At 61.6% G+C, this 57,671-nt stretch carries 47 protein-coding genes (1 of these 47 running past the window's edge); 23 read left to right on the forward strand and 24 right to left on the reverse strand.

Going from position 1 to position 57,671, the window contains the following annotated elements; translation table 11 throughout:
* Positions 1 to 51: 51 nt before the first annotated feature.
* Both ICI42_RS17170 and ICI42_RS17175 read right to left on the reverse strand, forming a co-directional pair.
* A complete protein-coding gene (locus ICI42_RS17170) occupies positions 52 to 1,359 on the reverse strand; it encodes a DUF445 domain-containing protein (protein WP_407945177.1) in 1,308 nt (435 codons plus the stop codon).
* A 114-nt stretch (positions 1,360 to 1,473) separates the two neighbouring features.
* Positions 1,474 to 2,049 (reverse strand): GNAT family N-acetyltransferase, encoded by a 576-nt coding sequence (locus ICI42_RS17175; protein WP_188165929.1) that lies wholly within the window; start codon positions 2,047 to 2,049, stop codon positions 1,474 to 1,476.
* A gap of 246 nt (positions 2,050 to 2,295) precedes the next feature.
* Here ICI42_RS17175 and rirA point away from each other — a divergent pair, with 246 nt between their 5' ends.
* Positions 2,296 to 2,760 carry an iron-responsive transcriptional regulator RirA gene (rirA, locus tag ICI42_RS17180; protein ID WP_188165814.1) on the forward strand — a complete coding sequence of 155 codons (465 nt, stop codon included), beginning with the start codon at positions 2,296 to 2,298 and terminating at the stop codon, positions 2,758 to 2,760.
* Between the two features lie 30 nt (positions 2,761 to 2,790).
* Here rirA and ICI42_RS17185 read toward each other — a convergent pair whose 3' ends face one another.
* The 5 genes from ICI42_RS17185 to hemP all read right to left on the reverse strand — a co-directional run bounded on the left by ICI42_RS17185 (position 2,791) and on the right by hemP (position 7,004).
* Entirely contained in the window at positions 2,791 to 3,579 is a 789-nt protein-coding gene (locus ICI42_RS17185) for a heme ABC transporter ATP-binding protein (protein ID WP_188165815.1), read from the reverse strand.
* A gap of 11 nt (positions 3,580 to 3,590) precedes the next feature.
* Positions 3,591 to 4,667: a FecCD family ABC transporter permease gene (locus ICI42_RS17190; protein WP_188165816.1), complete on the reverse strand. Its 1,077-nt coding sequence runs from the start codon at positions 4,665 to 4,667 to the stop codon at positions 3,591 to 3,593.
* Between the two features lie 32 nt (positions 4,668 to 4,699).
* Positions 4,700 to 5,599, reverse strand: a complete 900-nt coding sequence (locus tag ICI42_RS17195) for a heme/hemin ABC transporter substrate-binding protein (protein WP_188165817.1) — start codon at positions 5,597 to 5,599, stop codon at positions 4,700 to 4,702.
* Between the two features lie 107 nt (positions 5,600 to 5,706).
* Positions 5,707 to 6,765 carry a hemin-degrading factor gene (locus ICI42_RS17200; RefSeq protein ID WP_188165818.1) on the reverse strand — a complete coding sequence of 353 codons (1,059 nt, stop codon included), beginning with the start codon at positions 6,763 to 6,765 and terminating at the stop codon, positions 5,707 to 5,709.
* A 17-nt stretch (positions 6,766 to 6,782) separates the two neighbouring features.
* Complete coding sequence (hemP, locus tag ICI42_RS17205) at positions 6,783 to 7,004, reverse strand: hemin uptake protein HemP (protein ID WP_188165819.1); 222 nt, start codon at positions 7,002 to 7,004, stop codon at positions 6,783 to 6,785.
* A gap of 199 nt (positions 7,005 to 7,203) precedes the next feature.
* On the opposite strand from hemP, the gene ICI42_RS17210 reads away from it, so the two are divergent.
* From ICI42_RS17210 to ICI42_RS17220, 3 genes are all read left to right on the forward strand, one after another.
* Positions 7,204 to 9,375, forward strand: a complete 2,172-nt coding sequence (locus ICI42_RS17210; protein WP_188165820.1) for a TonB-dependent receptor domain-containing protein — start codon at positions 7,204 to 7,206, stop codon at positions 9,373 to 9,375.
* Between the two features lie 4 nt (positions 9,376 to 9,379).
* Positions 9,380 to 9,859: a hypothetical protein gene (locus tag ICI42_RS17215; protein WP_188165821.1), complete on the forward strand. Its 480-nt coding sequence runs from the start codon at positions 9,380 to 9,382 to the stop codon at positions 9,857 to 9,859.
* A 281-nt stretch (positions 9,860 to 10,140) separates the two neighbouring features.
* A complete protein-coding gene (locus tag ICI42_RS17220; protein WP_188165822.1) occupies positions 10,141 to 10,455 on the forward strand; it encodes an antibiotic biosynthesis monooxygenase family protein in 315 nt (104 codons plus the stop codon).
* A 55-nt stretch (positions 10,456 to 10,510) separates the two neighbouring features.
* Here ICI42_RS17220 and putA read toward each other — a convergent pair whose 3' ends face one another.
* Entirely contained in the window at positions 10,511 to 14,131 is a 3,621-nt protein-coding gene (gene putA, locus ICI42_RS17225) for a bifunctional proline dehydrogenase/L-glutamate gamma-semialdehyde dehydrogenase PutA (protein ID WP_188165823.1), read from the reverse strand.
* Positions 14,132 to 14,286: 155 nt separating this feature from the next.
* Between putA and ICI42_RS17230 the strand changes: the two genes are divergently transcribed.
* Together ICI42_RS17230 and ICI42_RS17235 are read left to right on the forward strand one after the other, a co-directional pair.
* Positions 14,287 to 14,742: an Lrp/AsnC family transcriptional regulator gene (locus ICI42_RS17230; protein ID WP_188165824.1), complete on the forward strand. Its 456-nt coding sequence runs from the start codon at positions 14,287 to 14,289 to the stop codon at positions 14,740 to 14,742.
* A 79-nt stretch (positions 14,743 to 14,821) separates the two neighbouring features.
* Positions 14,822 to 15,745: a sugar kinase gene (locus tag ICI42_RS17235; RefSeq protein WP_188165825.1), complete on the forward strand. Its 924-nt coding sequence runs from the start codon at positions 14,822 to 14,824 to the stop codon at positions 15,743 to 15,745.
* 43 nt (positions 15,746 to 15,788) lie between these two features.
* Here the strand turns inward: ICI42_RS17235 and ICI42_RS17240 are convergent, their stop codons facing one another.
* Together ICI42_RS17240 and ICI42_RS17245 are read right to left on the reverse strand one after the other, a co-directional pair.
* A complete protein-coding gene (locus ICI42_RS17240) occupies positions 15,789 to 17,246 on the reverse strand; it encodes an NAD-dependent succinate-semialdehyde dehydrogenase (protein ID WP_188165826.1) in 1,458 nt (485 codons plus the stop codon).
* A 251-nt stretch (positions 17,247 to 17,497) separates the two neighbouring features.
* On the reverse strand, positions 17,498 to 18,448 hold the full coding sequence (locus ICI42_RS17245) for an AEC family transporter (RefSeq protein WP_188165930.1): 951 nt from the start codon (positions 18,446 to 18,448) through the stop codon (positions 17,498 to 17,500).
* A 107-nt stretch (positions 18,449 to 18,555) separates the two neighbouring features.
* Here ICI42_RS17245 and ICI42_RS17250 point away from each other — a divergent pair, with 107 nt between their 5' ends.
* The 8 genes from ICI42_RS17250 (at position 18,556) to ICI42_RS17285 (ending at position 27,619) form a co-directional block, all read left to right on the forward strand.
* The gene (locus ICI42_RS17250) at positions 18,556 to 21,585 is read left to right on the forward strand and encodes a caspase family protein (protein ID WP_230980414.1); all 3,030 of its coding nucleotides are present in this window, start codon (positions 18,556 to 18,558) and stop codon (positions 21,583 to 21,585) included.
* Positions 21,586 to 21,666: 81 nt separating this feature from the next.
* Positions 21,667 to 22,215 (forward strand): histidine phosphatase family protein, encoded by a 549-nt coding sequence (locus ICI42_RS17255; protein WP_188165827.1) that lies wholly within the window; start codon positions 21,667 to 21,669, stop codon positions 22,213 to 22,215.
* 120 nt (positions 22,216 to 22,335) lie between these two features.
* On the forward strand, positions 22,336 to 22,617 hold the full coding sequence (locus ICI42_RS17260) for an acyl carrier protein (protein WP_055970580.1): 282 nt from the start codon (positions 22,336 to 22,338) through the stop codon (positions 22,615 to 22,617).
* Positions 22,618 to 22,677: 60 nt separating this feature from the next.
* Positions 22,678 to 23,868, forward strand: a complete 1,191-nt coding sequence (locus ICI42_RS17265) for a beta-ketoacyl-ACP synthase (protein ID WP_188165828.1) — start codon at positions 22,678 to 22,680, stop codon at positions 23,866 to 23,868.
* A gap of 12 nt (positions 23,869 to 23,880) precedes the next feature.
* Positions 23,881 to 25,152, forward strand: coding sequence for a beta-ketoacyl-ACP synthase (locus tag ICI42_RS17270; protein WP_188165829.1), 1,272 nt, complete (start codon positions 23,881 to 23,883; stop codon positions 25,150 to 25,152).
* Between the two features lie 125 nt (positions 25,153 to 25,277).
* The gene (locus tag ICI42_RS17275; protein ID WP_188165830.1) at positions 25,278 to 26,306 is read left to right on the forward strand and encodes a zinc-binding dehydrogenase; all 1,029 of its coding nucleotides are present in this window, start codon (positions 25,278 to 25,280) and stop codon (positions 26,304 to 26,306) included.
* 12 nt (positions 26,307 to 26,318) lie between these two features.
* Positions 26,319 to 27,302, forward strand: coding sequence for a lipid A biosynthesis lauroyl acyltransferase (locus tag ICI42_RS17280; protein ID WP_188165831.1), 984 nt, complete (start codon positions 26,319 to 26,321; stop codon positions 27,300 to 27,302).
* Between the two features lie 101 nt (positions 27,303 to 27,403).
* Positions 27,404 to 27,619: a hypothetical protein gene (locus tag ICI42_RS17285; RefSeq protein ID WP_188165832.1), complete on the forward strand. Its 216-nt coding sequence runs from the start codon at positions 27,404 to 27,406 to the stop codon at positions 27,617 to 27,619.
* Here the strand turns inward: ICI42_RS17285 and ICI42_RS17290 are convergent.
* The 4 genes from ICI42_RS17290 to ICI42_RS17305 form a co-directional block, all read right to left on the reverse strand.
* The gene (locus tag ICI42_RS17290) at positions 27,597 to 28,514 is read right to left on the reverse strand and encodes a dimethyl sulfoxide reductase anchor subunit family protein (RefSeq protein WP_188165833.1); all 918 of its coding nucleotides are present in this window, start codon (positions 28,512 to 28,514) and stop codon (positions 27,597 to 27,599) included. The genes ICI42_RS17285 and ICI42_RS17290 overlap by 23 nt on opposite strands.
* Positions 28,515 to 28,545: 31 nt before the next feature.
* On the reverse strand, positions 28,546 to 29,307 hold the full coding sequence (locus tag ICI42_RS17295; RefSeq protein WP_188165834.1) for a 4Fe-4S dicluster domain-containing protein: 762 nt from the start codon (positions 29,305 to 29,307) through the stop codon (positions 28,546 to 28,548).
* Complete coding sequence (locus ICI42_RS17300) at positions 29,304 to 32,153, reverse strand: molybdopterin oxidoreductase family protein (protein ID WP_188165835.1); 2,850 nt, start codon at positions 32,151 to 32,153, stop codon at positions 29,304 to 29,306. The genes ICI42_RS17295 and ICI42_RS17300 overlap by 4 nt, the downstream gene beginning before the upstream one ends.
* A gap of 209 nt (positions 32,154 to 32,362) precedes the next feature.
* Positions 32,363 to 32,791 carry a L,D-transpeptidase gene (locus ICI42_RS17305; RefSeq protein ID WP_188165836.1) on the reverse strand — a complete coding sequence of 143 codons (429 nt, stop codon included), beginning with the start codon at positions 32,789 to 32,791 and terminating at the stop codon, positions 32,363 to 32,365.
* A 286-nt stretch (positions 32,792 to 33,077) separates the two neighbouring features.
* Here ICI42_RS17305 and ICI42_RS17310 point away from each other — a divergent pair, with 286 nt between their 5' ends.
* The 4 genes from ICI42_RS17310 (at position 33,078) to ICI42_RS17325 (ending at position 38,284) form a co-directional block, all read left to right on the forward strand.
* Positions 33,078 to 34,559 carry an ABC transporter substrate-binding protein gene (locus ICI42_RS17310; protein WP_188165837.1) on the forward strand — a complete coding sequence of 494 codons (1,482 nt, stop codon included), beginning with the start codon at positions 33,078 to 33,080 and terminating at the stop codon, positions 34,557 to 34,559.
* 295 nt (positions 34,560 to 34,854) lie between these two features.
* A complete protein-coding gene (locus ICI42_RS17315; RefSeq protein WP_188165838.1) occupies positions 34,855 to 35,802 on the forward strand; it encodes an ABC transporter permease in 948 nt (315 codons plus the stop codon).
* Positions 35,799 to 36,665: an ABC transporter permease gene (locus tag ICI42_RS17320; RefSeq protein ID WP_188165839.1), complete on the forward strand. Its 867-nt coding sequence runs from the start codon at positions 35,799 to 35,801 to the stop codon at positions 36,663 to 36,665. The genes ICI42_RS17315 and ICI42_RS17320 overlap by 4 nt, the downstream gene beginning before the upstream one ends.
* The gene (locus ICI42_RS17325) at positions 36,662 to 38,284 is read left to right on the forward strand and encodes an ABC transporter ATP-binding protein (protein WP_188165840.1); all 1,623 of its coding nucleotides are present in this window, start codon (positions 36,662 to 36,664) and stop codon (positions 38,282 to 38,284) included. Before ICI42_RS17320 ends, ICI42_RS17325 begins: the two co-directional genes overlap by 4 nt.
* A 59-nt stretch (positions 38,285 to 38,343) precedes the next feature.
* On the opposite strand, the gene ICI42_RS17330 is transcribed toward ICI42_RS17325, so the two are convergent.
* From ICI42_RS17330 to pcsA, 6 genes are all read right to left on the reverse strand, one after another.
* Positions 38,344 to 39,411, reverse strand: a complete 1,068-nt coding sequence (locus ICI42_RS17330; protein ID WP_188165841.1) for a BMP family ABC transporter substrate-binding protein — start codon at positions 39,409 to 39,411, stop codon at positions 38,344 to 38,346.
* A 72-nt stretch (positions 39,412 to 39,483) separates the two neighbouring features.
* On the reverse strand, positions 39,484 to 40,398 hold the full coding sequence (locus ICI42_RS17335; protein WP_407945178.1) for an ABC transporter permease: 915 nt from the start codon (positions 40,396 to 40,398) through the stop codon (positions 39,484 to 39,486).
* Between the two features lie 9 nt (positions 40,399 to 40,407).
* Entirely contained in the window at positions 40,408 to 41,532 is a 1,125-nt protein-coding gene (locus ICI42_RS17340; RefSeq protein ID WP_188165843.1) for an ABC transporter permease, read from the reverse strand.
* Positions 41,532 to 43,097, reverse strand: a complete 1,566-nt coding sequence (locus tag ICI42_RS17345; protein ID WP_188165844.1) for an ABC transporter ATP-binding protein — start codon at positions 43,095 to 43,097, stop codon at positions 41,532 to 41,534. The genes ICI42_RS17340 and ICI42_RS17345 overlap by 1 nt, the downstream gene beginning before the upstream one ends.
* A 131-nt stretch (positions 43,098 to 43,228) precedes the next feature.
* The gene (locus ICI42_RS17350) at positions 43,229 to 44,206 is read right to left on the reverse strand and encodes a quinone oxidoreductase family protein (protein WP_188165845.1); all 978 of its coding nucleotides are present in this window, start codon (positions 44,204 to 44,206) and stop codon (positions 43,229 to 43,231) included.
* Between the two features lie 2 nt (positions 44,207 to 44,208).
* Positions 44,209 to 44,931, reverse strand: a complete 723-nt coding sequence (pcsA, locus tag ICI42_RS17355; protein ID WP_188165846.1) for a phosphatidylcholine synthase — start codon at positions 44,929 to 44,931, stop codon at positions 44,209 to 44,211.
* A gap of 269 nt (positions 44,932 to 45,200) precedes the next feature.
* On the opposite strand from pcsA, the gene ICI42_RS17360 reads away from it, so the two are divergent.
* Positions 45,201 to 46,493, forward strand: a complete 1,293-nt coding sequence (locus tag ICI42_RS17360; RefSeq protein WP_188165847.1) for a UbiH/UbiF family hydroxylase — start codon at positions 45,201 to 45,203, stop codon at positions 46,491 to 46,493.
* On the opposite strand, the gene ICI42_RS17365 is transcribed toward ICI42_RS17360, so the two are convergent.
* Complete coding sequence (locus ICI42_RS17365) at positions 46,434 to 47,396, reverse strand: AEC family transporter (protein ID WP_188165848.1); 963 nt, start codon at positions 47,394 to 47,396, stop codon at positions 46,434 to 46,436. The two genes, ICI42_RS17360 and ICI42_RS17365, sit on opposite strands and share 60 nt — an antisense overlap.
* Before the next feature lie 122 nt (positions 47,397 to 47,518).
* On the opposite strand from ICI42_RS17365, the gene hspQ reads away from it, so the two are divergent.
* Complete coding sequence (gene hspQ, locus ICI42_RS17370) at positions 47,519 to 47,842, forward strand: heat shock protein HspQ (protein ID WP_188165849.1); 324 nt, start codon at positions 47,519 to 47,521, stop codon at positions 47,840 to 47,842.
* A gap of 446 nt (positions 47,843 to 48,288) precedes the next feature.
* Here hspQ and ICI42_RS17375 read toward each other — a convergent pair whose 3' ends face one another.
* Positions 48,289 to 48,915 carry an invasion associated locus B family protein gene (locus tag ICI42_RS17375; RefSeq protein WP_188165850.1) on the reverse strand — a complete coding sequence of 209 codons (627 nt, stop codon included), beginning with the start codon at positions 48,913 to 48,915 and terminating at the stop codon, positions 48,289 to 48,291.
* Positions 48,916 to 49,332: 417 nt separating this feature from the next.
* Between ICI42_RS17375 and ICI42_RS17380 the strand changes: the two genes are divergently transcribed.
* Together ICI42_RS17380 and ICI42_RS17385 are read left to right on the forward strand one after the other, a co-directional pair.
* Entirely contained in the window at positions 49,333 to 51,075 is a 1,743-nt protein-coding gene (locus ICI42_RS17380) for an extracellular solute-binding protein (protein ID WP_230980430.1), read from the forward strand.
* A gap of 32 nt (positions 51,076 to 51,107) precedes the next feature.
* On the forward strand, positions 51,108 to 51,776 hold the full coding sequence (locus ICI42_RS17385; RefSeq protein WP_188165852.1) for a DsbA family oxidoreductase: 669 nt from the start codon (positions 51,108 to 51,110) through the stop codon (positions 51,774 to 51,776).
* A gap of 3 nt (positions 51,777 to 51,779) precedes the next feature.
* Here ICI42_RS17385 and mfd read toward each other — a convergent pair whose 3' ends face one another.
* Positions 51,780 to 55,274, reverse strand: a complete 3,495-nt coding sequence (mfd, locus tag ICI42_RS17390; protein ID WP_188165853.1) for a transcription-repair coupling factor — start codon at positions 55,272 to 55,274, stop codon at positions 51,780 to 51,782.
* Between the two features lie 7 nt (positions 55,275 to 55,281).
* The gene (locus ICI42_RS17395; RefSeq protein ID WP_188165854.1) at positions 55,282 to 55,572 is read right to left on the reverse strand and encodes a succinate dehydrogenase assembly factor 2; all 291 of its coding nucleotides are present in this window, start codon (positions 55,570 to 55,572) and stop codon (positions 55,282 to 55,284) included.
* Positions 55,573 to 55,757: 185 nt separating this feature from the next.
* On the opposite strand from ICI42_RS17395, the gene recG reads away from it, so the two are divergent.
* On the forward strand, positions 55,758 to 57,671 hold the 5' portion of the coding sequence (recG, locus tag ICI42_RS17400; RefSeq protein WP_188165855.1) for an ATP-dependent DNA helicase RecG. Its footprint extends 195 nt past the window's final position; the window shows 1,914 of its 2,109 coding nt (coding positions 1–1,914); it begins with the start codon at positions 55,758 to 55,760; its stop codon lies off the right edge, out of view.

The raw sequence follows: 57,671 nt of genomic DNA on the forward strand, positions 1-57,671 counted from the left end.
AATGATGACTTTCATTGCAACACGAAAACTGCGTAGGCGAGATGACAGGCGCTAAGGCGCGATAATCACATATTCTGCGATGTAGAGCAGCACTCCGGCAAGGCCACCGATGATCATCCCGTTGAAACGGATATATTGCAGGTCGCGGCCGATGTTGAGTTCGATGAGGCGCGTCATCTGACCGAGGTCCCAGCGTTTCACCTGCTCGGCGATGAACAGCGAAACACCGCTCTTCTGGCTCTCGATAAAGGCCGACAAGGCAACGACGAAGCCCTGGTTCATATCGGCCCTGATCTGCGGGTCGGACGACAATTGCCGTCCCACCTCAACGAACATCCCGGCCAGATGCCTGCGGATGCGCGAGTCGTCGGCGCGCACGTCCTGCTCTATGAAATCCCGCAGGCTTTTCCACATCTCGCCGGCCAGGGCCTGAAGCTCCGGACGCGCCAGAAAATCTCGCTTCATTCGCTCCGCGCGCCTGGCATAGCTCTCCGAATGTTTGAGCTTATCGATAAAACCGGCGACGAAACGGTCGAATTCCTGTCGCATCGGGTGCTCGGGGTCGGCGCGAACCTCTTCGAGCAGCGACCCCGCCGATGCGACGATCCGCTTCAGGAGATAGGCATCGGCGCGGAACAGATTGAAAACCGAGGGCAATTCCTGCCGAATTTTCTCGCGCATGGTCGCAAGCGCATCCTCGTCGTTGAGGAACCGTCCGACGACCTTGATGAACTCGTCGAGCAGCCTCTGGTGGCGCCGGTCCTCGGTGAAGGCCGATAAAAGGTCTGCGGTCAACGGCGCCACATTGACCTTTTCGACCTGCTCCAGAACGCGCTGCCCTACGAATTCCTTGAGCCCCGAGCCTTCGACCGCAGTCAGCGCCTGCGGAACGAGCCGCCCGACAAAGCGCGACAGGCCCTCGGCACGATCCTTGTCCGCCAGCCAGTCGGCAACGAGGGAGGCAAAATCGACTTGTTCCAGTTTTTCACGCACCGGCGCGGGCGCAAGAAAGTTGGCTTCGATAAAGTTGCCGAGATTGTCGGCGATTCGCGCCTGGTTTGATGGAATGATCGCCGTGTGCGGGATCGGCAGGCCGAGCGGACGGCGGAACAACGCAACCACCGCATACCAGTCGGCGATACCGCCTATCGTCGCCGCCTCGGCGAATGCCGCCACGACGGCCAGCCACGGCCATTGCGCCTGCAGGCTGCGGGCAATCAGAAACGTTGCAAAACAAATCAGCAGCGCCCCCGTGGCAACCGCCTTGGTTCTGCGCAATGCCTTGAGCTTGGCCGTATCGGAAACGGCCTGCGCGGCAGCTGATGTGTCTGGGGAAGCGGTGCTTTCGGAGGCCATCATGGTCCTTTAAAGGTCATGGCGTTATATCGGCCCCACAGTGTGGCGCTTCAATCGGCTTCGGCCAAAACAAAAAGGCGCCGCGGGGGCGCCTTCGCAAACCGTGGGATACAGGGGTCAATTGCCGATGGCACTGCGAACGTTCGACTGCACCTTGGCGGATAACCCAGCCTTAAGATAGTGCATCACGTCGCGCTGGCCGGCCTGGCTGAGTTCGATCACGCCCGTCGCCTCGCCGGCCTCGAAGCTCAAAACCGCATTGAACCGACGCGCCAAGGCTTTCATGGCCCCATTGCCGGAGTGCGTGGTCACGCGCAGTCTCTGATAGCCAAACCCTTCGGCCTGAACGATCAGCCGTTCGAACAGCCGCCCACCGAGCCCCTTATGCTGCAACGACCGTTCGACACTGAACGCGATCTCGGCCGTGGGCTCGCCATCTTCGTCGGGGATTTCATGAAGCTCGGCTGCACCAAGCACCTTGCCGTCCTCGACATAGCCGATAACGGTCACACCTTCGTGGAAACATCGATAGGCATAGGCGGTAAGGTAGTCGTCGTCCGTCATGCCGTTGAAGCGGTCGCGGCGGCTTGCGGCATCAAGTCGTTTCAGATGATCGGTAAAAAGGGACAGATCGGAGGGTCTGAGCTGCCGTATCAATCCGGCGGGCCTGTCGATCCTGGTATGCGCAAGCATATACACGTTCAAATCCCCGTGGGCTCCTCCCGCGAGTGATGTCAGTTGCTGACGACGCGCATATTGTGCGCCACGGTCCAGATTGCAATCGACGCCTGGCCATATCTGCCATGCGTGTGATGCAATGCGGATGGCTGCGCAATAAACTTGACAATGAGTCTCATATAATCGAAGCTTGTCTGGAATAATTCTAAGGTGTAGGCCATTGCCAACGAGCCGCGCCCGAATGTCTAGGAGCGAGACGAAATGCGCCTGACCCGACAGACCAACTACGCGATGCGTATCCTGATGTACTGCGCGGCCAATGAAGGCCGGCTCAGTCGCATCCCGGAAATTGCGGCGTCCTACACCGTTTCCGAGCTGTTCCTGTTCAAGATACTGCAGCCGCTGGTCGAGCATGGCCTCGTCGAGACCGTGCGCGGCCGCAATGGCGGCGTGCGTCTTAAGAAGCCGGCCGACCAGATCAGCCTCTTCGACGTGGTGCGCGTCACGGAGGAAAGCTTCGCTATGGCCGAATGCTTCGAGAATGACGCCACCGAGTGCCCGCTGGTCGACAGCTGCGCGCTGAACTCGGCGCTGCGCGAAGCGCTCAATGCCTTCTTTGCGGTACTCGCCAAATACAGCATTGAAGATCTCGTGGCTGCGCGTCCGAATGTGCGCAACCTGCTTGGCATCGACATGCTCAGCCCCCGCGCCGCCATCGCGAGCTGAACCATCAGGTTGAAACGCAGCGGAACGGCTTCAATATGCCGTTTGTGGCAGCACGAACGGCATATTGCCTTGCGGCGGAACACCGACCCGCAGCCGGCAATCGAACACCTGCTCGATCAGATCGTCGGTGAGAACTTCGCTTGGCGTGCCAGAGGCGGCAAGCCGGCCCTTGTGCATGACGAAGATTCGGTCCGCATACATTGATGTCAGGTTGAGGTCATGCAGGACGGCCACCACGCCGCCGCCATTCCTGCCGAAATCGCGCGCGATGTCCATGATGATCAGCTGGTGCTTGATATCGAGGCTCGACACCGGCTCGTCGAGAAACAGATAACGCGGCTTCCCGTCCAGCACCGGCGCCCAGACCTGGCACAGCACACGGGCAAGCTGCACGCGCTGCTGCTCACCGCCCGACAGTTCCTGGTAGAATCGTCCCGCGAAGCCGGCCAGGTCGACCCGCGCCAGCGCCAGTTCCGGCAGCCTTTTCTCATCACTGCGCGAGGCGCCGGAGCGTCCGGCCAGCAGCCCGAGCTTGACCACTTCACGGACCGTGAACGGAAAGGTCAGCGTGGTGGATTGCGGCAGCACGCCGCGCACGGATGCCGCCTCCCAAGGCTTCATCGCCAGCATGTCATGGCCGTCGAGCCGCATCGCACCGGTGAACGGCAGGTCGCCGCAGAGCGCCCGCAGAAAGGTCGTCTTGCCCGAGCCATTCGGTCCGACGATGGCGACGAATTCGCCCGCTTTGACGGAAAAATCGACGTTCGACACGATCCGCGTTCGGCCGATCGAAATCGAAATGTCCTGAGCTTCGATCATGGCGCTCTCCCTCAAAGGTCGACGATGCCGCGCTTGCGCAGCAGGATCCAGAGGAAGAACGGACCGCCGACAGCTGCCGTGATGATGCCGATCGGCAGTTCGGCAGGCGCAACGATGGTACGGCTGACGGCGTCCGCCAGGATCAGCAGCGACGCACCCAGCAGGGCGGAAGCCGGCAGCAGATAACGGTTATCAGGCCCTATCGACAGGCGCAGCACATGCGGCACGACGATGCCGACGAAACCGATTCCGCCGCTGACCGCAACCGATGCGCCGACGGCGGCGGCTACGGTGACGATGGCAACGTTCTTCATGCGCTGGACGGGAATGCCGAGATGCCCGGCAGTCGCCTCGCCCAGCGCCAGCGCGTTGAGCGAGCGCGCCAAAAAGGGAGCCGCGACCAGCGCCAGGGCGATGATCGGCCCGGCCGAGGCTATCTTCATCCAGGTAGCGCCGGCAAGCGAGCCCAATCCCCAAAAGGTCAGGTCGCGCAACTGCCGGTCGTCGGCGATGTAGGTGAGCAAGCCCGAGAACGCGCCGGCGATTGCGCCCAGCGCGATGCCGGCCAGAAGCATGGTGGCAATCGATGTCTGGCCGCGTCGTGTCGCGACCCTGTAGAGCAGAAGCGTGGTCGCAAGGCCGCCACCGAAGGCTGCGAGCGGCAAAAGGTAGATGCCCAGCAGCGCCGTCAACGGTTGCAGCATCGTGCCGCCCAGAACGATGACGACAATCGCGCCGAGCCCGGCCCCTGCGGAAACGCCGACCAGCCCCGGGTCGGCGAGCGGATTACGGAACAGCCCTTGCATGACGGCGCCAGACACAGCCAGCGCGGCACCGATCAGCGCGCCCAGAATGACGCGCGGCAGGCGGATGTCATAGATGATGATGCGGTCACGCGCCGAAAGCGCGTCGTCGCCCGCTCCCGCCCATAATTCGCGCAACACCGACAGCGCCGACGCGTTCGACGCGCCGGAGGTGAGGCTGAACAGCATCACGCCCGCAAGCATGATAGCGAGGAAGACGATGACCGCCTTGGCGCGAACGGAGCGGTCGCCTGCGAATACTGCGCGCTCATCGATTCCGGTCATGCCGGCCACTGCTCGATCGGACACGCTGCACCCTATTTCTTCAGCTCATCGCCATAGAGCTTGGTGGCGAGATCCTTGACGGCGGCTGCGGTGCGCGGGCCGAAGCCCAGGAGGTAAGCGCCGTCCATCCGCACGATGGTCTTCGATTCCGCCGCCGGCGTCGACGCCAGTGCGGGGTTAGCGAGAATGTCGGCGTTGGCCGCCGCATGGTCCCCGCCCCGGTCCATCATCAGGATCAAGTCCGGGCGCGCTCCGATGATCGCTTCTTCGGTCAGTTGCTTGTAGCCTTGGTAGCCTTCGACGGCATTCACGCCGCCGGCAAGCTGGATGATGCCGTTGGCAGCCGTATCCGAGCCCGAAGCCAGGATCTTGCCGCCCTGCATGCTGAGGATGAACAGCACGCGCTTGCGTTTGTCTGCCGGAATTTCCGCTGTCAGCGCCTCGGCCGACTTCAAATCGGCATCGACCTGCTTCTCCAACTCAGCCGCTTTGTCTTCGACCGACAGCGCCTTGCCGACGATGCGGATCTTGTCGAGTATCCCCGCATGGTCGAACTTTTCAGGCACCTCGATGAAGGTGACGCTCGCCTTCTTCAGGACGTCGACCGCTTCCTTCGGGCCGCTGCCCTCCAGCGCAAGGATGCCCGTCGGGTTGATGCCCAGAACGCCTTCCGGCGACAGCGCGCGCATATAGCCGACATCCGGTAGCTTCAGCGCCGCCTCGGGATAAACGCTGGTGGAATCGCGCGCAACCAGCTTGCCCTCCTCGCCCAGCGCGTAGACGATCTCGGTCATCGAGCCGCCGACTGCTGCGATGCGCGACGTGTCGGAAAAGGCCGTGGCGCCGACCTCGGCCCGCCCAGCCGTCGAGCCGGCGAGGATCAGCGACAGACTGAACAGGGCAGTGCGCGCAAGGCGCGGGAAGGAATGCATCGACGTAACTCCAAAAAAGCCGCAGCCGGGCTATCGGCCTGGCGCAGCGAAATCCCCATTGGACGATGCCGGCCCAGGACTGAGCCCAGGCCGGGCATCGAAATGTGTCAGGCCGCGGAAGATTGCGGCAGCCGTGGCAGGTTTTCCGCCAGGAAGCGCCAATCCTCGCGCTCGCCTTGGCCTTCATGGCGCTTGCCGAAGAACTGGATGATCATTTTCCCAGAGGCGTCATAGGCCTCCAGCGACGTGACGTGGCCGTCCTTGGTCGGCTTGCGCACCGCCCAAAACTCGCTGACGTGATCCATACGAAGGTGCAGATGGAAGGTCTCGTCCAGCACGTTGATCCATGGGCCCATCGTTTTGATGGTGGCTATTGGCCCCGAATGAATCTGGATGCAGCCGCGATTGCCGACGAAACACATGATCGGCAGGCCCTCCTGCGCGGCGAGATTGAACATCGCCGGGAGTGCCTCGCCGTCGAGCTGCCATGCATAATCCTGTCCGATCATCCGGACCGCGGCCTGCCGGCTGAGTTTCAGCGCACGCAACATGCCGAAGAACTGGTGCGTGTCGGTGAGGTTGCTCCAACGCTCGCGCAGATCGTGGATGTTGGCCTGGCTGTCCTTGATCTCCTCGACCGCCGGTCCTGCCGCCACGACGGAGACACCCGGCGTCTGGTCCTCGACCTTCAGCGTCTCGACAAGCGCCTGAAAGGCATCGAGGTTGGATGACGGCCTAAGATGCACTTTGTGCACGGCGTCACCCGCCTCGTCGAAGAACTGCAGGCTGCGGCGAACGGCGTCGCCATCCTGCTTTTCCACCGCGAAGCCATGCGCCCAGACTTTCGGGAAGATGCGCAGGTCGATGTTCTCGCTCAGCACCATCGCGTTGTGATTGCCGGTGACGACCTTGTCATAAACACCGATCTTCTCGTGCACGGCGCTTTCGTTGCGGGTCAGCGCCATGACCTCGCCGACGGCCTCGAGACCGTTCAGCACGTCGTTGACGCGAGGCTCGATCCGGACCACACCCTGCCCGCAATAGGCCGCGACGAGTTCGGCTTCCGAAATGCCGAGCTGGCTGGAGAGGTCGCGTTCGCGCATTTTTGGGTTTTCAGCCCGCGCGCGACGAATTTCCTCCGGACCGGGCCTGTCTGTCTGCTGCATGTCGTTCGATTCCGCGATTACTTGTTGAGGATGAGTTTGCCCTGCCGGGTGATCTTCAACCGGTAAAGCGAGCCGCCATGGTTGATGCCGATCTCGTAGGCGCCATCGAACAGCGATTCGCTCGTCAGCGTGCGCACCGCCAGAGGCCCGTTGGCCACGCGTCCTGCATCCACTTCGGGACGCCGATAGCCGCTCCGGAAACCGCCCGCGCGAAACTGGTCAGGATTGTGCTGGTTCATCTCATCCACTCCTTTTGCCGACCTGTGTTGTTCCTGCAACAGATGCCTTACAAGCCGCATCTGATTTCTTGACACCAGTTATCAGGTTTTATAGTGAGTGCAATACCGGAGCGGGTTAGTCAAGTTTGTCAAAACCGAATACGGAAAAAAGCGAGCCAGCGCAAGCGAGCCAGCACAACAGTCATTTCAGGAGTGGGGCATGGGGCCTGTGGCTCGTAATCTAGCTGTTCTGATGAGCAGCGCGGCAGTTCTGGTGTTGTCGTCCGCGCATGGGGCAAATGCGCAGGAAACTCGAACGACGGAAGAGCAAAAAGGCGAACGCGTGACGGTGCTTCAACGCATTGTCATCACGGCGGGTCGAGAGAAAGTTGCGATCGACACCCCAAGCGCGGTGACCGTCGTCAATCAGGAAGACATTGAAGAGAAGCAGCCTCAGACGATCAACGAGATCATCAAGGGCACGCCCGGCGTCAACGCCACGGGTTCGGACCGGCTCCTTGGCCAGAGCTTTAATATTCGAGGTATAGGCGCGCCAGAAAATACCGGTGACGGTGGACGGATCATCGTCAATGTCGATGGTGCCCAGAAGTTCTATGAACAGTACCGCCTCGGTTCATTTTTCTCAGATCCCGAACTGTATAAGCGCGTGGAGATACTGCGCGGCCCAGCCTTTTCCACACTTTATGGTTCGGGCGCTCTCGGTGGCGTAATCAATTTCGAGACCAAGGATGCCTCCGACTACATCGCCGAGGGAAAGACCGGCGCGCTCCGCATGAAAACGACCTACGACAGCAATGGCAATGGATGGCTTGCGTCGCCGCTTCTCGCCCAAAAAGTGGGCGAGAACGCCGAGTTCCTGCTGACCGGCAACTATAGGCGCGCAAACAATTTCAAGGATGGTGATGGCAACGAGGTCATCGGTACGGAATTCCGCGCTTGGTCCGGTCTTGCCAAAGGCACATTCAAGGTCGGCGATGAGGGCACATTGCGAGTGTCCTATCAGCGCTGGGACTCCGACCTGGACAGGCAAGAACTATCGCAGACCAGCACCGCGACAATGTTCGGTCTCATTGACCGCCATATCGTCGACGATACAGCCGTGATCGCCTACGAGAATCCGTTTAGCGATTACGATCTTCTCGATGTAAAATTTTCGGCCTCATACTCCAGAACTAAAAACAACCAAGATAACCACGTGTCGTCGCCGGCGTTTCCAATTCCCTGCATTCCAGGTTCATTTGCCGTGGTCTGCGACTCGACCTACGCCTACGAGACCTGGCAGTTTAACGCTCAGAACACGTTCGAATGGCGTGGTGACAACTGGGAAAACTTCCTGACTGTCGGTTCCCAGACCGCATTCCAGAATCGCATAGCCGATGCTTATCTCGACAATGGAATGCCGTTCCCAGTGAACTTTCATCCGGAAGGCAAGGATGTCAGAACTGGGATATTCGCGCAGAATGAGTTTATCTGGAATGAAAAGCTTACACTTATTCCAGGGATTCGGCTCGATTGGCGTCGCCTGACACCGGGTGACAACGTCTATTATCCGGAAACCACCAACAGGGTCGATAGTAGCGACGACACGGCATTTTCACCGAAGATTGCTGCGCACTACAAGATCAATGATACCATCGCAGTGTTCGGGTCACTGGCTCATACCGAACGTTTCCCAACTCTCGACGAGGTGTTCTCGACCACCAGCAGTTCGTCGAGTTTCGCGCCCAGCCTCGACTTGAAAAAAGAGCGCTCGAACAATATTGAAGGCGGCTTTGCGCTCTCGGGCTACGATCTTGTGCAAGGCGGAGATGCCGGCGAGCTGAAGCTTACTGCGTTTCACAACAGCGTGAAGGGTTTGATCGCCCTGAATTCTCCATTTGCACCAGGCTACAATGACAAATCCGGCTTTAAAAACATTAACAATGCTACGATCTACGGTTTCGAGGTAGAAGCGGCTTACGATACGGACTATTTCTTCGCCAATGCAGGCTACTCTTATGTGGTCGGCAAGAACGACGATGACAACACCTATCTTCAGACGGTGGCTCCACACGAATTGTCACTGACGGTTGGCGCGAAAATTCCTGACCACGGCATGAAAATCGGCTGGCGCGCGCGCTTCGTTGCAGGGCCTCAAGATTCGGCGCGCGACACCGATGTCGCCCCGATGAACTCCACGCGTTATGCGACATCGTTCGACGTGCACGACATGTTCGTTACGTGGAAGCCCGAGGAAGGGCAGTTCCTCGGATGGGAAGGACGCTTCGGCATCGATAATATCTTCGACCGCCAGTACAAGGAGTTCCTCCAGAACGACGTTGCTAAGGGCCGCACGTTCAAGCTCACCCTCGCAAAACAACTGGACTGGTAACTCTATGAATCTTCAAGCAACGACCTTTCGCCTCCTGACCTCGGCGGCAGTCCTGTCGTTTGCCTTGACGGGCGCGGTGCTGGCGCAGGAAACCCCTGCGCCAGCACCCGCTGCGGCGCCGGCTCAAGCATCGTCCGCTTCGCTGTCGCTTGAGCTGAATGCCGCGCAACCCTCAGAAAAGGGATGCCGGTTCACCTTCGTGGTGCTCAACGACCTCGGCACCGAACTCACCAAGGCGGCCTTCGAAATCGCCTTGTTCGACGAGATCGGCGTGGTCGACCGCCTGACGGTGCTCGACTTCAAGGAATTGCCCGCCGGCAAGACCAAGGTCACCCGCTTCGACCTGTCGGGCACGGACTGCTCCAAGATCAGCCGCGTGCTCGTCAATGGCTCCACCGGCTGCGAAGGCCAGCGCATCGACCCACTCGCCTGCATGCGCAGCCTCAAAACCGGCAGCAAGGCCGGCATCCCCTTCGGCGTCTGACGCAGAAACGCCAGGAAACCCGATGTTCGGATTGACGCAACTGCATAACATCGCCGCCGCGCGCGGCGATGGGTTAAGGCCGGAACTGCTAGACCTTTTCCGAGAGCGCGACCGGTTGAACGACGGCAAGGTCACGATCCTGCCGACACCCAGCGGAAGTCAGTCCGGTCCCAACCCTATCGGCACGGCGGATAGCGCCGCTGCCGCCAACGTGCTGCCTTTCCCGGCAGCGCAGAATACCCTAAGCATCGGCGCGACCACAGGTAACGAAAGGAAACCCCATGTACATCGCCATGAACCGCTTCAAAGTCCAGAACGGATCCGAGGAAGCCTTTGAGGATGTTTGGAAAAGCCGCGATTCGAAACTCGACGAGATGAAGGGTTTCCGCGAGTTTCATTTGTTGCGCGGCCCGGTCAACGAAGCCGAAGGCTACACGCTGTTCGCATCGCACACCGTGTGGGAAAGCCATGACGACTTCGTCGCCTGGACCAAGTCGGAAAACTTCCGCGCCGCGCATAAGAACGCCGGCTCCAGCAAGGCGTCCTATGTCGGTCATCCGCAGTTCGAAGGCTTTTCGGTCGTCGAAGGCGCTTGAACCGAGCCCCAATCTGTAGACGTTCAAGGCCCGGCACATGCCGGGCCTTTGCTTGTCAAGCAGCGCCCGCCAAGAGGCTGGCGTTGCCGCCGGCAGCGGTGGTGTCGACGCAGATCGCACGCTCATGGGCATAGGCTGCGGGATACAGCACCTCGCTGACCAGCGGCACGATCGGCCCCTGGCGCTGCGCCAGCGCCTTACGGACTGGCCGCAGGGTCTCGGCCAAGCCAGAGACCGCTACCACATCGACGCCAAGCCCCGTCAGGTCGGCCGGGACGACCGTCCCATCCAACGCGGCAACAGGAAGGCCCTTCGCCGTCAAAGTGTTGAGCGCGGCCGGAGCGCCCGGAGCGACGGCCAGAACGGCGTTGCCCGCCGCGAGCGCCTGCACCGCTTGCGCCAGTAGCGTCTCGGCATCCGGCCCAAGGCAGAGCACCCTTCCGCGCGGCATCAGCATGAGCGTGTTGCCCTCGCCCGTTGGCCCCGGCAGGTCGATCGGGCCGAAATCGACCGACGCTGCGGCCGTGATCGCCGCCGACGCCTTGCCGCGCAGATGCTTGCGCAGCACAGCGACACGGTCGGGCCGCGTCGCCCATCCGTCGAGGGTGGGATCAGGCATCGCCTTGGCCAAGGCGGCAGCGGCTATCGCATTTCCTCCCGCCACCCCGTCCACAGTCCCCGCCGCCTTGCGGAAGCGGCGCAGATAATGCGGCCCGCCAGCCTTCGGTCCGGTGCCGGAAAGGCCCTCGCCACCGAAGGGCTGCGAGCCGACCACCGCGCCGATCTGGTTGCGGTTGACGTAGATATTGCCGACATGGGCATTATCGATGACACGCTGCACCCGTTCCTCGATGCGGGTATGCAGGCCAAGCGTCAGGCCAAAACCCTTCGCGTTGATGGTTTTCAGTTTTTCGTCGATCTCGTCGGCCTCGAAGGTCGCGACATGCAGAACCGGTCCGAAGATCTCGCGGTCCATCTCGGAAATATCCGAAACGCGGAACACATGCGGCGCAACGAAGCGTCCGCCCCGCGGCGCATCGAGCTTGGCAATCAGCCGACCCTTGGCCTCCATCTCAGCGCAATAAGCCAGGATAGATGTCTGCGCCTCCTCATCGATTACCGGCCCGACATCGGTCGACAGCAGCCAGGGGTCACCGACCGTCAGCGCCTGCATGGCGCCTTCCAGCATATCAAGCATCTTCTTTTCCACGTCCTTCTGGACGTAAAGAATGCGCAGGGCCGAACAGCGTTGTCCCGCGCTCTGGAAGGCGGAGGCCAGCATGTCGCGCACCGCCTGTTCGGGCAGAGCGGTCGAATCGACGATCATCGCATTCAGACCGCCGGTTTCGGCGATCAGCATGGCGTCCGGCGCAGCCGACTCGGCAAGCTGCTTTTCGATCAGCCGCGCCACATTGGTCGAGCCGGTGAAGCAGACGCCGGCAATGCGCGGATCGGCGGTTAGCGGGCCACCGACGCTCGGCCCGTCTCCAGGCAGAAGCTGGACAACGTCTTCGGGAATGCCGGCCTCATGCATGAGTTGCACGGCGCGGAAGGCGATCAGCGGCGTCTGCTCGGCGGGCTTGGCCACAACAGCATTGCCGGTGACGAGGGCCGCGGCGACTTGCCCGGTAAAGATCGCCAGCGGAAAGTTCCAGGGCGAAATGCAGGCGATGACGCCGCGCGCTTCCGTGCCGGTCTCGGCTTTAGCAGCTTCGAAGGCGTAGTAGCGCAGGAAGTCGATGGCTTCGCGCACTTCGGCCACACCATCGGCCAGCGATTTTCCTGCCTCGCGCGTGGCGAGCGCGAAAAACTCGATGGCATGCTCCTCGTAAAGATCGGCCGTGCGCTCCAGCAGCGCTGCGCGCTCAGACACAGCTCGCCCGGCCCAGGCCGGCTGCGCGGCCACCGCCATGCCGACGGCCTCGGAAACCTGCTCGACGGTCGCCTCGATCACCTCGCCGACAACATCGTCTGTGTTGGCCGGGTTCAGCACCGGGCGCTCGGCCGTGCCGCCTTTCGCCGGAGTCAGCGGCCTGGCAAGCCAGGTTCTTGCACCGGTGAAGGCGGCCTTTTCGGCGTCGATTCTGGCCAATACCAGCGGATCGGTGATGTCCCACCCCCTGGAATTGCCGCGCACGCCGGCAAAAATGTCAGCCGGCGTCGGAATGCCCGGATTGGCCGCGTCCCCTTGTGTTTCCAGCGCCTCGAACGGATCGCGCGCGATGAGCTCGGGCGACACCTTGTCGTCGGTGAGTTGATGTACGAAGGATGAATTCGCGCCATTCTCCAGCAGGCGGCGCACCAGATAGGCCAGCAGGTCGGAATGCGCGCCGACAGGCGCATAGATGCGGCAGCGCGTGCCCTCGGTCTTGCGCACGGTCTCGTGCAACGCCTCTCCCATGCCGTGCAGGCGCTGAAACTCGAACGTATCGCGGCTCGCGGTCATAGACAGGATCGCTGCCACCGTATGCGCGTTGTGGGTGGCGAATTGCGGGTAGATTCGGTCCGTCATGCGGAGCAGCTTGCGGGCGTTGGCGATATAGGAAACGTCCGTGTTGGCTTTGCGTGTGAACACCGGATAGCCCGGCAGGCCCATGGTCTGCGCGCGCTTGATCTCGGTGTCCCAATAAGCGCCCTTGACCAGGCGCACCATGATCTTGCGGTCGAGCTTTTGAGCCAGCGCATAAAGCCAGTCGATGGCAAAGGCGGTGCGCGGCCCATAGGCCTGCACCACCACTCCCAAGCCGTGCCAGCCCTGCAGTTCGGGTGCGGCCAGCACCGCCTCAATGACGTCGAGCGAAAGGTCGAGCCGGTCGGCCTCCTCGGCATCGATGTTGAGGCCCATCCTGGCCTTCTTCGCCGCAACGCACAGCGACAATAGCCGCTCGGTCATCACAGGCAGCATCGCATCCTTCTGCGCCACCTCGTAGCGCGGATGCAGCGCCGAGAGCTTGACCGAAATGCCGTGATTGGTGCGGATGTCGTCGCCGTTCCTCGGGCTGCCGAGCGAGGCGATGGCATCGGCATAGGCGCGGTGGTAGCGCAGCGCGTCCTCCTCGGTGCGGGCAGCCTCCCCCAGCATGTCGAAGGAGTAGAGATAGCCCTTGGCAATCATCGAGCGGCCGCGCTTCATCGCCTCGGCGATGGTGCGGCCCAGCACGAACTGCTCGCCCATCTCGCGCATGGCGGCCGCTACCGCCTTGCGGATGACAGGTTCGCCAAGCCGACGCACCATGCCGCGCAAGGTGCGTTCGATGGAGCCCTCGCCCTCGTCGAGCACACGCCCGGTCAGCATCAGCGCCCATGTCGAGGCATTGACGAAGATGGAGCTGGATTCGCCGGAATGCGCCGACCAGTCCTGCGGCGCGATCTTGTCGCGAATCAAGTCGTCCATCGTCTCGGAATCCGGCACCCGCAACAGGGCCTCGGCCAGGCACATCAGCGCCACGCCCTCCTTGGTCGACAGGCCGTAGGCCGATAGAAAGACCTCCATCAGCCGCGGATCGGTCGACCCTCGCACCGCCTTGACCAGTTCCACCGCGCGCTTGCTGATCGCCGTCCGCTGTTCGCCCGATAGATCGGCAAGGGCGACGAGTCGCCTCAGCGCCGCCCTCTCGTCCGGCAGATAATTGACCCGCATGTCCTGTCGAATGGCATCCAGCGAAGCTGCGTTCATCGGTCCTGTCCAGATTGGTCATCGTGCCGGGATGATCCCGGTCGTGGCCTTCACATCTATCACAAAGTACAAATTCAACGCGGTCTGAAGAAATCGACAAGGCGGATCGAAACGACTATGTTGAACGAGATTCCCGATCGTTTCGGACTGCACTCATGACCATCCAAGTCCATCTGGACCGCATCGACCGTGCCATACTTGCAGCCCTGTCGGCCGACGGCCGCCTGTCCATGGCCGAACTTGCTGGAAAGGTCGGCCTATCCAAGACCCCGGTGCAGGCGCGCGTCAAGCGGCTGGAGAAGGACGGCTATATTCGCGGCTACATGGCCGTCATCGACCACGAGCGCATGGGCGAAGGCCATGTCGCCTTCGTACAGGTCAAGCTGTCCGACACCCGTTCGGCCGCGCTCGACGCCTTCAACCGCGCCGTCCAGTCCATCCGCGAGATAGAGCAGTGCCACATGATGGCATCGACCTTCGACTATCTGCTCAAGGTCCGCACCGGCGACATCGCTGCCTACCGCCGCGTTCTGGGCGAGCGCATCTCCGCTCTGCCTCATGTCGCCCAGACCTCGACTTTCGTGGCGATGGAGACGGTCAAGGACCGCTAGATCGGGCCTTCGCTTAAAATAGCGGTTGAACGCAGGCGTTCGACTTGCGAGAACCATGCCGCAAATCCGGAGGGGCATAATGAGCAATGGCGGCATGGTTTCGGTCGGCGAATGCATGATCGAGCTTTCGGGGGACGGCAGCGGCGGCTGGCGCATGGGTTTTGCCGGCGACACGCTCAATACGCTCTGGGCCTTGCACGCGCTGACCGGCGACCTGCCAGCCACTTACGTCTCGGCCTTCGGCGACGACCCTTTCTCGCGCGACCAGATCGCGTTCTTCGCCGACAATGGCATCGGCATAGGCTCCAGCCCGAAAATCGCGGGAGCCCGGCCCGGCCTCTACGCCATCACGCTGGACGGCCACGAACGCTCCTTCACCTATTGGCGAAACGATGCAGCGGCGAGGCGGCTCGCGTCGGATCCGGCAGCCCTGGCAAACAGTCTGGAAAACCAGAAGCTGGTGTATTTCTCCGGAATCACGTTGGCAATTCTGGAACCTGCGGCGCGCACGGCGTTGATCGAGGCCATAGCCACCGCCCGCAGAGCCGGTGCACTGGTGGCATTCGACCCCAACTACCGCCCGCGCCTCTGGGCAAGCGCCGCCGATGCCAAGGAAGCGTTCGACGCGGCCTTGCAGGTCGCCGACATCGCCCTTCCCACCTTCCCCGACGAACAGATGCTGCATGGCGACGCCGATCCGGCGGCGACCATGGCGCGTTTGAAAGCCGCCGGCGTCGGTGAAATCGTGGTTAAGGACGGTGAAAAGCCTGCGCTGGTGATGTCCAACGGGCAGACCAGGGAAGTTCCCGCCGTCTTCGTCGCAAAGCCGGTCGACACCACGGGCGCCGGCGATTCCTTCAATGGCGGCTATCTCGCCGCCCGCGTGCTGGGCTTCGCGCCTGACGAAGCGGCCAAGCGGGGCCACAAGGTCGCCGCCGGCGTCGTCCAGGTGCGCGGCGCGCTGGCGCCGTTCGAGACGCTGCGCAAAGCGTTTGAGAATTAGAATTCTTCTCCCCGTTCACGGGGAGAAGGAAACGATCATCGCCTTAAAGCCCCAATCCGCCGATGCAGACATATTTGGTATCGAGATAGTCCTCGATGCCCTGATGTCCGCCTTCCTTGCCGAGACCTGACTCTTTCACGCCGCCGAACGGTGCTTCCACGGTAGTGATCAGGCCTTCGTTGACGCCGACCATGCCATATTTCAGACCTTCCATGACGCGGAAGGCGCGGCCGAGATTGCCGGTGTAGAAGTAGCAGGCGAGACCGAACTCGGTGTCGTTGGCGAGCGCCACGGCTTCGTCCTCGGTGTCGAAGGAGAACACCGGCGCGACAGGCCCGAAAATCTCTTCCTTCATGAAGCGCATCGACGGCTTGGCGCCGGAAATGACCGTCGGCTGGAAGAACGAGCCGCCCAGCGCGTGGCGCTTGCCGCCGGCAACCACTTTGCCGCCCCTTTCGGTGGCGTCGGCGATCAGTTCCTCGACCTTTTCGACCGCGTTTTCGTCGATCAACGGCCCTTGCTGCACACCGTCCTCGGTGCCGGGACCGACCTTGAGCTTGTCGGATGCGGCGGCCAATTTCTCGACGAACGCATCATAGACTCCCGCCTGCACGAAGAAGCGGTTGGTGCAGACGCAGGTCTGGCCGGAATTTCGATATTTTGCGAGCATCGCGCCTTCGACGGCGCGGTCGATGTCGGCATCGTCGAAGACGATGAACGGCGCGTTGCCGCCAAGCTCCATCGACACCTTCTTGACGGTGCTGGCAGCCTTCTGGATCAGCACCTTGCCGACCTCGGTCGAGCCGGTGAAGGTGATCTTCCTGACAAGCGGGTTGGCGCAAATCTCGTCGCCAATCTGGCTTGCGGCACCGGTGACGATGTTGACGACGCCCTTCGGGATGCCAACTTCTTCGCAAAGCACGCCCCAGGCAAGCCCCGAATAGGGTGTCTGCGAGGCCGGCTTGACCACAGCGGTGCAGCCGGCAGCGAGCGCCGGGCCGATCTTGCGGGCCAGCATGGAAGACGGGAAGTTCCAGGGAGTGATGGCGGCGATGACGCCGACGGGCTCCTTGGTCACCAAAATGCGCCGGTCAGCCCAGGGCGACGGAACCGTGTCGCCGTAGGTGCGACGGCCTTCCTCCGCGAACCAGAGGATGTAGGCCGCCGACATGCCAACCTCGCCCTTGGATTCGAACAAAGACTTGCCCTGTTCCAGCGTCAGCAGTTCGGCCAGCGCATCCTGATTGTCCATGATGGCATCATGCAGCTTGCGCAGCAGCTTGGAGCGCTCCAATGCAGACGTCTTCTTCCAGGTCTTGAAGGCGGCATCGGCCGCTGCGATGGCACGTGCGGTCTCGGCAGCGCCGGACTTCGGCACCGTGCCGATCTTCAAACCGGTGGCCGGATTGGTGACATCGATCGTGGCGCCGGAATCGGCCTGAACCCACGCGCCATCGATCAGATTGGCTTCACGCAGGAAATGGCTGGTCTTCTGAAGCATCGCTTCCTCCTCTTCGGCACATCCGGCCGGGACAAACTCGCCGCTTCTAGTAGCGTACGCAAGGTAAGCTGTTCAACCGGGACAACGCACAAAAGCTTCGAGCCCGGGCAAGCAAGAGCCTTTGGGAGACGCGTCAGGCGTGGCAAAAATGGTGGCTTCGAGACCCGGAGCAGAGCGTACATTCAGCTACGTAAGCACCGGAAGCGCAGAAAACGCTATTTGCAGCCCCTCACGCAGTTTCCGAAAAGCTCTTAGGCAAACAGCATCTGCGCGACGGTAACCCAGAACGACAGCGTCACTGCGGAAAGTGCTGTGGCAAGAGTCATCTGGCTGGAGGCCAGCGCCTGGCCCGTGCCGAACTGCGTCGCTATCAGATAGGAATTCACGCCCGCGGGCAGTGCCGCGACGGCAACCGCGATCTGTGCGGTCAGCGGCGGCAAACCGAACGCCCAGGCGGCGAGGACGGCTACGGCCGGCATCAGGCCGAGTTTCAGCATCGACAGTGTAAACGCCGCTCTCAGATTGCCGGAAATGCCGAATTTCTGCAGCCCCAACCCCATGGCGAACAGGGCCAGCGGCGCTGCGATATCGGCCAAGGCATCGATCATGCGCGTCGCCACCGACGGCATGGCGAGCCCGGTGAAGCGCCACAGCAATCCAGCCAGTATGCCGATGATCAGCGGGTTCCTCAAAAGCTTGCGCAGGAAATCGAGGGCGATCCGCGCCGGATGCAGCTTTTCCATTTGCGGTGGGCCGAAAACCTCGAACAAAACCGCCGACGCCATCAGCATCGTCGGCAGATGGACCGCGATGAGCAGCGACAGAATCTCGAAGCCGGCTTCGCCATAGACGCCGAGCGTGAACGGAATGCCGAGCAGCACGAGGTTGGAAAACGCCGACGACACGCCGCCGACAACACCGGCGCGAGGCTCTCGCCCGAACACACGGGTGACGATGAAATGCCCTGTGGTCCAAGTGACGATGACGGCGCAAAAATAGGCCGCCCAGAACGCCCAAGGTGCCGTGCCGTGGAACTCCGCGCCGGCCATCGTGCGGAACAACAGCAAGGGCAACGCAACCGAGGTGGCGAAGGTCGTCATCCCGTCGCCGACGCTTGTGTTGAGAAACCTGGTCACACCGGAAAGATAGCCCAGCGCCACGAGCCCGAAGATGAAAAGGATGGTTTCGACGATCGGCGACATGGCGGGCGGATTTTCAGCGGCGTGGAACCCGAGAGCGGGCTGGTCAAACCGCCTGAATTTCTTCATCTTTGATTGGCAGCACAAAGAGGCATAGGAGGACGCCGGTCTTGACGCAAGGCAGGACGATGCTTTTTGGCTTGATCACCGCGAGAAAGGCCCTGCGGCTGGGTTCAGCCATGCTTGTCATGGCCTGCCTCATCGTTGCCATGCCGGCATCCGCGCAAGACAAACCCAGCCTCAAAGGCGTTGCGCTGATCGTCGGCCAGTCCAAATACGAGCACATCGCCGGCCTGCCGAACCCGGCCAATGACGCCCGCGAGATGCTGAAGCTCTTGACCGATCTCGGCTTCGACGCCCGCGCCGTCTCCGACCGGGACGCCTCCAAGCTGAGCCGCGACCTCGAGCGTTTCGTCGAGGATGCCGAAGGCGCGGATGTCGCGCTGTTCTACTATTCCGGCCATGGCATCGAAGCCGCCGGCGAAAACTGGCTGGTGCCGGTCGACGCCGATGTCGGCTCGCTGTCCAACGCCAACGAAGCGCTGGTGCCGATCTCCGCCGTGCTGGACCAGCTCAAGTCCACCGTGCCGGTCACCATCGTTCTGCTCGACGCCTGCCGCACCAACCCGTTTCCCGCAGACACCGTGCTGAGAAAGACGCCGACCGGCTCAGGAGCCGCCGTCGGCCAGGAAGGGCTTACGCTGGTGCGTGGCGCAAAATCGCTGAACGCGCCGACCGAGGCGACCGAAAACCTCGGCACAGTCATCGGCTTCGCCGCCGAGCCCGGCCGCCCGGCCCTTGACGGACCCGCAGGCGAGAACAGCCCCTACGCATCCGCCCTGCTCCGGCATCTCGGCGCGATGAACGGGGCGGAGTTCGGCGCGGTGATGCGCATGGTCACGGAAGAGGTCTATCTCGATACCAAGGCGCAGCAGCGACCCTGGGTCAATGAGAGCCTGCGCCGTCTGCTTTACTTCGGCAGCGCTCCCGAAGAGCCTGGTGGCGACGAGGGCCAGATCACCGGCGAACGTCGGCAATTGCTGCTGACGATTTCGGAACTGCCCGATATCAGCCGGGCCAGCATCGAGACGGTCGCCGCCCGCGATGCCGTGCCGCTCGACGCGCTCTACGGCGTGCTCAAGGCGCTCGGCACCACCAACATGCCGGAGGAGCCGGCTGAACTGGAATCGCTGCTCGACGCTCAGGCGGAGCGGCTGAAGAAGATGATTTCGGAACGCGAGGCGCTGCGCACCGACGATCCCGAGATTCTCCGCCTCACCGCTTCCGCCGACCGCGCCATCCGCGAGGGCGCCATCCAGACTGCGCGCAGCTTCCTCGATCAGGCAGTCGGACGAGTTGAAGAGACGCGCGGCGCGGTCGACGATGCGGAGGAACTGGTCAGGCAGAAGCGAATCGCCGACGCGGCTGTCTATGCCCGCCGCGCCGAGACCTCCGCGCTCGCCTTCGACTACAAGGCGGCAGCCGAAGACTATCTGAAGGCCTTCGACCTCATCGAACGGTGGGACGATCGGCTGCGCTGGAACTACAAGAACCTGCAGGCAGAATATCTGCACATCCACGGCGACGAAACCGGCGACCAGGAGGCGCTGGATGCGTCGCTCAAGGCCTATGAAGAAGTGCTGGCCTTCATAGAGGGCGACAGCGCCGAACTCGATCGCGCTATCACGCGCAACAACATGGCCGTGGTCATGCAGACCATCGGCGAGCGCAGCGTCGATCCGGGGCAACTGGAACAAGCCGCGGCCATCTTCCACGAATCGCTTGCCGTGTTCGCAGCGCGCAAAGACGACCTGAACTGGGCCGCGGCACAGAACAACATCGGCAACATCCTGCTCAAGCTGGGCGAACGCTCCAACGACAAGCGCTTTTTCGAGGACGCGGTGACCGCCCTGCGCGCCACGCTGGAGAAACGGCCGCGTGACAAGGTCCCGCTCGACTGGGCCGGCTCGCAGAACAATCTCGGCCTCGCACTGTACCAGTTGTCCGAACGCGAGGGCGGCGCGGAGCGGCTTTTCGAGGCGGAAACCGCCTATCGCGCCGCACTCGAAGTCTACGACCGCGCCAAGAACCCGCTGGAATGGGCGATGGTGCAGAACAATCTCGGCAACACGCTGAATGCCATCGGCACGGCGCGCAACGACAGTGGGAAATTCCAGGCAGCGGCCACGGCCTTCCGCTCAGCTCTCGAGATCAACAAGCGCGAGCAGTTCCCGATCTCGTGGGCCCGCAACCGACTCAATCTGGGCAATGTTCTGAACAATCTCGCCCGCTTCGAAGTCGGCACCACTGAGTTGGAAGAAGCCGCCCAAGCCTATAACGACGCGCTCGAAGTGTTCACGCGCAACCGCTTTCCAAGCGATTGGGCTTCGGTCCAGAACAATCTCGGCTCGGTCCTGCAGACGCTCGGCCAACGCAACCGCGACCTGAAGCAACTCGAGGAATCAGCCTCCGCCTTCCGCACCGCGCGCCGCGTTTATACCCGGCAGCGCTTTCCGCTCGATTGGGCGATGCTGCATTTCAACCTCGGCAACACTCTGCAGATCATGGGGGCCGTCAGCGGCGAGCCGCTGCGCTACAAGGAAGCAGTCGATGCCTACCGCGATTCGCTGCGCGAATATCGCCGCGAGAACACGCCGCGCCAATGGGCACTGTCGCAGGCGGCTATCGGCTCGTCCCTGCATTGGATCTCCAACAGCGAGACTGACACCAAAAGCCTCGAAGACGCCATTGCCGCCCGTCGAGCCGCGCTTGAAGTTCTTACCAAGGCCAACGATCCGGTCGACTGGGCCAACGCCCAAAGCGGCCTCGGCATGAGCCTGCTCAATCTCGGCTCACGCCAGCAAGTCGCGACGTACCTGCCGGAGGCCGAGAAAGCCTTTGCAGCGTCGCTTGAGGTTTTCACCCGCGAGCAGCAACCGCTGCAATGGGCATTCGGCCAGAATAATATCGGCGATCTCTATTGGAACAAAGCGGCACTCGGCGGCGAAAAATCCGATTACGCCAAGGCAATCGAAATGTTCGAACTGGCAAAAGCCGGCTTCACCGAGGGCGGCTACACCGCGCCGATTCCGTTGACCGACCAGAAAATCAGCCTGGCGCGCGACGCCATGACCAAATAGCGAAACGCGCAGGTTCCGTTAAACACTTGTCTTTCAATCGAGTTTCCCATCCCTATATCAGCCAGACGAACTGGAATGCTGATGCTGAGATTATTGATTGCCGCACTTTTCGTAACGATTCTCGCACCCGCGCAGGCTACCGAAGCCGGCTGGGCGCTCTTGCGCAATGGCGGACATGTCGTTCTTCTCCGCCATGCCATGACCACAGGCACGGTCGAGCCGCCGCGTTTCGATCTCGAAAAATGCAATACCCAGCTTAATCTTTCCGACCGGGGCCGCCAGCAGGCCCGCAAGATCGGCGCCCTGTTTGCCGCCCGGGCCGCGCCCACCGAGGACGTGCTGTCGAGCCGTTACTGCCGTGCGCTGGAAACGGCGCGGCTTGCCTTTGGTGACCGAAACGTCGAGCCATGGGATGCGCTGGACGAGAAGCCCGCCCAAGGCTTCGAAGCCGCCGACGCGGCGGTGATGGAGCGCATCCGCGCCTTTTCCGGCTCGGACAATCTCGTCTTCGTCACCCATCTCGAAAACATCCAGAGGTTGACCGGATCGAATGCCCGCGAAGGCGAGGCTCTCATCGTTTCGCCGCAGGATCAGGGTCTGCATGTTCTTGGCCGCATTGTCTTCAACTGACCGCATCGCGAGGCCGCAACCGACACCGGCTATGGATTTGGCCTTTTCCTGCCTGTAAAAACCGATTAGACAGCCGACAACGGGCGGCGCAAAGACTGCCAGAACCTTGAAGGAAGAACCGTGTCCACGACATTCGAGAAAGTCGCCAAGATCATCGCTGAAACCAGCGAAATCGACATCGACACCATCACCCCCGAAAGCCACACGATCGACGATTTGGGCATCGACAGCCTGGATTTTCTCGACATCGTCTTTGCCATCGACAAGGAATTCGGCATCAAGGTGCCGCTCGAGAAGTGGACGCAGGAGGTCAATGACGGCAAGGCTTCGACCGACGAATACTTCGTCATGAAGAACCTTTGCGCCAAGATCGATGCCCTGGTGGCTGCCAAAAACGCCTGAAGTGAGATGCGGCGCGTAGGCGCCGCTCGTTTCAGGCCTGGACCAAGTAGAAGAGTGCCCATGGCTCCCCGCGACGTCGTCATCACCGGCATTGGCCTCGTTTCCTCGCTTGGCGAAGGCAATGACGCCCATTGGGAAAAGCTGACGGCCGAGACGCCCGAATCCACCGTCGATTCGGAGCGCTTTCCGCCCTATTCGGTTCATCCCCTTCCGGAAATCGACTGGAGCCTGCAGATCCCAAAGCGTGGCGACCAGCGCCAGATGGAGACCTGGCAGCGACTCGGCACCTACGCGGCCGGCCTCGCGCTCGACGATGCTGGGCTGAAGGGTGACGAGGCGCTGTGCTCGACAATGGACCTGGTCGTGGCCGCCGGCGGCGGCGAACGCGACGGCAATGTCGACATGGCGATCCTGGAAGCTTCGACGCAGCGCAAGGATTTCGACGTCCTGCTCAACGAGAAGCTGACCACGGAACTGCGCCCGACCCTGTTTCTGGCGCAACTGTCCAACCTGCTCGCCGGCAATATTTCCATCGTCCACAAGGTCACCGGCTCTTCGCGCACCTTCATGGGCGAGGAAGGCGCGGGCGTCTCGGCCGTGGAAACGGCGGCAGCGCGGATCCGTTCGGGTCAGTCTACCCATATGTTGGTCGGCGGCGCGTTTCAGACCGATCACCCCGACATGCTCCTCACTTACGAGCTGAATGGCTATCTGCTGCGCGGCCCATGGCAGCCTGTCTGGCAGCGGCAGAAATCCGAAGGCGGCGGCGTCGTTACCGGATCGGGCGGCGCGTTCCTCGTGCTCGAATCACGTGAGCATGCCGAGCAACGCGGTCGCAAAATCTATGCGTCCATCGGCCCAGTCGCCTCGGGCCGCGCGCGCCGCAGCCGCGGAGAGCTGCCATCGGCGCTTTCCGGGCTGTTGGAAAAGGTGGCGCCGCCCGCCGGTCCGGTGCTAGCCATTTCCGGCGCATCAGGCGCCCATGCAGCGACCGAGGCTGAGAAAAAACTTCTTGACGCCAATGCTGCATTGGCGACACGAGCGTTTTCGAGCCGCACCGGGCATTTGAAAGAAGCACAGTTCCCCTTCGCCATCGCTCTGGCGGCACTCGCCATCGACCGAGGCGCAGCCTATCCGGCTTTTGATGCGGGCAACGAAAAGCCTTTTACTGGCAAGCCTCAAGCCGCTCTTGCAACCGCTGTCGGCTATCACCAATTCGAGGGCATGGCGCTCGTCACCGCGCCGGCCTGAACGGGGTTCTCCATGGCCAATCTCAAAGATCATCTCGGCAGGCCTGTCGTCGCCGTCACCGGCATCGGCGTCGTCACCTCGCTTGGCATCGGCAAGGCAGACAACTGGGCTGCGCTGACTTCCGGAAAGTCGGGCATCCACCCCATCACGCGCTTCCCCATCGACCACCTCAACACCCAGATGGCGGGCACAGTCGATTTTCTGGAATCGAGTTCGAAAGGCGCTGCCGCCCTCACCTATGAACTCGCCGAGTCTGCTGCGCGCGAAGCAATAGAAGAGGCCGGTTTCAGCGAAGACGATTTTGGCGGCCCGCTTTTCCTCGCCTCCCCGCCGGTCGAACTCGACTGGCACGACCGCCTGGCGCTGTTCGAGGCTGCCGATGAAGAAACGAGCTACAACCGCGTGCTATCGGCAGCGCGCCGTCTGAATTCGCCCGAGGTCTTCGAAAGCACGCAGTTCGGCTCGATTGCCGACCGCCTGGCCGAGAAGCTGGGCACAACCGGCCTGCCAATCACCTTGTCGACGGCCTGCGCGTCGGGTGCTACCGCCATCCAGCTTGGCGTCGAAGCCATCCGCCGCGGCGAATGCGACCGGGCACTGTCGATCGGCGCGGACGGCTCAGCCACTGCCGAAGCGCTGATCCGCTTCTCGCTGCTGTCTGCTCTGTCGACAAACAGCGGCCCGCCCAGCAAGGCATCAAAACCTTTTTCCAAGGACCGCGACGGCTTCGTTCTGGCAGAAGGTTCGGCCGCATTGGTATTGGAATCGCTGGAAAGCGCACTGGCGCGCGGTGCCGAGGTGCTTGGGATTTTGCGCGGCTGCGGCGAAAAATCCGACGATTTCCACCGCACCCGGTCGAAGCCGGACGGCTCGCCGGCCATAGGCGCCGTCAAGGCCGCCCTCGCCGATGCAGGGCTGAGTGAAGACGAGATCGGTTATGTCAACGCGCATGGCACCTCCACGCCCGAAAACGACAAGATGGAGTATCTGTCGTTGTCGACCGTCTTCGGCGAGCGCATCAAGTCTATCCCTGTCTCCTCCAACAAGTCGATGATCGGCCATACGCTGTCGGCGGCGGGCGCTATTGAGGCTGCCTTTTCGCTGATGACCATGCGCGAGGGCGTCATCCCGCCCACCATCAACTACGACAATCCGGACCCGGCTATCGATCTGGACGTGGTGCCGAACGTGAAGCGCGTGGCCCAGGTCAACACCGTTCTGTCCAACTCCTTCGGCTTTGGCGGTCAGAACACGTGCCTTGTCATGGCACGCGAGCCGGTCTAAACGGCACGACCAAACACCGCACATCGATTGTTTGCGCGGCAAGGCGATTGACATCGCAACATCGCTGCCATGGAACCGTTGGCAGAGGTCCGCAAACAGGCCGGTAACCAGGGATACCATCGCTCATGCGCGCATTGCAGCTGATCGACGACCGCAAGCTCGAGCAGGTCGACATCGCCCCGCCCCCGGAGCCGGGCATCGGCGAAGTCACCTTGCGGATCAAAGCTGTGGCGCTCAACCACATCGACGTCTGGGGCTGGCGCGGCATGGCTTTCGCCAAGCGCAAGCTGCCGCTGACCATAGGGGCTGAAGCCTCCGGCGAGGTCGATGCCATAGGGCCCGGCGTGAGCGGCCTAGTACCCGGTCAACTCGTCTCGATCTATGGCGCCCGCACCTGCGGCCTCTGCAAAGCCTGCCGCGACGGCCGCGACAATCTCTGCGAACATGTCGGCGGTGTGCACGGCTTCCATCTCGACGGCTTTGCGCAGGAAAAGATCAACCTGCCCGCTCGCCTTCTGGTCCCCGCGCCTCCCGGCGTCGATGCCATCGGCGCAGCTGTCGCGCCGGTCACCTTCGGCACGGTCGAGCACATGCTGTTCGACAACGCAAAACTTCAGCCGGGCGAGACGATCCTCATCCATGCCGGTGGCTCCGGTATCGGCAGCGCGGCGATCCAGTTGGCCAAAAAAATGGGCTGCACCGTCATCACCACGGTCGGTTCGGATGAGAAGATCGAGCCGGCCAAGGCGCTGGGCGCCGATCACGTCATCAACTATCGCACCGACCGTTTCGAAGGCGTCGTCCGCAAGATCACCAAGAAGAAGGGGGTCGACGTGGTCTTCGAGCATGTCGGCAAGGACACCTGGGCCGGATCGATGTTTTCGCTCAAGCGCGGCGGACGTCTCGTAACCTGCGGTTCGACGTCGGGCGTTTCGACAGAAATCAACCTGATGATGCTGTTCCAGCAGCAGTTGAAGCTGCTCGGCTCCTTTGGCTGCCGGATGGAGAACATGGCCAACGCCATGCAGAAGATGGCCGCAGGCCTTGTGCGTCCCGTGATCGACACCGAGGTCGATTTCCAGTCCATCGACGCCGCGTTGAAGCGCATGGAAGGCCGTGACGTGTTCGGCAAGATCATCCTGCATGTCGGCTGATCCCACGCTGCGATGAAAACCAGCGGTTTCACCTTCAAGGCAGCGAAGGCGCTGCGCCAGTTCAACTATTGGCTCATCGCGCAGGTAGCCTTCGTCTTCCTGAAACTGCTCCGGCTGTTCCCAGCCGACGCGGCTTTGAACTTCGCGGATAAAGCGGCGCGCAAGGTCGGTCCCTGGTTCGGCCGCCATCGCGTCGCCGTCGACAATCTGCGCAAGGCGTTTCCCGAGAAAGCGGAAGACGAAATACAGGCCATTGCCTCCGACATGTGGGGCAACATGGCGCGCCTTGGTGCGGAATACATTTTCCTGGATCAATTGTTCGACTTCGATGTCGACGCGCCGGGAAAAGGCCGCATCGAGGTGGTCGGCGCAGAGTATTTCGACCGCATCGCCGGCGAGGCGGAGCCGCATATCATCTTCACAGGCCACCTCGGCAATTTCGAACTGCTGCCTATCGCGGCAGCGAGCTACGACATGCAGGTGACCGCGCTGTTCCGTCCGCCAAACAACCCCTATCTGGCCGACTATATCCTGTCCAAGCGCACGAAAACGATGGGGTCGTTGCTGCCGTCGGTGCGTGGTGCCTCGTTTGCGCTCGCCAATATTCTCGACAAAGGCGGGAATGTCGGCATCCTGGTTGACCAGAAATTCAGCAAAGGCCTGCGCACGACCTTTTTTGGCCGCGAATGCGAGACCAATCCGGTGCTCGGCATGCTGGCACGGCACTACAAATGCGACGTCTATCCGGCGCGCTGTATCCGGCTGCCGAACAATCGCTATCGACTGCAACTCGAGGAAAAGCTCGACCTGCCCCGCCGCACGGACGGTTCCGTTGACGTACATGCCACAACGCAGATGCTCAACGACACCGTGGAGCGCTGGGTGCGCGAGGATCCCGGCCAGTGGATGTGGTTTCATAAGCGTTGGCAGTTAAGCAACAATCCGCGCAAACGCGGGCGGTTCGCGCCTGAAACCGCAAAAGATCGGAACACCTGATTCTCGCGAAGAGTTTATTAGGCTTTCCGCAACGAAAGCCGCATTTGCGTCGTTCCTTCATCACGAGAGGAAAGCCATCAAGGTATCCTGAAGGAACACCGATGACCAACCAGACCGAAATCAAGACGACGAAAGCAGCGCATTCCCAGCTCTGGACGCCCTGGGGCGAACAGCCGGTTCCACGCACCGGCGAACGCTTCGCGCTGCTGCGCAAGCTTGCCGAACGCATGAAGCAGCTTCCAGATTCAGCCACACCGTGCAAAGCGGAGCTCAAACCGCGCCTATCCTATCGCGCTATCCGCCATAGTAATTCATGACGGCGTGACGCGCTTCGGCGAAAAACAGCCAGCGTTCCACCAGCATGCCAAGCGCAAACCCAGCAACTGCAAGAGTGCACAGGGTCGCGGCCATCCAAGTGCCCGAGAGAGCCGCTATCGAAAGAAACAGGCAGGGTAAGACGCCGCCAGCGGCCGTCGCGAGGAGCGACAGTTTAGCCGCATGTTTCCGGGCGACCTTGTAACCCATTTCGCGGGTCAGATAGTTTTCATTGACATGCGGACGCTCGAACAGTCGAACTGTACCTATGGCGCCCAATCCCGTCGCTGAAGCCGGGGTTGAGATGGGTGACATGGTTCGCAATCGCTTCCACCACGCCCATTTGACGCCCCAGGCTGCTGCGAGGGCTACAGTCCCGGCCAATGCGATCCATTTGGACAGACCTTCACCCAGCGTTGCGAACGACGCAGCTAGAACGAGCCCGCCAGCCAGCGAAAACAATAGATAACATGCGGGCGTCAGAGGCGTGTTCCAGGCTTGGATTGCCCGCAGAGATGCATAGATCATCGCAGTGCAATAGACCGTGACCCCGCACATCGCAGCGCCGATCAGTCCAGTGATAGGCAGGCGCATGTCGTGGAACACACTTGCCCAGGCGGACGCCAGAAGCGGCATGAAGGTTGCGACAGCCATGACGCCTTCGCGCGACAGCCAGCTTGATCGCCACTGCGACAAGGCCCGCCAAGCGCGCTGCGGATTGCCAAGGTGCAGCGTCGACGCCAGAAGCCCACCGGCGATCAGCAGAATCGCTAAAACATGCGCGATTTTGGTGGATACAAGCGCGGGATCGAGCAATCCAAGCCCGAGCATTGCCGCAAGCCCGTAGCCGAGCCCGGACAGAGTCGTGAACAAAATGATGGATGATGCGGGATGCATTAAACGCAGAAAGCCTGTGGTACAACACTACTCATATCCGGTCCAAGACCCCGTCCAGCCACGCGAAAAACCCCTTGGCGCCGTCGCTGTTTTCAGCGAGCGGCATCGCTTTGTCGGCCAGCCGGTCGCGCGGGCGCGGCGGCAGATATTTGTTGACCGGACGCGTGCCCTGCTCCGGCATCAGATCGAACCCGCCGCGTTCGGCAACCAGAATCGAAACATTGGACCCAGGATCGGATAAATCGCCATAGTGCCGCGCATTGGCGGGACATGTGCGCACGCAGGACGGCACGCGGTCGACCTCCGCCAGCGTCTCGTTATAGATGCGGTCGACGCACAGAGTGCATTTCTTCATCACACCTGCGGCCAGATCCATCTCGCGCGCGCCATACGCGCATGACCACGCGCACAAGCCGCAACCGATGCACTTGTCCTCGTCCACCAGGACGATTCCATCTTCCTCGCGCTTGTAGGAAGCGCCGGTCGGACACACGGTGACGCAAGGCGCGTCGTCGCAATGCAGGCAGGATTTCGGGAAATGCACGATCCGCGCATCGCCCGCCTCACCGACGATCTCACCGCCTTCGGGTACGATTTCGAATGTATGAATACGGTTGAGGAACGTGCCGGTGACATCCGCGCCATAGGGATCCTGATCCGACAGCGCAGAACCATACCCCCCGGTGTTCCACTCCTTGCAGCTTATGACGCAGGCATGGCAGCCGACGCAGACATCGAGATCAATGACCAGCCCAAGTTTCTTCGGCGGAGGCGCGGAGGGCAGCAAAGTCATTTCGCCCACTCCTGCCCGTAGCGCAGTTCCGCCGGCACCGTTGGCGGCTGCCCCGGCCTCTCGGCATCGGCAAAATGCGGCTCGGAGACCGCGCCGGGCTCCGCCTTTTCGATGCGCACGCGCAGATCGTACCAGGCCGCCTGTCCGGTCACCGGATCGGAGTTGGACCAGCGCAGACCATCTCCACGCGGAGGAAGAAGTTCGTGGATCAAGTGATTCATCAGAAAGCCTTTTTGGGCCTCGGGCGCATCCCTGTCGAGCGCCCAGGCGCCACCGCGTTTGCCGATGGCGTTCCAAGTCCACATCGTGTTGGCGTTGAGCGCTTCCATGCGCGCGACCGGCACCTTGATGCGACCGTGATGGGAGATGACCCAGGCCCAGTCGCCATCGACAAGGCCTTGCGCATCGCAGATCTGGCCGGGCACGTAGAGCACGTTTTTGGTGTGTATCTGCCTCAGCCAGGCGTTCATCGAACCCCAGGAATGGTACATCGCCGCCGGACGCTGGGTGATGGCGTGATAGGGAAAGTCGCCTGCGCTCACTGCCGCCTCCTCGAAGGGCTGATACCAGTCCGGCAGCGGATCGAACGTGTCGAGGATGCGCTGCCGGTGGGCTTCCGGCGCAAGCGGCGCGCGGACGCCTTCCGCCGACAAGCGGAACTTTTGCAGCGTCTCCTGATAGAGCTGGAACGTCACCGGCTGGGGGGTGTCGAAGAATCCCATCTTCACGGCGAAATCCTGATAGGCGCGGTTGGCGTGCTTGTAGAACTGCGCCTCCAGCGGAATATGCGCCGAGAAGAACGAGCCGTTCTCGATGTAGCGCTTCAGCTGATCCTTGTTGATCGCTCCGCGTCCTGTCCGGTCGCCGTCGCTGCCGCGAAAACCGGCCAACGGCCCGATGCCCGGCCGTCGTTCGTGGCGAACGATATAGTCGGCATAGTCTTCGTACAGCGCCTTGCCACGATGGTCGACGAAGCCCGGCAGTTTGAGCCGCGCGCCCAGATCGAGCAGCACTGTCTGGAAGGCACGAACGTCACGGTCGGGCTTCACTACCGGCCAGCGGATCGCATCCTGAACGGCGTCCGGCTCAGAGATCGGTCGGTCGAGCAACGAAATGCAGTCGTGGCGCTCGAGATAGGTCGTGTCGGGCAGGACGAGATCGGCATAATTGACCATCTCCGACGCATAGGCATCGGAATAGATGATCTTCGGGATGCGGTACTCGCCGGTCGCCTCGTCCTTGTCCTCCAGCATCTTGATGACGCCGGCGGTGTTCATCGACGAGTTCCAGGCCATGTTCGCCATGTAGAGGAACAGCACGTCGATCGGATACGGATCGCCCGCATGGGCATTGGCGATCACCATATGCATCATGCCGTGGGCGGAAATCGGCGCATCCCACGAAAACGCCTTGTCGATGCGCAAAGGTTTGCCGTCCTCATCGACGAGCAAATCTTCCGGGCCGCGAGGGAAACCGAGATGCGGCCCCGACAGCGGCTTGTTGGAGCCGAAATGCTCCGCCTTGCCATGTGGGGACGGATGCGCGGCGACAGGCTTCGGATAAGGCGGTTCGAACCGGAAGCCGCCGGGGCAATCCACGGCGCCGATCAAAACCTGCAGCATGTGAAGGGCGCGCACGGTCTGGAAACCGTTGGAATGCGCCGAAAGCCCACGCATGGCGTGGAAAGACACCGGCCGCCCGACAAACCCGTCGTGCCTCTGCCCATTCATATCGGTCCACGGCTGGTCGACGACGATTGCCTCATCGAAAGCGACGCGCCCGATCTCGGCGGCAAGTCCACGGATCGTCTCGGCTGAGACACCCGTGCTTTCCGCCACGGCTTCCGGGGCATATTGCTTGTCGAGATACTTTTCCGCCAGAAGCGTGAATGATGGTACCGCATGACGTCCATCCGGCAGTTGCACTCGCCCGGAAAGACTCGGGCGTGCGCCTTGCCGACCAACAGGCACGACCTGTTCGGTCACCGTCTCGTAAATCAGTGCATTCCCGTCGCCATCGCGCGCAAACAGCCCATGGTCGGCCTCGCCCGGCGCATCGATCACCAGCCAGGGCGCGTTGGAATAACGCACGAGATAATCGACATCGATCCGCCGCGCCTTCAGCAGTTCGTGCACGACCGACAGGATCAGAAGACCGTCGGTGCCAGGCCGGATGCCGATCCAGTTGTCTGCCACCGCGGAGTAGCCGGTGCGGACGGGATTGACCGAAACGAAGCGCGCACCGCGCTTCTTGAGCTTGGCGATGCCCATCTTGATCGGATTGGAATCATGGTCCTCGGCCACCCCGAACATGACGAACAGCTTGGTCCGGTCCCAATCCGGCGCGCCGAACTCCCAAAACGCGCCCCCGATTGTCATGATGCCGGCCGCCGCCATGTTGACGGAGCAGAACCCGCCATGCGCGGCATAATTGGGTGTACCGAACTGCTGCGCCCAGAAGCCGGTCAAGGATTGTGATTGGTCACGCCCGGTGAAGAACGCTAGTTTCTTCGGGTCCGCCTGCCTGACCGGGTCGAGCCATTCGACGGCGAGCTTAAGCGCTTCGTCCCAGGAAATCTCCTTGAACTCCCCCGATCCACGCGGGCCGGTGCGCAACAGCGGCGCGCGCAGCCGTGCCGGCGAATAATGCTGCATGATGCCCGCCGAGCCCTTGGCGCAGAGCACCCCCCGATTCACCGGATGGTCGCGGTTCCCCTCGATGTAGCGAATCTTGCCGTCCTTCAGATGGACGTCTATGCCGCAGCGGCAGGCGCACATATAGCAGGTGGTCTTACGGACCTCGTCGCCGACGGGCTCGGAAAGGGCTACGCGGGACTCGAACCTCATAGGCAATGCTCCATGCGCAAAACCTATCGGCGCGCGAGCCGGAAGGAAATAGCAGCAGCGCCGGTTCATAAGACAAGACATGAAATATTGAATTGTCAGGCAATACGAGCATGCCCGAAATGCAAAACTTCCCCTTTTTGGGACGTGGTTCTACCCAATGTCACAAACGAGCGAATATGAGCGATTCGCGGAGAGCGGCTGAAACCCTTTCAGTTCACGATGATCCGGGTTTTATCGGCTCCCACATCCCGCACCAGCGTATAGAATTTCTGTGCATTGGCCGTATTCAGCCGAACACAGCCATGCGAGGCAGGCGTGCCGAGCCGCTTCACCGCGCTTGTACCGTGAATGGCGTAGCCGCCATGGTAGAACACTGAATAGGGCATCGGTGCATTGTCGTATTTCCGCGAATACCACATCTTGTGCATGCGGGTCGGCCGCCAGGCGCCACGCGGCGTGACATAGCCCTTTCGGGCGGTGGAAACCTTCCAACTGTAGATCAGCCGGCCTCCTTGCGTGACCGTCATGGTCTGGCTGCCGATATCGACGCGAGCGACCAGAACGTCGGCCAGGCTTACTGCCGGCTCAGAAAAAACCAGCGCCAGACCAGCGGCGGCGATGAGAAGCGACTTCCTCATGTCTACTACCCCTCCTTAGTACCTGCACAAGGATGTCCTTGAGGGATGAAATTTCGGTGAATAAATAAGGATCAGCAACGGGATCTATTCTAGCGACGACTTATAAGCGCGTACAACTTAACGTGATGTTGTCTTGCCGCAAGCTTACGCGCCATGTCTTGAGCCCGCCTGCGGCTTTTCAAATCGATTTTCCACCCAAGCTTGTGAGCGCGTGCAACAATGCGCATTTACTCATTGGGCAAATCGCGCTTCTATCCGCCGCCATTGACGAGCGGGAGATTACGGCATGAAGACTATCGGGAGACTGACGGCTGTAGGCTTGCTGGCCGTAGCCATAAGCGGTCCTGCCTGGGCCGCGCGGACCGATCTCGTGCTCGCCATGCCGCTTGAGCCGCCGCACCTCGACCCCACGGCGAGTGCTGCCGCTGCCATCGACGAAGTGTTTTACGCCAATGTCTTCGAGGGGCTGACCCGCATTGGCGAGCGCGGCGAGGTACTGCCCGGTCTCGCCGAAAGCTGGACGATTTCCGACGACGGCAAAATCTACACCTTCAAGCTCCATTCCGGCGTGAAATATCATGACGGCACCGATTTCGACGCGAGCGACGTCAAATTCTCCCTCGACCGCGCCCGCGGCGAAAAATCGGTCAATGCTCAGAAGGCCCTCTTCTCGGCAATCGACACCGTCGAAGTGGTCGATCCGCTGACGGTAAAGGTTATGCTCAAGCAGCCGCAGGGCTCTTTTCTCTACAACATGGCATGGGGTGATGCGGTGATCGTCGCGCCCGAATCGGCCGACACCAACAAGGAAAAGCCGATCGGCACCGGCCCGTTCAAGTTCCAGAACTGGGCCAAGGGATCGTCGATCACACTGGTGAAAGCCGACGGGTATTGGGGCTCCCCGATTTTCCTCAACAAGGCCGAAGTCCGCTTCATCCCCGATGCGGCAGCGGCGATCCCCGCTCTCTTGTCCGGCGACGTCCAGGCGCTGCCGAATTTTCCGCTGGGCGATGCCCTGCCCCAGGTTCAGGCTGATCCGCGCTTCAAGGTCGTCATCGGCTCGACCGAAGGCGAAACGGTGCTGGCCACCAACAACAAGCGTCCGCCCTTCGACAATCTCAAAGTGCGCCAGGCGATTGCCCATGCACTCGACCGCAAGGCCATTATCGACGGTGCGACCGGTGGGCTCGGCACACCGATCGGCTCGCACTTCGCGCCGCACAACCCCGCTTATGTCGATCTCACCGGCACCTACCCCTACGATCCGGCAAAGGCCAGGGAAGTTCTCAAGGAAGCCGGCCATCCCAATGGCTTCAAGGCGACGCTGAAACTGCCGCCTGTCGGCTATGCGCGTCTCGGCGGCGAGATTATAGCCTCGCAACTGCGCGAGGTCGGCATCGATCTGCAGATCATACCGGTCGAATGGCCGGTCTGGCTGAAGACCGTCTTCACAGACAAGGACTACGACCTCTCCATCGTCGCCCACACCGAGCCGAACGACATCGATATCTACGGCCGCAAGGACTATTACTTCCAGTACGACAACCCCGCCTTCGATAAGGTCATCGCCGATCTCAACCTGACCTCGGACGAAACCAAGCGCACAGAACTCTACAAGCAGGCGCAGAAGATCCTGGCCGAAGATGCGGTCAACGGCTTCCTCTTCGAATTGCCCAAGATCGGCATCTGGGATGCCAAGATCGAAGGCCTGTGGCAGAATTCGCCGATCCAGGCCAACGACCTCACCAAGGTGAAATGGGTGGAGTGAGCTTGGAAAGCTTCTGGTTTCAAGGGGAGCCCCGCCGACGCCTTGATCAGATTTTCGCGCAGTCGCTGACAGGAAAAGCCGTGCAGCATTCCCCCTCACCGCCTCGCTTCGCTCGGCATCTCTCCCCCATTTCATGGGGGCGAGGAACCCTGGCTGGTTCTAGGCCGCGACCTAAAAGGCAGCGTTTCCTCTCCCCCGCGCAGGGGGAGAGGTGGTTTGCGAAGCAAACCGGTGAGGGGGTGATTTCGATTACGGTCAACAGCTTTGCACGTCAGCCGTATCAAGCGCCCGCAGCATGATGACCTTTGTGTTCAAACGCGTCCTGTTTGGCCTGACTACGCTGGTCCTTGCCTCGGCTGTCGTCTTCGCCATGCTGCAGGTCGTGCCCGGCGACCCCGCGAGGCTCATGCTCGGCATGAATGCGACCGAGGACCAAGTGCAGGTGCTGCGCGAGCAGATGGGGCTGAACCAGCCACTGGTCCTGCAATATCTCGACTGGGCCGGTGGCCTGCTGCGTCTGGATTTCGGGCGCTCCTATACCTATTCCGTCGAGGTCTCGGAACTGGTCGGCGAGCGTCTTGCCGTTTCGCTGCCGCTGGCATTGATCTCGCTTGGCCTGTCCACGCTGGTCGCAATACCTCTCGGCATCTACGCTGCCTCCCGGCGTGGCAAAACAGCGGACGCGGTATCGATGGGGGCGGCCCAGATCGGCATGGCGATGCCCAATTTCTGGTTCGCGCTGCTGTTGATCTATGTCTTCGCGGTCTGGCTGCGGCTCGTACCCGCCGGCGGTTTCCCCGGCTGGAGCGCCGGCGTCTGGCCTGCCTTGAAGGCGCTGATCCTGCCGGCACTCGCATTGGCACTGCCGCAGGCCGCTATCCTGGCGCGGGTCACCCGCTCGGCCATGGTAGAGGTGCTGGGACAGGACTATATCCGCACCGCCCGCGCCAAGGGCATGACGGCACGCTCCGTGCTTTGGCGGCATGCCTTGCGCAACGCGCTGATCCCGGTGCTGACCATTCTCGGCATGCAGTTTGCCTTCCTGCTCGCCGGCACCATCATCGTCGAAAACGTCTTCTATCTGCCGGGACTCGGCCGCCTCGTCTTCCAGGCCATCAGCCAACGCGACCTCGTCGTGGTGCAGAGCGTGGTGATGCTGCTGGTCGCCGCCGTCATCCTCGTCAATCTGCTGGTCGATCTTTCCTACGCATTGGTCGATCCGCGGCTGCGGGGGAACCGATGAGCTTCGCAAGCCCGCCCACTACCCTCGCAAGGCCGACCGGACTGCGGCTTCTGGCCAGCCGGACATTTGTCGCTGGTGCCGTACTGACAGGCCTCGTCCTTCTCACGGCAGTGATGTCGCTGGTCTGGACGCCCTATGACATCACGAGATTGGTCGTGGCGGACCGTATGCAGCCGCCCTCTTTTGCCCATTGGCTCGGCACCGACCATCTCGGCCGCGATATACTGTCGATGATCATGCTCGGCGCGCGCACCTCCATCGCGGTTGCCCTTGTGGCGGTCGGCATCGGCGTCGGCATCGGCGTGCCTTTGGGCGCTTATGCGGCAGCGCGCGGCGGGTTCGTGGACGAGGCGTTGATGCGCTTCAACGATCTCGTCTTCGCCTTCCCCTCGCTGGTATCGGCGATCATGATCACCGCGATCTTCGGTCCTGGTGCCGTCAACGCCATCATCGCCATCGGCATCTTCAACATCCCGGTGTTCGCGCGCGTCGCCCGCGCCGGCGCACTGTCGATCTGGCCGCGCGAGTTCATTCTCGCTGCCCGTGCCGCGGGCAAAAGCGATATCCGCATCACGGCGGAGCACATCCTGCCCAACATCGCCGGCCTGCTTCTGGTACAGGCATCGATTCAGTTCGCGCTCGGCATCCTGGCCGAAGCCGGCCTGTCCTATGTCGGGCTTGGCGCACAGCCGCCCATGCCAAGCTGGGGCCGCATGTTGTATGACGCACAAACGGTGATGCTTGTGGCACCCTGGCTGGCGGTCTTTCCCGGCACCGCGATCATGGCCACCGTACTCGGGCTCAACATGATGGGAGATGGCATCGCAGATGCGCTTGACCCCAGGGCCAGGGGGCGTCGTTGAGCCTTCTGGACATCGAAAACCTTTCTCTCGACATCGGCGGCACGCCCATCCTGCGCGACATCGACATCACGGTCGAGGCCGGCGAGATCGTTGGCCTTGTCGGCGAATCCGGCTCGGGCAAATCGATGACAGCCCTCAGCGTCATGCGGCTCCTGCCCGATACCGCGCGGCTTGGCGGAAGGATCACCTTCGACGGCATCGACATTCTCAGCGCACCGGAATCGGCAATGTGTGCCCTGCGCGGCGACGATATCGGCATGGTCTTCCAGGAGCCGATGACTGCGCTCAACCCGGTCAAAACCATTGGCGAGCAGGTCGCGGAGGGCATTCGCCTGCACCGCAGGGTCAGCCGCGCCGAAGCGGAAGCGCAAACCAGCACAATTCTTGACCGGGTCGGCCTGCCCACCCAAAAATTTCCGCTGAGCCGCTATCCGCACCAACTCTCAGGCGGACAGCGCCAACGCGTGGCCATCGCCATCGCCTGCGCGCTCAAGCCGAAACTCCTGATCGCCGACGAACCAACGACCGCCCTCGACGTGGTTCTACAGGCACAAATCCTCGACCTTTTGCGCGAACTGGTTTCCGAGAACCGCATGGGCCTTCTGCTCATTTCGCACGATCTCGCTGTTGTCACCGCCATGGCTGACCGCATCGCGATCCTGCGCCATGGCGCGGTGGCCGACGCCGGACAGACCGAGCGCGTGCTGTCTCAGCAGACGCATCCCTATACGCGGCAGTTGGTGACGGCAGCCACACATGTGCCCGCCCGCATGCCGCACCGGCCCGCAGAACAAGCCGCGCCGCTGCTCGAGGTCACTGAGGTCAGCCGGCTCTATCCCGGCCCGCGACAAGGCTGGTTCGGGCGCAGCGAGCCCACGCGCGCGGTCGATCGCGTATCTCTAATCCTTCATCCAGGCCAATCCATAGCCCTTGTCGGCAGGTCCGGTTGTGGCAAGTCCACGCTTGCCCGGATGATCCTGGCGCTCGACGCGCCGACCTCAGGCTCGATACGCTTTGACGGCATGGAACTGGCGGGGAAATCACAGGCCGAATTGCGACCGGCACGGCGCCAGATGCAAGTGGTGTTCCAGGATCCCTACGGCTCATTCGATCCGCGCCAGACTGCGGAAAAACTCGTCGCCGAGCCGCTCTATCTGCTCGACGCACCGCTGTCGCGCGCCGAGACCCGCGACACGGTGGCGGAAGCGCTGCATCAGGTCGGACTGACGCCCCAGGACATGGAAAAATATCCGCATGAATTCTCCGGCGGGCAGCGCCAGCGGCTGTCCATCGCCCGCGCCATCATCACACACCCGAAACTCATCGTCGCCGACGAGCCCGTATCGGCGCTCGACGTTTCGATCCGCGCGCAGATTCTCGACCTCTTCGCCGACCTCAATCGCAGGCTTGGCATCGCCTATCTGTTCATCACGCATGATCTGACGGTGGCACGCGCGGTCAGCGACGACGTTCTCGTCATGCATGACGGCAGGATCGTCGAATGCGGGAAGACCTTGGACGTGCTCGCAGCACCGCAGTCCGAGGCAGCACAGGCGCTCGTTTCCGCCGCACCAGACTTGCATCGCGCGCTGGAGCGCCGTTTGCGCGAACAAGGATAGCGCAACGGAAAAGAGAAGGGCGCCCGCGGCGCCCTTCTCGACGAGGTCTTTGCAGGAGCTTACTGCGGCAGTTTGTCGTCCACGCCCATGACATAGAAGTTCAGGCCGGACAGAACCTGATCGGTAGCGTTCTCACCCTGCTTCAGCCATTCGCTTCCGTCCTGCTTCTTGACGGGACCGGTAAACGGCTTGAGTTCGCCCGACTTGATCTTGGCTTCGGTCTCCTCGGCCATCTTCTTCACGTCGTCAGGCATGTTGGTGTAGGGCGCCATGGTCAGAATGCCCTCCATGAGGCCATCCCAGATCGAGCCGGTTTTCCACGAACCGTCCTGAACTTCCTTGATGCGTTTGACGTAGTAGTTGCCCCAGGTGTCGATGATGGCGGTCAACTGAGTCTCTGGTCCGGCTTTGATCATGTCGGAAGCCTGGCCGAACGCCTTGATGCCGCGCTCCGAAGCAACCTGCATCGGTCCCGTGGAGTCGGTGTGCTGGGTGATGATGTCGACACCCTGGTCGATCAGCACCTTGGCCGCATCGGCTTCCTTGCCGGCGTCGAACCAGGTGTTGGCCCAGACGACCTTGAGCTTGAAGTCCGGGTTCACGCTCTGCGCACCCAGGATGAACGAGTTAATCCCCATCACCACTTCGGGGATCGGGAAGGATGCGATGTAGCCGGCGACGCCTGCCTTCGACATCTTGGCAGCGATCTGGCCCTGGATATAGCGGCCTTCGTAGAACCGGGCATTATAGGCGGCGAGGTTGTCGGCCGTCTTGTAGCCGGTGGCGTGCTCGAACTTCACGTCGGGGAATTTCTGGGCAACGGCGACGGTCGCATCCATGAAGCCGAACGAGGTCGTGAAGACGACATCGCAACCCGACCGGGCAAAGCGCTCGATCGCGCGCTCGGCGTCAGGCCCTTCCGGCACGTTTTCGACGAAGGCGGTCTCGACCGTATCGCCGAGCTCCTTTTCGACCTGCTGGCGGCCGAGGTCATGCGCCTGGGTCCAGCCGCCATCGGTCTTGGAGCCGACATAGACGAAACAGGCCTTCACCTTGTCCTGCGCCATAGCCGGAAGCGCGGTGGTGGCGGCAAGCGCCATCGCCAGTCCCATTACGATTTTCTTCATGATCGATGCAGTCCTCTCTGGGTTACACATATTTCGGAACGGCTTTCTTCAACCGCTTGTTTGTGTTTCGCTTTACCTGTCCGGAACAAAAGCCCGCCCAAGCGAGGCCGGCGTGTTGATCATGGTCAGTCGTCGGTTGCGCGAGATTAGAACGAGAACCACGATCGTCGCCAAATAGGGTAGCGAAGAAAGCAGTTGAGACGGAATGCCGAGGCCCAGCGCCTGCGCGTGCAACTGCCCGATGGTTACTGCGCCGAACAGATAGGCGCCGGCAAGAACGCGAAGCGGTCGCCAGGACGCGAAAACCACCAGCGCCAGCGCTATCCAGCCACGGCCCGCCGTCATGTTCTCCACCCATTGCGGGGTGTAGACGAGCGATAGCTGCGCACCCGCCAGACCCGCGCAGGCGCCGCCGAAAAGAACCGCCCCATAACGATAGCCGATGACCGGAATGCCCAGCGCATGGGCGGACGCATGGTTGTCGCCGACCGAGCGCAGCGTCAGCCCGGTGCGTGTCTTGAACAGGAACCAGGTGACCGCGAACACAAGCAGGATGGACAGGTAGAAGATCGGATCCTGGCCGAACAGTAACCTCCCCACCAGCGGCAGTTCCGTCAAGCCGGGAATGAACAGGTTCGGCAACCGAACGCCGGGCGATCCGACGAAGCTCTCGCCGATCATGCTGGAGAGGCCGAGTCCGAGCAGGGTCAGCGATAGCCCAGTTGCTACCTGATTGGTTGCGATGTTGAGCGTCAGGAAGGCAAAAGGCAGCGAAAACAGCGCACCCGCCAGGATGCCGCACAGAACACCAAGCCACGGGGACCCGGTTAGGGCCGCAGCCACAAACCCGCAGACCGCCCCCATGACCATCATGCCCTCAACGCCCAGATTAAGTACGCCGGAGCGCTCGACGACGAGCTCGCCGATGGCGGCGATCAACAGCGGCGTGGCTGCCGTTGCGATGGTGAGAAGGATGCTTTCGGCCATGCCCATGGTTCAGGCTCCTTCGCTTGCCGGTTCGGCGGCCTTGGCCACGGCAGCAGCATCCGACTTGAGCGCGGATCGCACCAGCCGGATGCGATAGTGGATGAGCGTGTCGCAACCCAGCACGAAGAACAGCAGCATTCCTTGGAAGACGCGCGCCACCTTGTCGGAAACGCCGATTGAAATCTGCGCCGCCTCGCCGCCGAGATAGGTCAGCGCCAACACGAAACCGGCGGCTATGATCCCGAGCGGGTTGAGCCGTCCAAGGAAGGCGACGATGATCGCCGCGAAGCCGTAACCGGGCGAGATCGTCGGCCTGAGCTGGCCTATGGCGCCGGAAACCTCTGAAATACCGGCAAGGCCAGCCAGCGCGCCCGACAGCATGAAGGCGAAGAACACCATTTTCGTAGTGCCGAAACCAGCGAACCGCCCTGCCCTTGGGCTTGCGCCGAGGACCCGGACTTCGAAGCCCTTCAGCGTCCGGCTGACCAACAGCCACACCAGAATGGCGGCGACAATGGCAAAGACGATGCCGAGATTGGCGCGTCCATCGGCAGGAAACAGCTCGGGAAGGACGGCATCCGGATGAAAACGGCGGGTTTCGGGAAAATTATTGCCTTCCGGATTGCGCCAGGGGCCGCGCACCAGCCAGTCGAGGAAGAACTGTGCGACATAGACCAGCATCAGGCTGGTGAGGATTTCATTGGTGTTGAAACGGGTCTTCAGAATGGCCGGGATCGCCGCATAGGCAGCGCCGCCGATGAGGCCCATCAACAGCATCAGCGGCAGTACGAGCGGCCCTTGAAACGTGGGAAACAACACCGGCAGCATCGAGCCCAGAATGCCGCCCATGATGAACTGGCCCTCGGCGCCGATGTTCCAGTTGTTGGATAGGTAGCAGACCGACAGCCCAACCGCGATGATGATCAGCGGAGCGGCCTTGATCGCCAGTTCATGGAGCGACCAGAGTTCGCGCAGCGGATCGACGAAATAATAATAAAGCGCCTCGAACGGATTTTCTCCGAGCATCGCAAACACGATGGCTCCCGCCACCAACGTCAAGCCGAGCGCGATCAAAGGCGATATGGCGGCAAAGAGTGTCGACTGCTGCGGCCGCTTGACCAGTTCAAGACGCATCAGGCCGTCTCCGCCGAAACATGGACATGGCCCGGCTCGGCGCCGCCCATCAACAAGCCGATTTTCTCAAGCGTAGCCTCCGCGATGGGAATTGGTTTCGACAACTCGCCATTGTGCATGACGGCGATGGCGTCCGACATTTCGAACAATTCGTCCAGGTCCTGGCTGATGACGAGAACGGCCGAGCCGCCGCGCGCAAGCTCGATCAGCGCCTGACGAATGCGGGCGGCCGCGCCGGCATCGACACCCCATGTCGGCTGGTTGACCACCATCAGTGCCGGCTGACGGTCGAGTTCGCGACCGATAATGAATTTCTGCAGGTTGCCGCCCGACAAAGCGGCAGCTTCAGGATCCGGCGCGCTTTTGCGCACGTCCATCGCCTTGATGATACGCTGGGCCGCGCTCTGGATAGCACCCGACTTCACGAAACCACCTGTGCCGATAAAAGCCTTCCGATCAGTCCTGTGACGGGAAAGGAGCAGATTCTCCGAAAGTTTCATGCGCGGCGCGGCACCATGGCCGAGACGCTCTTCCGGCACGAAAGCCGCCCCCAGCAGACGGCGTGCAGAAATGCCGAGCCGTCCGGCCTGTTGGCCGCGAATACGGATCGCATCGCCCGCCTCCTGCCGCGCTTCGCCAGAAACCGCCTCGAAGAACTCGCCCTGCCCGTTGCCAGCGACCCCGGCGATGCCCAGCACCTCGCCGGCGCGCACGCTCAACCAGATGTTCTTAAGCGGCATCGAAAACGGCCCGGCAGGCTTGCGGCTCAAACCGCAGATGCCGAGGATTTCCTCGCCGCTTGCAGCCGACGGCGGACGCTCGGCGTTCTTGACCTCGCTGCCCACCATCATCCGCGCCAACGACGAGGGCGTCTCCTGGCGCGGATCGCAATGCCCGACCACCTTGCCGTGACGCATGATGGTGGCGCGATCGCAAAGCCGGCGCACTTCGTCAAGCCGGTGCGAAATGTAGAGGATCGACTTACCCTCGGCGCGCAGGCGCTCGAGCGTCTCAAACAGCTTGTCGGCCTCCTGCGGAGTCAGCACCGAGGTCGGCTCGTCGAGGATAATCAGATCGGGCGTTTGCAGAAGACAGCGGATGATTTCGATGCGCTGGCGCTCCCCCACCGAAAGGTCGCCGACCAACGCTTCCGGATCGAGCGGCAGGCCGTAGCTGTAAGACAGCGCCCGCGCCTTGGCCGAGATCGTGCTGAGCGGCGTATCCGCCTGCAGCGACAACGCGATATTCTCGGCAGCGGTTAATGCCTCGAACAAGGAAAAATGCTGGAACACCATACCGATGCCGAGCTTCTTTGCCATACTCGGCGAAGCGATTGTGACAGGCTCTCCGTTCCAGGAGATCACACCGTCATTCGGCTCGAGAGACCCGAACAGCATCTTGACCAGCGTCGACTTGCCGGCACCGTTTTCCCCTAGAAGAGCATGGATTTCGCCTTTGGCAATGGTGAGGTCGACCCCATCGCAGGCTTTCAACGTGCCGAAAATCTTGGTCAGTCCGCGAACCTCAAGGAGGTTCGGGCCTGCCGTCTCAGCGCTGCTCTGCACGAAGACCACCCATTGTCCGATCGTTCTGTTTTATAGTTCTCTTTATCGTTCCCGGGCCTATCGTAGGCGCGGTTGTTGTGCAACGCAAACCACTGCGAAGATTGAAAGAGCTTCAAGATTTTCAACGAAAATCAGGGTATCAGAATCGTCGCCCCTGTCGTCTTGCGACCTTCCAGATCGGCATGCGCCTGGGCCACATCCTTGAGTGCGTAGCGCTGGTTTATTTGGATTTTGACGATGCCCTTCTCGACCACATCAAACAAGGCAGCAGCAGACTCCTCCAGATCGGCACGCTTGGCAACATAGACGAACAGCGTCGGCCGCGTGACATAAAGCGAGCCCTTCTGCGACAGAATACCGAGATTGAAGGGCGGGATGACGCCGGATGACTGGCCGAACAGCGCCAAAAGTCCCCTCGGACGCAGGCAGTCAAGCGAGCCGTCGAACGTGTCCTTGCCAACGGAATCGTAGACCACATCGCATTTGCGTCCCTCGGTGATGCGAGCCACCTCGGCAACGAAATCCTGTGTGCGATAGTTGATGACGTGATCGTAGCCATGCGCCAGCGCCAATTCGACCTTGTCGTCCGAGCCCGCCGTGCCGATGACCGTAGCGCCCAGATGCTTGGCCCATTGACCGGCGATCAGCCCGACGCCGCCGGCGGCGGCATGAAACAGGATCGTATCGCCCTTTTTGACCGGAAAGGTCCGGCGCAGCAAATATTCCGCCGTCATGCCCTTGAGCATGATCGCCGCGGCCTGCTCGTCGCTGATGCCCGAGGGAATGTGAACCAGCTTGTCGGCGGGCAAGACACGTTCGTCGCAATAGGCTCCAAGGCCCGTCGTATAGGCGACGCGGTCGCCGGCTTTAAATCCCATAACGCCCTCACCCGTTTCGACGACCACGCCGGCCGCTTCGCCCCCCGGAATGACGGGCATGCCGGTCGGCGACGGATAAAGCCCCGTACGATAATAGACGTCGAGAAAATTGAGACCAATCGCAGTATGCTTGACCAGAACCTCGCCTGCGCCGGGCGATGTAGCTGGAAGATCCTCGTAAACCATCGCTTCAGGTCCGCCATGGGCGTGCACTCTGATTGCTTTGGGCATGGTCAGGTCCTCTTTGCACCGAGATTGGGAAACAGTTGCATGATGCCGCCGATGACGAACAGATAGATGCCTGTCGCGGCGATGCCGGTCTTGACCCACATCGGCGACACCATGTTCTGCAACAGGGCAATTATACCGAACGCGCACCAGACCAGCGTGATCGTCAGATTGACCGACCTCAGCCGCTCCACACGTACCGGGTGCAGGAAGTTGATCGGCAGGAAGGTGAAGACGCCACAGGCAACGACGACAGCGAAAGAGACCCATTCGCCAGGCTCGATGACGAAAAGCGTGAACACCACCATGTTCCACACTACCGGAAAGCCCTTGAAGAAGTTTTCCTTCGTCTTCATGCCCGTATCGGCATAGTAGATCGCGCTTGAGACGACGATGATCGCCCCTGCGGTGAAAGACAGCCCCTCGCCCATGAAGCCGCGCTGATACAGCGCAAAGGCCGGGATCAGCACATAGGTGACATAATCGATGATGTTGTCGAGCAGTTCGCCAGACCAAGTGGGCAGGATTTCCTTGACTTCGAGCTTGCGCGCGATGGGGCCGTCGATGCCGTCTACGAACAGAGCCAGCCCCAGCCAAAGAAACATCGCCGTCCAATTGCCGTCGCTCGCCGCCACAAGCGACAGGAAAGCCAGAAACGACCCGGATGCGGTCAGCAGATGGACCGAGAAGGCGCGAGCCTGCGGCCAGGTGACTTTCTTACGCTTCACGAGCAGTTTCCATTACCCCGCCTCGTCAGCCTACACGGCAACCGACGACCTTCACCAGTTGGCAGTGAACTTATCCGCTGGGCCGGGCACCGTACAAGCGCTATCGGCCATTTGCGCCAACTCACCACAGGAATGAAGCGCGGCATTCCCCAAATCGGACTGATAAACCTGGCTTTCGCATCTTCATGGGCGAAACGCCGCGTTGAACAAAGCGCAGGCGGCGCTCTATATCGATCTGCACCATGATCCGCGCAAATGGAACCGATCCGATGACAGAAGCGACCACCAGCGCAGCCACAGTCCTCGTCGCAGGCACGGGGCCAGCGGGCATGATCGCCGCGCTCGGCTTTGCACAGGCAGGGTTTGAAGTTGTCATGGTTGGGCCTCCGGTGCTCAGTGACGACGATCGCACGACCGCGCTCATGGCCCCGGCGTTGGACTATTTGGATGGGCTCGGCGTGCTCGAGCCGTTGCGCGACATGTCCGCTCCGCTTCGGACCATGCGCATCGTCGACGGCACAGCGCGCCTGCTGCGCAGCCCCGTCGTCACCTTTCATGCCAGCGAGATCGATGAACTACAGTTCGGTATGAACTTTCCCAATCGCGCGCTCAATGCGGCGCTGGAGCAGGCGGTTGCCGCCCATGCCGGAATCGCATGGCGCAAATGCCTTGTCAAATCCTGGTCACCACGGGAGGATGAGGTTGTCGTCCAGCTTACGGACGGCACCGAGGTCCATGCCAGGCTGGCCGTTGCCGCGGATGGCCGCAAGTCGCCCGCTCGCGAAGCTGCCGGCATTTCGGTGGTATCGCAGGCGCACCGGCAATCCGCTCTGGTGCTCAGCTTTTCGCACAGTCGCGACCACGCCTTCACATCGACCGAGTTCCACACCGAGACCGGCCCGTTCACCCAGGTTCCGCTTCCCGGCCGCCGTTCGAGTCTGGTCTGGGTGGTGAGACCGGAGACCGCCGAAGAGCTTAATGCGCTGGATGACACATCTCTGTCGAGGATCGTCGAGGAACGCATGCAATCAATGCTGGGCCGCGTGACCGTGGATGGCGGACGACAAATCTACCCGCTCTCGACCGCGGTACCGACGCGCTTTGCCGCGAAGCGGATTATGCTGGTGGGTGAAGCGGCGCATGTTTTCCCGCCCATCGGCGCACAGGGGCTCAATCTGGGCATAAGAGACGTACAGCAAGCCATTGATGCAGCTTTGAAAAACCAATACGATCCAGGCCTTCCGAGCAGCCTTGTTGCATATGATGCGGCTCGTCGGCCTGACATTGTCGCGCGTACCGGGGCGGTGAGCCTGCTCAACCTTTCGCTCTTGTCAGATATGCTTCCCTCGCAGCTCGCGCGCACGGCTGGCCTGTCCCTGTTGGGCGCCGTTTCGCCGCTGCGCACGCTCTTCATGCGCGAGGGGCTGCGTCCAGGCAGCGGCTTCTCCAAGGTGTTTCAGGCGCTGCGGCCCGACGTTCTTGCATCCCGCGATGCGCGAGCTCTACGGAAACAGGTCCGGGATCAGCATGCCATGCATGATCATGTAGAGCAGCCCCGATAGCGTCACCACCGACACGCAGGTCGAAATCAGGATGGTCGCGGACGCCCGCTCGACCCACACATTGTACTGCTGCGCTATGACGAAGACGTTGGTCGCGGTCGGCAGCGCGGCAAGCACGATTGCCGAAAACATCCAGATCGGCGAAAAATTGCCGATCCAACTGAGCACCACATAGCATAGCAGAGGCTGCAGGATCAGCTTGAGCAGGAGAATCGGCCCGATTTCGCGCGGTACCCGCTTCAATGGCCGCAGCGCCAGGGTGACGCCCATTGCGAAGAGCGCGCATGGCGCGGCGGCGCGCGCGAAATAGTCGAGCAAGCGTTCGATTGGCAATGGTGCACGAAACTGGAAATAGGCTGCCGCCACGCCAAACAAGCTTGCGACGATGAAGGGGTGGAGAAGAATTTTGCGCACTACTTCCGCTGCCAGCTGCAGCGGTGGGCGCCGGTCGTCGCCAGCAAGCGCCATCATCGTCGGCGCCACACAAAAATGCAGCGCGTTTTCGACACAGAAGATCAGTGCCACCGGCACCGCCGCTTCTTCGCCAAGCGCCAGAAGAGCAATCCCCGGTCCCATATAGCCAATATTGCCATAACAGGCGCCGAACGCCCGCATGGTCGATTCGGCGATGCCGCTGCGCTGTACCAGCATGGAACCTACGAACATGATGAGGAACATCGAATAGCTCGCGATGACGGCACCGGCTATATAACGCCACTCCGTCAGCTGCTCGAACGGCGTTTTGGAAAGCAATTGGAAGAACAGCGCGGGCAATGCCACATAGAGGATGAAGGTGTTCATCCAGCCGAGAGCGTCGATGGGCTGGCGCGTTATCCGAGCCGCTACGAATCCGGCGAAGATCATGCCGAAGAACGGCAGAACGAGGCCCACGATTTCCGACATTTTCGTCTTTCGGCTGAAACTTTGTGCCCCCGCTAGCTCGTCGCTTCGTGCTGCGTCAACCCGGCAGCATTGAATTGAGAGGACAAGTGCGCCAAATAGAGCCGGATATGGCGGTGAATTGCATGAAGACGGCAAAATTTTCTATCGGACAGGTCGTCCGTCACAGGTTGTTCCCGTTTCGCGGCGTGATCTTTGACGTCGATCCTGAATTCAACAACACGGAAGAATGGTACGAATCCATTCCCGAGGCCGTTCGTCCGCGCCGCGACCAGCCTTTCTACCATCTCCTCGCCGAAAATGCCGAGACAGAGTACATCGCCTATGTTTCGGAACAGAACCTGCTGGAAGACAGTTCGGGCGATCCGGTACGGCATCCGCAGATCCACGAGTTCTTCGATAAGGATCAGGACGGCAGCTATCACCCAAAAAGCCGCCTGCAGAATTAGAGCGTTTCCTGCTTAGATTGAAGCAGATCGCTACGCCTCCGATGGCGAGGCGATCCGCAAGGAAGCCGGCGCAGTGCCGATATGGTGCATCGGGCAAGCCGGCTGACACAGACAGCGGGCGCCCGCCAGCAGCGGGAATCCTCCCCGTGGATTTACGAAGCAAATCAACAGGTGTCAAAAACGCGGGCGGTCCTTTGCGCATTCAAAGATGCGCGGCCGCCGGTGGGCCGGGTTTAATTCGGGCGTCCTTCGGACCTACTCGGGGCTCGTCTCGTCCGAGCCACCAGCCCGACCATCGACGATCCCCTTGACCTTGTCCTGAATTCCCACCGGCAGACCGAGCCAATCCAAGCAGAAAACGCTCTAACCGGCCCAGGCGAGGTGATGACATGAAAAAAGCGGGGTGTTGAAGCCCCGCTTTTCGTTGGTTGTGAGGGTCCTGCCGCTTAGTTCGCGGTCTTCGCCTTGTCCTGCTCTTCCTTGAGCTTCTTGGCGAAGTCCTCATTGTTCTTGCTGACAAATTCCTGCAGTTTCTTCTGGCGGGCTTCCAGATCCGACTGCTTCAGCGGCTCGCCATCAAAAGCACCGGTGAAGCCCTTGAGCGAAACCTTGATCGGGTTGGGCTGATTCTGGAAATTGATGGAGGTCAGGGTCAATTCCTGCCCCTTCTTGAAGGAGGCGACGATCTGATCGGTCAGCGCGATCTCGGCCACGCAGCGATCCGGGAAGCAGATCACGTAGTCGAGCTTCTGTGCCTTGCCGCCATCGATCTGGAGGCCAATGCCAGGAGGTACAAGACGGCCGCTCGGCACGGTAACCTGGAACACCTTGCGGTTCACCTTGCCCTTGAGCTCAATCAGGCTGAGGCCTGTCACGAGCTGGCCGCTGGAGGCGGTCAAAATATTCTGGACGTTGCAGATATCGACGTCTTCCTGCTTGGAACAGGCCTTGAACCAGCCCTGAGGAATCTGCTGCTGCTGTGCTGCGGCAGGCGTCAGGCCGGCCGCAAGCACGGCCGCCGCAGCTGCCGCCATGACCGGGAGACGGAAACCGTCGATTTTCTGGCTCGTCATCGTCCTCGAATCCTCTCAATCACATCTCGAAGCGGCGTTCTGCCGCGTGTCATCGCTACCTGTTGGCAAATTGAGGCAACAGCATGACTCTCATTCGCCTGTTACACCGGCAAGGTGAGTAAATCCAGCCTCTTGGAAGATGAACCGACGCAGCCCGAACCTCTTTCTATATCTGCTGTGGCTGACGTGCAGACGTTGCGCCGAAAGGATTTGCTAAACACTGCCGAAGCCCTCGCTTTGAGCTGGAAGAAGCCATTCGCGACGGCATGGACTGGCGCTTATGACCGCTGTACGGTCCGAATCATGCCCATTCCGCAGTATCTCAGGAGGATCGCCGTGAGACGGACCGTCGCTGGCATTTCGCTCGCCATAGCCTTCGGCACAACCGCTTTCGCCGAACCGCAACACGGTTTGTCGATGCATGGCGAGCCCGCCCTGCCCGCCGATTTCAAGAGCTTCCCATACGCCGATCCCGACGCGCCAAAGGGTGGCGAGGTCACCTATTGCGTGGTCGGCACCTTCGACAACCTCAATCCGTTCATTCTCAAGAGCCTGCGGACAACGTCGCGCGGGGTGATCGATACGATCTTCGGCAATCTGGTCTTCGAGCCGCTGATGCAGCGTAACGCCGACGAGCCCTTCGGTCTTTATGGACTTCTGGCCGAATCGGTCGACGTAGCCGAAGATCGCAGCTGGGCCGAATTCAACCTGAACCCGACCGCCAAATGGTCAGACGGCAAGCCCGTCACGCCGGAAGACATCCTTTTCACCTATGAGGTGTTCACCGCCAAGGGCAGGCCACCTTACAGCGACCGGATGGCAAAGATCGCCAAGCTCGAGAAGACGGGCGACCACAGCGTCAAATTCACCTTCAACGAGAAGGCGGACCGGGAATTCCCATTGGTCATAGCCTTGACCCCGATCGTGCCGAAACATGCCTTCAACATCGACACGTTCGACCAGACGACGCTGAAGCCGTTGACGGGCAGCGGCGCCTACACCATCGATCAGGTCCGACCCGGGGATCGCGTGGTCTTCAAGCGCAACCCGGACTATTGGGGCAAGGACGTGCCGGCGAAAGTCGGTTTCGACAATTACGACCGCATCACGATCCAGTATTTCCTCAATGCAAACGCTCAGTTCGAGGCGTTCAAAAAGGGCCTGTGCTCGATCTATGCAGGGTCGATCTACACTGGCATGGGTCCGCTCCAGGCGGAACGCGACTTCGGTTTTCCTGCCGCCCAGAAGGGCGATGTCGTCGTCCAGTCGTTCAAGCTTGGCATTCCGCCGGTGGTGACGGGCTTCTTGTTCAACACGCGGCAGCCAAAGTTCAGCGACCCCAAGGTGCGGCAGGCCCTGGCCATGCTGTACGACTTCGAATGGGCCAACAACAATTTGTTTGGTGGGAAATTCCAAAGGCTGATGAGCTACTGGCAGGGCTCGGAACTGTCGGCCATCGGCAATCCCGCCACGGATAAGGAAAAAGCGCTGCTTGCGCCCTTCCCCGACCGTGTTCCCGCCGATGTCTTGGACGGCTCTTGGCGTCCTCCGGTCAGCGACGGTTCGGGCCAGGATCGCAAGGTGCTCAAGGCTGCGTTCGATCTTCTCAGGGAGGCTGGCTACAAGATCGACAATGGCCAATTGCTCGACCCGCAGGGCAAGCCGTTCAGCTTCGAGATCATCGTCGCCTCGCAGGACGAGGAGCGCCTGGCCGGCGTCTACCAGCGCGCCTTGCAGAAACTCGGCATCGCGGTGACGATCCGCTTGCTGGATGGCGACCAGATCCAGGCGCGAAAACAGCGTTTCGACTTTGAAATGCTGATCGGCTCCACCGGCTTCAACAACTCGCTGTCGCCCGGCCTGGAGCAGGTCTTCCGTTGGGGATCGGAATCCAAGAACAGCGAAGGCTCGTTCAACCTGGCCGGTGTCGCAGATCCGGCGATCGACGCAGCCATCGACGCGATGCTCAACGCGCGCGAAAAGGACGACTTCGTCTCGGCGGTGCGCGTTCTCGACCGTCTGCTGATCTCGGGCCACTACATGGTGCCGACTCAGTACAATCCCGAGCAATGGGTGGCCTACTGGAAGGAGTTCAAGCACCCCGAAAAGACATCGCTGTTCGGCTATCAGCCCGCCACTTGGTGGATCGACACCAAGTAATTGGCGAGCTCAACGCTTCGGAAGGAAATCTCATGACTGGTCAGCAATCGCTTTCCATCGACGTCGTTTCCGATGTCGTGTGCCCGTGGTGCTATGTCGGCAAGAAACGGCTTGAAGCTGCAATTGCCCTGACGCCCGATGTCGCCGTCGAGGTACGGTGGCGGCCATTCCAGCTTGACGCGACGATGCCGGCCGGCGGCATGGACCGAAAACAATACATGATGTCTAAATTCGGCGACGAAAAGCGCATCGACCAGGCGCATGCCAATCTGACGGCCATGGGTGCCGCGGAAGGCATCGCCTTCGATTTCGATGCCATCAAGGTCGCACCCAACACGCTCGACGCCCATCGCGTCATCCGCTGGGCGGCGTCGTCGGGCTTAGACGTTCAGGGCAGACTGGTGACGGAACTGTTCAGCCGTTATTTCGAGCGCGGCGAAAACATCGGCGATCCGCGTGTACTTGTTTCCGCGGCAGATGCTGCGGGCATGGATGCGGCGGTGGTGGAAGCCATGCTGGCGACCGATGCCGACCGCAATGAGGTTTCCGGCGAAGTCGCCACCGCGTCGCGCATGGGCATATCAGGCGTTCCCTGCTTCCTCCTTGAAAGCAAATATGCCGTGATGGGCGCACAGGAAGCTTCAGCGCTGGCCGATGCAATCCGCCAGGTGGCGACCGCAAAGGCGAGCGGCGACATCTGAGGGTCAGGCCGCCTGCGCCAACTTGGCCAATTGCGTCATCACAACAGCGGCGCCCGCCAGGCGCTTATCCGGGTTTGGCCAGTCCCTCGCCAGCACCACGCTCTGGTCGGGCCTGATCTTGGCCAAGGACCCCTGCTCGGCGATGTAGCGCACCAGCCCCGCCGGGTTGGAGAACTCCTTGTTGCGGAACTGAACGACGATGCCCTTGGGCCCAGCATCGAGCTTTTCGACGTTGGATTTCCGACACAGCGCCTTGATGAAGACGATCTTGAGCAGATGCTTGACCTCTTCCGGCAGCGGCCCGAAACGGTCAATGAGCTCAGCACCGAACGCGTCGATCTCTTCAGGGTTCTCCAGATCGCCCAGCCGGCGATAAAGCGCCAAGCGAAGCTGCAGATCGGGCACATAGCCCTCCGGTATCATCACCGCCGTGCCAACGCTGATCTGCGGCGACCATCCGGTATCGAGCGTATGCCCATCGTCCTTGATCTCGGCGACGGCCTCCTCCAGCATCTGCTGATAGAGTTCGAAACCGACCTCCTTGATGTGGCCGGACTGCTCCTCGCCCAAAAGATTGCCGGCACCGCGAATGTCGAGGTCGTGGCTGGCGAGTTGGAAACCCGCCCCCAGCGTGTCGAGGGACTGTAAAACCTTCAGCCTGCGATCGGCGGTGCTGGTCAGCGTCCGGTTCGCCGGCAGCGTGAACAGGGCATAGGCGCGCACTTTCGAGCGGCCGACACGGCCTCTGATCTGGTAGAGTTGAGCCAGGCCGAACATATCGGCGCGATGCACGATCAGTGTGTTCGCAGTCGGAATGTCGAGACCCGATTCCACGATGGTTGTCGACAACAGCACGTCGTACTGTCCGTCATAGAAGGCGTTCATGATGTCGTCGAGTTCGCCTGCCGGCATCTGGCCATGCGCCATGCCGACCTTAAGCTCCGGAACGGTTTCCTTCAGGAAATCAGCGATTTCCGTCAAATCGCTGATGCGTGGCACGACGTAGAAGCTCTGCCCGCCGCGATAGCGTTCGCGCAGCAGGGTCTCGCGAATGACCAGCGGATCGAAAGGCGAGATGAAGCTGCGCACCGCCATACGGTCCACAGGCGGCGTGGCGATGAGCGATAGTTCGCGCACGCCTGTCAGCGCCAGTTGCAGTGTACGCGGGATTGGCGTCGCTGAGAGCGTCAGCACATGCACGTCGCTCTTCAGGTCCTTCAGGCGCTCCTTGTGCTTGACGCCGAAATGCTGCTCCTCGTCGATGATGAGCAGGCCGAGGTTTCTAAAGGAGATCGCCGAGCCGAGCAGCGCATGGGTGCCGACGACGATATCGACCGTGCCGTCGGCAAGCCCCTTCTTGGTCTCGGCCAGTTCCTTAGCTGTGACCAGACGCGAAGCCTGACGCACACGGATTGGCAGGCCGGCGAAGCGCTGGGAAAAAGTCTTGAAGTGCTGTCGCGACAGAAGCGTCGTGGGCACCACCACCGCCACCTGGAAGCCCTCCATGGCTGCAAGGAACGCGGCGCGCAATGCCACCTCCGTCTTGCCGAAACCAACGTCGCCGCAGATCAGTCGGTCCATCGGCTTGCCGGCAGCGAGATCCTCGGCCACCGCATCGATGGCATTCTGCTGGTCGTCGGTTTCCTCATAGGGGAAGCGGGCAGCGAATTCGCCATAGAGGCCTTCCGGTGGCATCATGCGCGGCGCGGTGCGCATATGCCGTTCGGCGGCGATCTTGATGAGCTGGCCCGCCATATCGAGCAGGCGGCGCTTGAGCTTCGCCTTGCGCGACTGCCATGCGCCGCCGCCGAGCCTATCGAGCGTGGCTTCGGCGGAATCCGAGCCGTAGCGGCTCAGTAGTTCGATGTTTTCGACCGGCAGGAACAGGCGCCCGTCGGCGGCATAGTGGATTTCGAGACAGTCATGCGGCGCACCGGCCGCCTCAATGGTCTTCAGTCCGACAAAGCGCCCGATGCCGTGGTCGGCATGGACGACGATGTCGCCCGCCGACAGAGACGAGGCTTCCGCGATGAAATCCGCCGCCTTCTTGCGACGCTTGGAACTGCGCACCAGCCGGTCGCCGAGAATGTCTTGCTCGGCGACAACGAGAAAGGCGTCGGTCTCAAAACCCTGTTCGAGCGGCAGTGCAACCAGACCCGCCTGCCCTGACTGCAGCTTTTCGACCTCGGTCAGGGAGGTAACAGTCTTAAGATTGCCAAGCCCGTGCTCTTCGAGAATCTGCGTCAGACGGTCGAGCGAGCCTTCCGTCCAGCCGGCAACCAGAACGCGGCGCTTGCCGATGCGCTGCTCGGCGATGTGCTTGACCGCCACATCGAACACGTTGACGTTGGGGTCGGCGCGCTCCTCGGCAAAGCTCCGGCCGGCACGCGAGCCGGCATGCAGAACCTTGCGGCCGCCGGCATCCGGAGCATCGAAGGGGCTGAGCTCGACCGCCAGGCGGTCGGCCACGCCGGCGGCGATGTCGTCGGGCGACAGATAGAGCAGCGCCGGGGGCACTGGCTTGTAGGGAACGGCATCCCTGAGCCCGCTCTCGCCCTGCTTTTTACGGGCGTCATAATGATCGAGAATCAGCGTGTGCCGCTCATTGAACGATTCGCGCGTCAAGTGGTCGAAAATGAACGGTGTGCCAGGGAGATAATCGAACAGCGTCTCAAGGCCATCATAGAAAAACGGCAGCCAGTGTTCCATGCCGGCGAAACGCCGGCCTTCACTGATCGCGGCGTACAAAGCGTCGTCGCGCGATGGCGCGCCGAAGGCGTCGATGTAGCTCCGGCGGAAACGGCTGATCGCATCCGGCGTCAGCTCGACCTCGCTCATGGTCTGCAACACCAGTTCCGGCCGGTTGCCGGTGGTGCGCTGGCTAGCGAGATCAAAGGCACGGATGGATTCAAGCGTGTCGCCGAAGAAGTCGAGCCGCAACGCATCGTCCGAGCCAGGGGCGAAGAGGTCGAGAATGCCACCGCGCACGGCGAATTCGCCGACGCTGCGCACCGTCGGCACGCGTTCGAAGCCCGACCGCTCCAAACGGGCAGTCAGCTTGTTCATGTCGACCTGGTTGCCCGGGCGCGCGCGGAACACTTGGGCCTGGACCAGATCGGCGGGCGGCATGCGCTGCAGCAGCGCATTGGCGGTGGTCAGGACGATTGCGCGGTGCGGCTTGTCGCGCAACGCGGCAATCGCCGCCATGGCGTCGAGACGGCGCCCCGCTACTTCCGATCCCGGCGAAACGCGATCATAGGGCAGGCAGTCCCAGGCCGGCAGTTCAAGCACGGGGATTTGCGGAGCGGCGAAGGCAAGTGCATCCCGGATCGCAGGCAAGCGCTGCCCATCGCGCGCCACAAAGACCAGAGGCGCGTCGGGTGCGGCTTCCGCGGCAGCCTGCACCAGCGCAAAGGCCTCGAAGCCTTCCGCCACGCCGTCGACAATGAACTGGCCCGGCCGGCCTTTGGGCAGGCCTATCGTCTTGAGAAGCGTCATCGTGTGGTTACTCGGTCAGGAAAACGGGACGGTAGTCCAGAATCCTGCGCATCAAGGGGGTCTCAAGGTGATCGGGAACGGGACGTTCTCCCGTCACCCATTTCAGGAAATCGGCGTCGTTTTCATGCAGAAGTATTTCAAACGCATCGAGTTCCTCATCGCTCAGTTTGTCGATCTCGGCGTCGGCGAATGTGCCCAACACCAGATCCATCTCGCGCATGCCGCGATGCCAGGCGCGGAACAGAAGCTTGCGCTGCCTCGAATCCAGCGTCTCCGTCGATCGCGTCGTACCGGTCATGATTGGCAATCCTTTGCAACTGCGGCGCATATAGCGTGGATAGCGGGTCATGTCAGCCTTGTAACGTCCGGCTCGCGGGCTAAACATGCGTCCATGTGCTTGTCGTTGATCACCTGCCTCTGCCCTGCAAGAGACATCCCCCTCAAGGGGGGTAGAAGCGCTGCTCCGATTGGGTGGCAGCCTTAATGCGCCCATCCCTGCTCGATCCGCTCTTTGCTCCAATCACCACGCTTCCCGGCGTCGGCGACAAGGTCGCCGCGCTGATCGAAAAAGTGGTCCCGGCCGACCTTTCGGCGCGGGCTGCAAGGGTTGGCGACTTGCTCTTCGTGCTGCCGCACAGTGTCATTGACCGGCGTAACCGGCCCGGCATCGCCTATGCCGCGGAAGGCGCCATCGTGACGCTGGAGGTACGCGTCGATCGCCACCAGCCACCGCCGAGCGGCAACCGCTCCGTGCCTTACAGGGTGTTTGCCCATGACGACACTGGGGAGATCGGCCTGACCTTCTTCCGCGGACATGCCGCTTATCTGGAAAAGGCCTTGCCGGAAGGCGAGCAGGTGATCGTGTCAGGCCGTATGGAATGGTTCAACGGCCGGCCATCCATGGTGCATCCCGATCATATCGCCCTTGTGAGTGAGGCCGACAAGCTGCCACTGGTGGAGCCCGTCTATCCGCTGACGGCGGGGCTGGCACCGAAAGTGCTGCGCCGAACCATCGGACACGCTGTGGAACGCTTGCCGAACCTGCTGGAATGGCTCGATCCCGACGTGATGCGCCGCCACAGTTTCCCAAGCTTTTCCGCCGCACTCAGGCGACTGCACGAACCAGCGGATCCGCTAGACGCGCTTCCCGACAGCGCCGCGTGGCGCAGGCTTGCCTATGACGAATTCCTCGCCGGGCAGGTGTCGCTCGCGCTGGTTCGGGCACGGGTGAGACGCGTTAATGGCGCGCCGCGCATCGGTACCGGCAAATTGACCACGCCGTTGCGGGCCGCCCTTCCCTACAGTCTGACCAGGAGCCAGGAAACGGCGCTGGCCGAGATCGGCGCCGATCTCGAAAAGCCCGACCGGATGCTGCGCCTGCTGCAGGGCGATGTCGGTTCCGGCAAGACGGTGGTGGCGCTGATGGCCATGGCGCAAGCCGTCGAGGCCGGGGGGCAGGCAGCGCTGATGGCGCCGACGGAAATTCTCGCCCGCCAGCATCTGGCCACCATCGCCCCGCTGGCTGAAAAGGTGGGCATGCGCGTCGCGGTGCTGACCGGTCGCGAAAAGGGCCGAGAGCGCACCGCCATACTCGACGGACTAGCCAATGGCTCGATCGACATCGTCATCGGCACCCATGCACTGTTCCAGGACGCGGTGGAGTTTCACAATCTCGCACTCGCCGTCATCGACGAGCAGCACCGCTTCGGCGTGCATCAGCGACTGGCCATGACCGCCAAGGGCGATGCGCCTGATATGCTGGTGATGACGGCCACGCCGATCCCGCGCACGCTGGTGTTGACGGCCTTCGGCGACATGGAAGTCTCACGCCTGACCGAAAAGCCCGCCGGACGACAGCCGATCCGTACGGTGACGCTGCCGCTGGAACGGCTGGACGAGATGGTCGCACGTATGCGGGACGCGGTGTCGGAGGGTAAGAAAGTCTATTGGATCTGCCCGCTGGTCGAGGAGTCGGAAGAGATCAAGCTGATGTCGGCCGAGGATCGCTTCGCCTCGCTCAAGGCCGTTTTCGGCGACCGCATCGGGCTGGTCCACGGCCGCATGAAGGGCGCGGACAAGGACGAGGCCATGCGGGCCTTCAAGGAGGGCGAAACCCGCATCCTGATCGCCACCACGGTCATAGAGGTCGGCGTCGACGTTCCAGACGCCACCATCATCGTCATCGAGCATGCCGAGCGTTTCGGTCTTGCTCAATTGCACCAGTTGCGCGGGCGGGTCGGGCGCGGTTCGAAACCGTCATCCTGCGTGCTGCTCTACAAGGATCCGCTGGGTGAAACCGCCAAGCGTAGGCTTTCAGTGATGCGCGAGACCGAGGACGGTTTTCTGATTGCCGAGGAGGACCTGAAGCTGCGCGGCGAAGGCGAACTGCTTGGCACG

It is taken from the genome of Oryzicola mucosus (assembly GCF_014534685.1).
GTDB lineage: Bacteria > Pseudomonadota > Alphaproteobacteria > Rhizobiales > Rhizobiaceae > Oryzicola > Oryzicola mucosus.

Coding starts and splice junctions, on each gene's coding strand:
- ICI42_RS17170 (WP_407945177.1), bottom strand. CDS start 1,359: ATGATGGCCTCCGAAAGCACCGCTTCCCCAGACACATCAGCTGCCGCG.
- ICI42_RS17175 (WP_188165929.1), bottom strand. CDS start 2,049: ATGCTTGCGCATACCAGGATCGACAGGCCCGCCGGATTGATACGGCAG.
- rirA (WP_188165814.1), top strand. CDS start 2,296: ATGCGCCTGACCCGACAGACCAACTACGCGATGCGTATCCTGATGTAC.
- ICI42_RS17185 (WP_188165815.1), bottom strand. CDS start 3,579: ATGATCGAAGCTCAGGACATTTCGATTTCGATCGGCCGAACGCGGATC.
- ICI42_RS17190 (WP_188165816.1), bottom strand. CDS start 4,667: ATGACCGGAATCGATGAGCGCGCAGTATTCGCAGGCGACCGCTCCGTT.
- ICI42_RS17195 (WP_188165817.1), bottom strand. CDS start 5,599: ATGCATTCCTTCCCGCGCCTTGCGCGCACTGCCCTGTTCAGTCTGTCG.
- ICI42_RS17200 (WP_188165818.1), bottom strand. CDS start 6,765: ATGCAGCAGACAGACAGGCCCGGTCCGGAGGAAATTCGTCGCGCGCGG.
- hemP (WP_188165819.1), bottom strand. CDS start 7,004: ATGAACCAGCACAATCCTGACCAGTTTCGCGCGGGCGGTTTCCGGAGC.
- ICI42_RS17210 (WP_188165820.1), top strand. CDS start 7,204: ATGGGGCCTGTGGCTCGTAATCTAGCTGTTCTGATGAGCAGCGCGGCA.
- ICI42_RS17215 (WP_188165821.1), top strand. CDS start 9,380: ATGAATCTTCAAGCAACGACCTTTCGCCTCCTGACCTCGGCGGCAGTC.
- ICI42_RS17220 (WP_188165822.1), top strand. CDS start 10,141: ATGTACATCGCCATGAACCGCTTCAAAGTCCAGAACGGATCCGAGGAA.
- putA (WP_188165823.1), bottom strand. CDS start 14,131: ATGAACGCAGCTTCGCTGGATGCCATTCGACAGGACATGCGGGTCAAT.
- ICI42_RS17230 (WP_188165824.1), top strand. CDS start 14,287: ATGACCATCCAAGTCCATCTGGACCGCATCGACCGTGCCATACTTGCA.
- ICI42_RS17235 (WP_188165825.1), top strand. CDS start 14,822: ATGAGCAATGGCGGCATGGTTTCGGTCGGCGAATGCATGATCGAGCTT.
- ICI42_RS17240 (WP_188165826.1), bottom strand. CDS start 17,246: ATGCTTCAGAAGACCAGCCATTTCCTGCGTGAAGCCAATCTGATCGAT.
- ICI42_RS17245 (WP_188165930.1), bottom strand. CDS start 18,448: ATGTCGCCGATCGTCGAAACCATCCTTTTCATCTTCGGGCTCGTGGCG.
- ICI42_RS17255 (WP_188165827.1), top strand. CDS start 21,667: ATGCTGAGATTATTGATTGCCGCACTTTTCGTAACGATTCTCGCACCC.
- ICI42_RS17265 (WP_188165828.1), top strand. CDS start 22,678: ATGGCTCCCCGCGACGTCGTCATCACCGGCATTGGCCTCGTTTCCTCG.
- ICI42_RS17270 (WP_188165829.1), top strand. CDS start 23,881: ATGGCCAATCTCAAAGATCATCTCGGCAGGCCTGTCGTCGCCGTCACC.
- ICI42_RS17275 (WP_188165830.1), top strand. CDS start 25,278: ATGCGCGCATTGCAGCTGATCGACGACCGCAAGCTCGAGCAGGTCGAC.
- ICI42_RS17280 (WP_188165831.1), top strand. CDS start 26,319: ATGAAAACCAGCGGTTTCACCTTCAAGGCAGCGAAGGCGCTGCGCCAG.
- ICI42_RS17285 (WP_188165832.1), top strand. CDS start 27,404: ATGACCAACCAGACCGAAATCAAGACGACGAAAGCAGCGCATTCCCAG.
- ICI42_RS17290 (WP_188165833.1), bottom strand. CDS start 28,514: ATGCATCCCGCATCATCCATCATTTTGTTCACGACTCTGTCCGGGCTC.
- ICI42_RS17295 (WP_188165834.1), bottom strand. CDS start 29,307: ATGACTTTGCTGCCCTCCGCGCCTCCGCCGAAGAAACTTGGGCTGGTC.
- ICI42_RS17300 (WP_188165835.1), bottom strand. CDS start 32,153: ATGAGGTTCGAGTCCCGCGTAGCCCTTTCCGAGCCCGTCGGCGACGAG.
- ICI42_RS17305 (WP_188165836.1), bottom strand. CDS start 32,791: ATGAGGAAGTCGCTTCTCATCGCCGCCGCTGGTCTGGCGCTGGTTTTT.
- ICI42_RS17310 (WP_188165837.1), top strand. CDS start 33,078: ATGAAGACTATCGGGAGACTGACGGCTGTAGGCTTGCTGGCCGTAGCC.
- ICI42_RS17315 (WP_188165838.1), top strand. CDS start 34,855: ATGATGACCTTTGTGTTCAAACGCGTCCTGTTTGGCCTGACTACGCTG.
- ICI42_RS17320 (WP_188165839.1), top strand. CDS start 35,799: ATGAGCTTCGCAAGCCCGCCCACTACCCTCGCAAGGCCGACCGGACTG.
- ICI42_RS17330 (WP_188165841.1), bottom strand. CDS start 39,411: ATGAAGAAAATCGTAATGGGACTGGCGATGGCGCTTGCCGCCACCACC.
- ICI42_RS17335 (WP_407945178.1), bottom strand. CDS start 40,398: ATGGCCGAAAGCATCCTTCTCACCATCGCAACGGCAGCCACGCCGCTG.
- ICI42_RS17340 (WP_188165843.1), bottom strand. CDS start 41,532: ATGCGTCTTGAACTGGTCAAGCGGCCGCAGCAGTCGACACTCTTTGCC.
- ICI42_RS17350 (WP_188165845.1), bottom strand. CDS start 44,206: ATGCCCAAAGCAATCAGAGTGCACGCCCATGGCGGACCTGAAGCGATG.
- ICI42_RS17360 (WP_188165847.1), top strand. CDS start 45,201: ATGACAGAAGCGACCACCAGCGCAGCCACAGTCCTCGTCGCAGGCACG.
- ICI42_RS17365 (WP_188165848.1), bottom strand. CDS start 47,396: ATGTCGGAAATCGTGGGCCTCGTTCTGCCGTTCTTCGGCATGATCTTC.
- hspQ (WP_188165849.1), top strand. CDS start 47,519: ATGAAGACGGCAAAATTTTCTATCGGACAGGTCGTCCGTCACAGGTTG.
- ICI42_RS17375 (WP_188165850.1), bottom strand. CDS start 48,915: ATGACGAGCCAGAAAATCGACGGTTTCCGTCTCCCGGTCATGGCGGCA.
- ICI42_RS17380 (WP_230980430.1), top strand. CDS start 49,333: ATGCATGGCGAGCCCGCCCTGCCCGCCGATTTCAAGAGCTTCCCATAC.
- ICI42_RS17385 (WP_188165852.1), top strand. CDS start 51,108: ATGACTGGTCAGCAATCGCTTTCCATCGACGTCGTTTCCGATGTCGTG.
- mfd (WP_188165853.1), bottom strand. CDS start 55,274: ATGACGCTTCTCAAGACGATAGGCCTGCCCAAAGGCCGGCCGGGCCAG.
- ICI42_RS17395 (WP_188165854.1), bottom strand. CDS start 55,572: ATGACCGGTACGACGCGATCGACGGAGACGCTGGATTCGAGGCAGCGC.